This is a genomic window from Amycolatopsis ruanii (genome assembly GCF_003385175.1).
In the GTDB taxonomy this organism is placed as follows: domain Bacteria; phylum Actinomycetota; class Actinomycetes; order Mycobacteriales; family Pseudonocardiaceae; genus Amycolatopsis_E; species Amycolatopsis_E thermalba.
Map to the genome: position 1 here is coordinate 1 of NZ_PQHY01000045.1, position 55,577 is coordinate 55,577.

The following is a 55,577-nucleotide window of genomic DNA, read 5'->3' on the forward strand; positions in this document are numbered from 1 at the left end:
GGTCTTCTTCGTCGAGCAGGGCGTTGGGGGCGATGTCGCTTTCCAGGCCGTCGGCTTGGAGTTCTTCGATGGCGCGCAGCCACTGCTTCTGGTGCACGGTGTCGCGGGCCAGGTTGAACTTCAGCATCTCCTTCACGCCCGGGTCGTCGGTCATGTTGTACAGCCGCGCGGTCTGCAACCGGCCCTGCGCCTCCGCGGCGGCGTTGGCCCGGAAGTCGGCCAGCAGGTTGCCGGAGGCCACGATGTACTTGCCGTTCCACGGCGTGCCGTTGGAATCCGCCGGCATGGCGCCCCCGCCGGCGACGATGGCCTGCTGCGGGTCCATCCCGCCCAGCACCGCGGCCATCACCGGATCCTTGGCGGCTTCGGCGGTGGCGGTGGCGGGGGCGCCTTCCAGCAGCCGGGCGACCATGGTGGCCAGCATCTCCACGTGACCGATCTCCTCGGTCGCGGTGTCCATGATCAGATCCTTGTACTTGCCCTCGATGCGGCAGTTCCAGCCCTGGAACAGGTACTGCATCGTCACCGTCATCTCACCGTAGGCACCACCGATCAGCTCCTGCAGCTTCCGCGCGTAGTACGGGTCCGGACGCTCCGGCTTCGCCTCGAACTGCAGGGCCTTGGTGTGACGGAACACGGGGTCCTCCCTCGCCGGTGATGATGTTGGCGAGGGAGGCTTTCCCGCTCCGGCCGCGTTTAACCGTCAGCCCAGCAGCTCCGGGCGCTGCCAGTCCTTGCCCAGCACGTGCTGGGCGAGGAACGCGAACACCGTGGCGTACCAGAGCTTCGCGTGGTGCGGGGTCAGGATCCAGTGGTTCTCGTCGGGGAAGTACAGGAACTTGTGCGGTGTCGAGCCGTCCTCGGCGGCCGAGCGGGACGCCAGGTCCCACCACAGCCGCAGCCCCTCGCCGATCGGGACGCGGTAGTCCTTGTCGCCGTGGATGACGAGCATCGGCGTGCTGATCTCGTCGGCGAAGCGGTGCGGGGAGTTCGCCTCCGCCATCTCGGGGGTCAGCTCGCGCTGCCAGTAGAAGGTCGCGTCGGTCGTCGGCCCGAACTGGTCGAGCGCCCACAGCGAGGCGTGCGTGACGATCGCCCGGAACCGGTCGGTGTGCCCGGCGACCCAGTTGGCCATGTAGCCGCCGAACGATCCGCCCATCGCGGCCGTGCGGGTTTCGTCGACGGCCGGGTGCCGCCCGGCGGCCTCGGTGGTGGCCATCAGGTCGGTGAACGGCGCCGCGCCCCACGCGCCCCAGCCGCGTTTGATGAACTCGTAGCCGTAGCCGGTGGAGATCGCCGGGTCGGGCAGCAGGACGGCGTAGCCCTGGGCGACGGCGAGCCACGGGTTCCACCGCCACTGCCAGGCGTTCCACGATCCGAGCGGGCCGCCGTGGATCCACAGCAGCAGCGGCGCGGGCGAGTCCGGGCCGGCGTCCCGCGGCAGCGCGAGCCACGCCCGCAGCGGCGTGCCGTCCTCCTCGGTGGCGGTGACCTCGTCGAGCCGGCCGGGAACGTCGGCGTCCAGGCCGAGCGCCTCGGCCGGGCCGGGCAGCGGTTCGATCGCACCGCCGTCGAGGGCGACGCGCACCGGCGCCGGCGGGTGGTCGACGGCGGAGCGCAGCGCGTAGACCCACCGGCCGTCCGGCGAGATCCGCGGATCGGTGTAGGCGCCGTCGTCGGCGGTCAGCCGCGTGACGTCACCGCTGGTGGCGTCGACCCGCCACAGCGGCGAACGGCCCTGGTCGTCCGCCGCGACGACCAGCGCCGAGCCGTCGGGCAGCCACCGCGGCGAGTGCGGCCAGCGGTCCCACTCGCGGGTCAGCGGCCGGATCTCCCCGCCGGTGAGCGGGACGAGGGCGAGCCAGTAGTCGCCCGGGGCGTGCGGGGTCGACCGGCGGTACACGGCGATCGCGACCTGGGTGCCGTCCGGCGAGATCCGGGGCGACTCGTACTCGTGGTCGGCGTCGTCGGCCAGGACGCGCCGCTCGCCGGTGGCCACGCCGGTGGCGACGACGGTGGTGCGCTGCGACCCGCGCCCCTCGGGCACCACCCAGGTGGTGACGACGGTGCGGCCGTCGGGCGCGACGTCCCAGGACGCTTCGTCGCCCAGCGCGCGCCCGGCGTGCCCGGTGAGATCCCGCAGCTCGAGGCGGTCCTCCCCCGCCGGCACCCCGTCGGCGACGACCAGCCGGGTGCCGTCGGGGCCCAGGTCGTGGTCCCAGTACCGGATGGGGTACTCCTCGTGCAGGATCGCCGAGACCCCGGCGTCCTTGCGCGCCTTGCGGACCTCGGCGTCATGGTCGGCGCTCGTGGCCGAGGGCATCATCGGCGCCCCGGCCAGCACGGTGCCGGCCTCGGCGGCCACGGTGACGCCGTGGATGCCGCCGGCGGGCGCGGCGACGACCCGGGCGTCCCCGCCGGACGCGGGCTGCAGCCACAACGCGCTCTTCGGGCCGTCCTCGCCCTCGGCCGCGGCGTCCGGCCGGGCCGAGACGAACAGCAGGTCACCGGAGGGGGTGAAGGCGGCGCCGGACTCGCCCTCGGCGCTGCGGGTCAGCCGCCGCGCCGGGCGCTCGCCCGCGGGATCCACCTCCCACAGCGCCGTGGTGTAGCGGTTCTTCTTCAGGTCGGGCGTCGCCACGCCGACGACGAGTCGGCGGCCGTCCGGGGAGAGCACCAGACCCGACAGCCGCGGCAGGCGGACGTAGGCGTCGAGGTCGGCGAAGGCATCGTCGGTCACTTCGCCTTCTTACCACCAAGCACCGACGGTTTTGCGGGTTTTCGATCAGCTGCCGAGCGCGCGGGCCAGCAGGGTCCGGCGGTTGCGCACGGCGGTCTTGGTGAAGATCGACTTCAGGTGGTCCTGGACGGTGTGCTCGGACAGGAACATCCGCCGCGCGAGGTCCCGCGTGTCGCTGCCGTGGGCGAGGTGCCCGAGGAGTTCCCGCTCCCGGGTGCTGAGCCCGGACGCCCGGCCGAACAACGCGACCCGCTCGGCGGGGGCGGACTCCTCGATGGTGACGGCGATGTCCCGGACGATCCCCGCCGCGCGCAGGGTCACCCACCGCCCGTCCGCGAGGTGCACGCGGGCCGCCGGGCGGTGGCCGTCGACGCCGGCCTCGTTGGCGAGCAGTTGCGCGGCCACGTTGTAGGCGCCGGCCGGGACCGGCGCGCGCCCGTCGTCCGGCGGGACGAGCACGCGCAGGTACTCGGCGGTGTCCGTGGTGTGGCCGAGGACGTCCAGTTCCGGGGAGAGCAGCAGCACGACCGGACCCGGCCGCGGCGAGTGGCCGTCCCGCGCGACGAAGGTCTCCGCCTGGGCCCGGCGCAGTTCGGTGGTGACCGGTTCGAGGATCCGGGTGAGCGTCGCGGTTTCCGGGCCGGTGAAGGGGCGGGACCGCCACAGGTCGAGGAAGGCCCAGACGCCGAACCGGTCGGCGAACACGGCGGACGCGACATCGGCGACGCCGTAGCCGTCCAGCATCTCGCGCCACAGCAGGCTCCGGGCGGGGTTGCCGCCGGTGGCCGCGCGAAGGGTCGTCACGGTGCCGGGGCGCAGCGTGGTCCAGCGGTTGGTCGGGGTGAGGTACTTGAGCCGGATCAGGCGGGGCAGCTCCGGCAGGCACGGAACGTCGGCGAGCGGGGCGGTGCCGACGGCGGTCTCCGGGTCGGTGAGCGGCCAGGCGTAGGCGTCGAAGCCGACCTTGCGCCGGATCTCGCCGAGCACGCGCAGCCGCACCGCCCTCGCGTCCACATGGTCGAGTCTAGAACCCCAGGAACCTGGGATGGGCCCGGCGAGGCGGAATTCCTACCGTCGGCAGCGAGGAGAAGGAGGAGTCATGGCCACCTTGCACATCGAACACTCGATTGTGGATTTCCCGCTGTGGCGGGCGGCGTTCGGCCGGTTCGCCGAGGCGCGCCGCCGGGCGGGCGTGCGGGCGCACCACGTGTCCCGCCCCGCCGGCGATCCGCACTACGTGGTGGTGGACCTGGAGTTCGGATCGGTGCCCGAGGCGGAGGCGTTCCGGACCTTCCTGGCACACGAGGTCTGGTCGACGCGCGAGAAGTCACCCGCGCTGGCCGGCAGCCCGCGAACGCTGATCCTGGAACCGGCGGATGAGGATCACTGATCAAAGAGGACGTCGTCACCCTGCAACTGCGGCGGCTGATAGGCGACGCCGTCGAGGGTCGCACCGCTGAAGCGGATGTCGCCGGTGAAGACGGCCAGGTCGAACGTGGTGTAGCTGCTGAAGGCGACCCGGCTGAACCACGCGTCACCAGCGAAGGTGGCCCGGTCGAAATAGGCGTCGCGGCTGAACTCCACTCCGGGCAGCCACGCGTCCGTGAAGCTCGCCCGCCGGAAGCTGGCGTTCCCGGTGAACGTGGCACCGCTGAAAACCACATTTCCGGACAAGGTCGCGTCGTCGAAACGGGCCTCCCCCAGGAACGTCGTGTCGCGAAACGCCGTCGCTCCGACGAAGGTGGCTTCGTCGAAGCGCGCATCACCGGCGAACTCGGCCCGGTCGAAGCGTGCGTTGCCGTTGAAGGTCGCCTCCACGAACCAGGCGTCCCCGCTGAAGGTGGCGTCGCCGAAATGCGTGTCACCGACGAAGCTCACCCCGAGCATCAACGTCCGGCCGGCGAATTCGGCACCCACGAACCGGCCGTTGTTGATCTGACAGCCGCGGAGGGTGAAATCGATCAGCAGGGCACCACTGAGATCGAGATCGATGTCCGGCCAGAACCGGTGGCCGGCACCGCTGAGCGGGTCCAAGTGGTCGGTCAGGATCCGCTGCGCGGTGAGGCGTACTTCTCGTTCCTGCAGCTGTACCCAGTACCTCTCGCGGGCGGCTGACTCGGCCGGCTCCGGCAGCGCGTAGGGCATGCGCAGATAGGCCGTGATGACGTCCACGATTCTCTGCCGCTGGGCCGGGTTGTCCTGAGCCAGCCTGTCGAGCGCGTGGAGGCCGGCGAGACGAACCGGCGCCTTCTCGGATCCGAGCTGCTCGACCGCCTTGAGGTAGAGGTCGGTGATCCGCCGTTCGGCCGCGTCGTGCCGCGCATCCTCGTTCGCTTGCTCGCGAAGCGCGAGATCGTGGCGCTTGGTCGCGAGGTCGTGCTCCGCGGTCTGTTGTTTGCGTGCCGCGAGCAGCAGTGCCACAGCGCCACCCGCACCCAGAACGATGGTCCCGACGGTACGAATGCCGTCGAGACGCGCCTTGTCCGCGTCGGTGCCGTGCCCGTAGAGCCGGAGCAGGAGCCAGCAAGCGACTGCTGCTGACACCACCAATATCGCCGCACACAAAGCGATGGTCCGGTTGGACAGGACCTTGTCACCGACGCGTTCCCGGCGAGCTGACGGCGGCGGGTTCATACCTCCAGAATGGCAGCGCGTCCGAACCAGCGGAGGCAAAACCAACTGACAGGAGCAGCGACATCACTCAGCGCAACGACGTGGCGCGCCGTTCGAGGGAACCGGCCCGGCGGACCCGCCCGCCCGGCTTGTAGACCGACAACAGCACCGCCGCCAGCAGGCACGCCGGTGACACGATCGGCGGGAACACCAGGTCCGGCGGCACCCCGGGAATCCCCGCGAGCAGCGATTGGCCGTACACCGCGGCCTCGCCGACCGCCGGGCGCAGCAGGATCAGCCCCAGCACCGTCAGCACCACGTTGAGCACCAGCTTGATCGCCACCCACCAGTACCGGACCACCCCGTACCGGCTGCCCAGCCCCAGCATCACCCCGCTGCCCAGGCACACCAGCCCGGCCACCAGCACCGGCCACACCGCGAACAGCCGCAGCGCCTGGTAGCACACCGCGGCCAGCGACGGATCGTCCGTCAGCATCGCGGTGAACACGAGCACCGCCAGCACCACGTCGATCCCGATCCACGCGCCGGCGGACACGATGTGCACCGCCAGCCACGCCTTCCGTCCCCGGGCTTTGAGTCTCATGCCGCCCACTGTCGCGAACCGCGCGGTCCGGGACATCCGGCGCGGAGCGCGAACTTCGCCTACGCCGCCACGCGTACGCGCCGCGGCTTCACGCGCGTCAGGCCCACCCCGGCCAGCACCACCACCATCCCGGCCACGACCCGCACCGTCACCGGCTCGCCCAGCACCACCGCCCCGAGCGCGACCGACACGACCGGCAGCAGGTACCCGACGACCGCCGCGCCGGTCGGGCCCTCGTCCTCGATGAGCCGGTAGTTGAGGTAGAAGGTGAACCCGGTGCCGAACACGCCGAGCAGCACGACCGCGAGCACGGCGAGGCCGTCGAACCCGGGACGGCCGCCGTCCACCGGCAGCGCCAGCGCCGCCAGCCCGGACGCGGCTCCCAGCTGCGCCGCCGACGTCGCGATCGGCGCGCCGGTGCCGGCCAGTTTCCGCGCCATGTAGGCGAACGCGATCGCGTAGCTCGCCGCGGCCGCCACCAGCGCCAGCGCGCCCCAGCCGAACAACCCGGACCGCTCCCAGGGCGCGAAGATCAGCAGCACCCCGGCGAACCCGAGCAGCAGCCCGCCGAGCCGCGCCGGATGCGTCCCGCGTTCGGTGCCCAGCACCAGCCCGATGAGCAGTGACCACAGTGGAGTGGTCGCGTTGAGCACACCCGCGATGCCGGAGTCGACCGTCTGCTCACCGATGCTGAACAACGCGAACGGCACCGCGTTGCAGAAGAACGCGGCCACGGCCAGCCGCCCCCACATCGCCCGCCCGCGCGGCATCCGCTGCCCGGCGATCCGCGCCAGGACGAACAGCACCGCGGCGCCCAGGACGCTGCGCAGCACCGCGATCTCGATCGGCGTGAACCCGCGCAACGCGAGCTTGATCCACAGGAACGCCGAACCCCACAGCAGGGCGAGCACACCCATCCGCACCCACGTCTTGATCACACCACCAGCGTGCGACCGAGGAAGCGGAAGAACAAGTGAAAGATTTTGACGTTTCGTTTAGCTCAGCTTACGGCCGAACAGCAGCTTCCACGGCATCAGCGCGGACTCCAGCTGCACCGCGAGGCTCATCTTCGACACGCCGTCGGCGCGCTCCTCGAACCGGATCGGGATCTCCGCGATGCGCAGCCCCTGCTTCACGGTGCGGTAGTTCATCTCGACCTGGAACGCGTACCCGTTGCTGCGGATCGTGGCGATGTCGATGCGCCGCAACGTCTCCGCGCGCCACGCCTTGAACCCGGCGGTCGCGTCCTTGACCCGCAGCCGCAGGATGGCGTTGACGTAGAAGTTCGCCCACGCCGACAGCGCCTTGCGGTGCCAGCCCCACTCCCCGGCGAGCGAACCGCCTGCCACGTAACGGGATCCGAGCACGACGGCGGCGTCCGACGTGGCCAGCTTCTCGATCATCCGTGGGACCGCCTCGACCGGGTGGGACAGGTCGGCGTCCATCTGGATGACGATGTCCGCGCCCTCCTCCAGCGCCCGGGTGATGCCGGCGACGTAGGCGCGGCCGAGACCGTCCTTTTCGGTCCGGTGCAGCACGCCGATGCGGTCCGGGTCCTCGGCCGCCAGCTTGTCGGCCACGTCGCCGGTGCCGTCCGGCGAGTTGTCGTCCACCACGAGCACGTGCAGGCCGGGCAGCCCGAGGCCGGTGAGCTGGCCGACGAGGTTGGGCAGGTTGTCCCGCTCGTTGTAGGTCGGGACGACGACCGTGACCTTCGGGGAGCTCTCTCCCATGATCAAATCCTTCGTGCGCGGGTGGAGGTTCGGCACCGAACGGTATCGCACCCGGTTTCGCACCTCTTCCGGGTAACGCCGACGCCGTTTTCCGAGGTCGTCAGCGGGTACGACGAACCAGGAGCGTCCTCGCGCGTCTGAACTGGCGGGAGGTCCGGCGAGGGAGGGGGAGCATGCGCAGCGGTCGTGGGGCGCTCCTGGCCCTGTTCCTCGCCGTCGTGGTGGTCGGCGGGATCGTCACGTGGATCGTGCTGGCGGGGCGGCCGGCGCCCCGGCGGGGCGGCTCGGCGACCGCGGCGGACGGCTCGTCCGTGGACCTGACCGTCGAGCAGGCACGCAACGCGGCCACGATCGCCGCCGTCGGGAAGCGCCTGGACCTGCCCGACCACGCCGTGACGGTGGCCCTGGCCACGGCGATCCAGGAGTCGCGGCTGCGGAACCTGCCCGGGGGCGACCGCGACTCGGCGGGGCTGTTCCAGCAGCGGCCGAGCCAGGGGTGGGGCAGCTACGCGGAGGTGACCGACCCGGTCTACGCGGCGACGGCGTTCTACGAGCGGCTGCGGGAGGTGCCGGACTGGGCGGACCTGCCGCTGACCCGGGCGGCGCAGCTGGTGCAACGGTCGGCGCTGCCGGAGGCCTACGCGCAGTGGGAGACGGAAGCCGCGACGATGGCGGCGGCGCTGACCGGGGCCCGGCCGGCCGCGCTGACCTGCGCGAACATCTCACCGGGCGCGCCGGAGGCGGACATCGTGCCGGTCGCCAGGGCCGAGCTGGGCACCGCGGTGCTCAGCGGCCCGCACCCGGCGGCCGAGGGGTGGGCCTTCGCGAGCTGGCTGGTCGCGAACGCGACGCGGTTCGGTCTGGACGGCGTCACCTTCGACGGCGTGACCTGGACGGCGGACTCGGGCGCCTGGACGGCCACCGGTCCCCGGGACGGCGTGCTCAGCCTGCACCGCGTCCCGTGACCACGATCGCCCGAGGGCCGACGACGCCGCCTACCTGGTCGGCGACCGGCCGAGGTCGTCCTGGAGTCCTCGCCGGCTGGCGGGAGGTTCAGGCGCGCTGGGCGAGCACCCCGAACATCGTCACCGAGAGGTGGAAGTCCCCGCGCGCCGAGCCGTCGGCGACCTCGGCGAGCAGCCGCTCCCCCTGCTCGCGGGTGACCGCGCCGTTGCCGACGGCGTGCTGGACCATCATCGGCAGCAGCGTGTCCCGCACCGATTCGTGGTCGGAGATCAGGGCCTGCGAGCCGCGGTCGAGGATCGTCAGGCCGGCCGCGGTCAGCCAGCCCGCGAGCTTGCGGCCCGCGGCCGGTTCGGCGGTCTGCGAGAGCATCCCGGCCAGCACGCCCCGCGCGGTTTCCGGGTCGCCGGGGTGCAGGATCCCGGTCGCCCAGTCGGTGTCGATCAGCACCACGCGACCGCCCGGCCGCAGGACGCGGACGATCTCGGTGACGGCGGCCGCGGGCTCGGTCAGGTGCTGGAAGACGCGTTCGCACAGGACGGCGTCGAAACTCGCGCCGGCGAAGGGCAGGGAGCAGACATCGCCGGGCACGAACCGCGCGGAGGATCCGGCCGCCCGCTCCCGGGCCAGCGCGAGCATGGCCTCGTTGGGGTCGAGGCCGATCGCCTCGCCGCCGGGCCCGGCCGCGGCCGCGAGCACCTGCACCTCGGACCCGGTGCCGCAGCCGATCTCCAGTGCCCGCTCCCCCGGCCGGACGGCCAGCGCTTCGTGCGCCCAGGCCCGCAACCGCCGCACGCCCGGGGTCGCGGCCTGCACGTCGAGGACCTCGGCCTGGCGCGCGACCACGGCCGGGTCGATCCGGTCGGCCCGGAAGGAGATGTCGGTGTCCGCCACGAGCGCGAATGCTAGTCCGGCGCGGAGGTCGTCACGACCAGATTCCGCAGTTCGTAGCTGTCGATCTCGGCTTTCCTGGTGACCCGCGGCGGGGTCGCCATGCGCAGGCCGGGCAGGGCGAACAGGCGGCTGAGGAAGACGTCGGTCTCCAGGATCGCGATGTGCGCGCCCGGGCACTTGTGCGCGCCGTCGCCGAAGGACAGGCCGGGCGGCTCGCACGGCTCGAGGTTGGCCGCGTCGATCCGCAGCTCGACCAGCTCACCGGCGGGGATCGTGTCGCCGTCGAGCCGGAGCGGCTCGGTGGTACGCCGTTTCAGCCCGCCGATGACGGGTTCGGTGCGCAGGATCTCGTGCAGCAGGGCGATCCGCTCGTCCTCGCCCGCGGCTCGGTAGCGCGTGCGCAGGTCGTCGTCGGTGAACAGGTGCCAGGCCGCGACGGAGACGAATTCGCGGGTGGTGACCATGCCGGCGGCGGCGAAGGTCAGGCACTCGCCGAGGATCTCGCCCGCCGTGCAGCCCTCGTCCAGCAGGTGCGAGATGAGGTCGTCCCGGCGGTCCCGGCGCCGGGCGCGGACGGCGGGGCGGACGTCGGCGAGGTAGACGGCCAGCCAGTTGCGCATCTGCCGGAAGAACCAGTGGATCCCGGTCAGGCTGGTGAACCCGGGGCGGCCGAACTTCTCCGGGAAGAAGCGGTCCAGCCGCCGCTGGATGCCCGGCCTGCTCTCGGTGAGGCCGATGACCTCGGCGGCGACGCCGATCGCGAGGCCGAAGGCCAGGTCCGGCAGGTCGGCCCGCCCGGTGCGGGTGAGCCGCGCCAGTTGCTCGCCGGCGACGCGGACCATGATGTCGCGGTAGTGCTCGCTGACGCGCCGGGGCGTGAAGAACCGGGCGGTCTGGCGGCGGTGCTCGCGGTGTTCCGGGCCGTCGCGGTAGAGGACCGGGCGGCGGAACCGGGCCGGCAGCTTCTCGACGGTTTCGATGCCGAGCCCGGCCTGCACTGTGCCGCCGCTGCGCAGCACCGTGCGGGCCTGCTCGTAGCCCGTCACCCGCCAGGTCCCGTCCGGGCCGCGCCGCACGGGGCAGCCGTCCCCGGCCGGGCCGCGGTCGATCTTCCGCCCGCCCACGGGATCCAGCCAACACGACCGGACGGGCGGCCGACAGGGCCGCCCGGCGCAGTCAGTGGTGGTACTGGTGGACGACCGCGTGCCCCTTGCCGCGCCCGATCATCCACTTGTTCACCGGCCAGGTCAGCACGAACGCCACGGCCAGCGCGAACGCCAGCGCGCCCCAGAACAGCCAGCTGGCCAGGCCGGCGTCCATCGCGCCCGGCACGGCGACCATGATGCCGTTGTCCACGATCTCCATCACCGTGATGGAGATCGTGTCGGCGGCCAGCGCGACCTTCAGCGCCGCGCGGAAGGGCACACCCGCCTTCAGCACCCCGCGCATGGTGAGCGCGTAGCCGAACACGAACGCCAGCGCGACGGCCAGGGCGATCGTGGCGACGCCGTGCAGCCCGAGCGCGGTGCCGATGACCATGCCGAGCACCTCGCCGATGGCGCAGCCGGTGAGGCAGTGCAGGGTGGCCTGCGCGGCGGCGGCCCAGGTGGTGGGCGGCCGGTGCCCGGTGTGCGCCCCGTGCCCGGCGTGGGCGGCGTGCTCGTGCGTCGAGTGGTCCATCTCGTGCTCCTCCGTTTAATACCCCTAGGGGGTATGACTGGAGTGAAGATAGCCCTCTTGTCCGGATTGCGCAATCACCTTCGCGCGGCACGCACCGACTGGGCGATCACGGCGATCACGGCCAGCCCGGCGACGGCGAACCCGTAGACGATCGCGGTGGACCGCAACCCGGCCGATGTCGCCGCGAAGCCGGCGATCACCGCGGGAACGCTGAACGCGAGGTAGGCGATGACGTAGACCACGGCGAAGAGTTCCCCGCGTTGGCCGGCCGCGGCCAGCCGGGCCAGCGTGCCGAAGCTGGCCAGCGCCGACGCCCCGAACCCGACCCCGGACACGAGCGTCCCGGCCACCGCGAGCGTGACCGTGTCCGTCAGCACGCCGGCCAGGCTGGCGCCCAGCCCGGCCGCCAGCAGCACGGCGCCGGCCTGCAGCACCATGCCGACCGGTGCGGTGCGCAGCGCCAGCGAGGTCAGGGCGCCCGTGCCGCACAGCAGGGTCACGACGAGCCCGCCGACGAGGTGGTTGGTGAGCCCGAACAGCCCGGCCGCCACCGACGGCCCGAGCGAGAGGTAGAGGCCGCCGAGGGCCCAGCTGGAGAGCAGGATCGGGAGCAGCGCGAACAGGTCCGGCCGCAGGCGCGCCGGGACGCCGAGCCGCGGGGTGAGCGAGGCCAGCGCGCCCGGACGGCGGGCCGAGGTCTCCGGCAGGCCGGCGGTCAGCAGCAGCGCGACGACCATTCCGGCGAGCAGGAGCGCGTAGACCAGGTGGGTCGGGGCGGGCGCGAACTGGACGAGGGCGCCGCAGCCCAGTGCGCCGAGGGCGAGCCCGCTGGTTGGGGCGACGCTGCTGATCACGCCCGCGCGGCCGGGGGCGTGCGGCGGGTTCAGGTCGACGAGTGTCGCGCCGAGCACGGACATCGCGGCGCCGGTCGCGACACCCTGCACGACGCGTGCCGCGAACAGCGCGGAGACGTCACCGGCGACCAGGAACAGCACGAGCGAGACGGCTTCGCCCACGATGGCCGCGGCCAGCACCGGCCGCCGTCCGATGTGGTCCGACAGGGCGCCGACGACCAGCAGGGAGACGATCAGCCCCAGGACGTACACCGCGAAGACCGCGGTGAGCGTCATCGACGAGAAGCCCCATTCCTGCTGGTAGACGACGTAGAGCGGGGACGGGACACTGGAGGCCGCCATGAACAGCACGAAGATGACCGCGACCGCCGTGAACGCCACCGGGTGGGACAACCGGGCTCTCGGGCGGACCGCCACGGGGGCGACGGCGGGACAACTCGACATCAGCACTCCTCGGAAAAGCAAAGATCGATGCGTTAGGACGACCATAGCGCAAACGCAACGATCGATGCGATAATTTCTTCATGCCAGCCACCATCAGCACGACGCGCCCCGGCGGCCGGTCCGCGCGGGTGCGTGCCGCCGTGCACCGCGCCGTCGTGGAGTTCCTGGCCGAGAACCCGGCGGAGGCGCTGACCCTGCCACTGATCGCGAGCCGCGCGGGTGTCCACCCGACCACCCTGTACCGGCGGTGGGGGTCGGTCGCGGAGCTGATGGCGGACGTCGCGAGCAGCCGCTTCAGCGGCGACATCGTGGTGCCCGACACCGGTTCGCTGCGCGAGGACCTGCGGCGATGGGCGGCGGACGTGGCGACCGACCTGGCCGACCCGGACGTCCTGGCGCTCATGCGGGCCACGATCGGCTCCGGCCCCGGAGGTGGCTGCGCGTGCACGGCGGACCGGCACGCCCAGCTGACGGCGATCCTCGACCGGGAGCGTTCGCGCGGCGGGACGGCGCCGGAGACGCTGCACGCCGCGGACGTCCTGCTCGGCCCGCTGTACTACCGGGCGATCTTCGTCGGCCAGCCTGCCGATCCCGGCTGGACGGCGGAGCTGGTGGACACGCTGCTCAAGTAATCCGCTTGCGCGTCGTTACTCGCGCGAGTAACTTTTTACTCATGCAGGTAATCAGTGACGTGCAGCCGGACCTGGGCCTGAGCCCGGCTGAGGAGGCGCGCCGGTCGCAGATCATTGCGGCGACGCTCGCGACGATGGCGGAGCTGGGGTATCGCCGGACGTCGTTCGCGCGCATCAAGGAGCGCGCCGGGTTGAGCAGCACGCGGCTGATCGGCTACCACTTCGGCACGAAGGCGGGGCTGATCCAGGCGGTGGTGACGACGGCGCTGAGCATCCGGGACCGGTATCTGGAGGAGCGGGCCGGCGACACGACCGATCGGGCCACGATGCTGCGCGCGGTGATCGAAACGGAGGTCACGTTCGTCCGCGACCACCCCGAGTGCGTCCGCGTGCTGCGCGAGGTGGCCGCGAACGCCGACGACCCGGACGGCTGGCCGGTCGCGGGCCCCATGTTGAGCGGTTTCCGAACCGCCCGCATCGAGCGGCTGCTGACGCAGGGCCAGAGGGAAGGCGCCTTCGGCGAGTTCTCCCCGGAGGTCGCGGCCCGCACGATCGCGCAGAGCATCGACGGAGCGATCCAGGCCTACACCGAGAACCCGTCCCTGGACCTCGAAGCCTACGGACGCCAGCTCGCGGACTTCTTCGAGCAGGCCGTGGCAGCGAAGGGCTGAGCCTGTTCTCTCCCGGTCCCCCGCTTCGCCAAGCGGGGGACCGGGACCGCCCCGGCGACCACCAGCGAGCACCCCCGCGGGTCGGCGACCGCTCACCGGCAGGCCATTCCCCACTGACGCCCAGCCCGACCAAACCCCGGCCGAGAAGCGCGACCCCCGAGGAGCACCGCACCACAGCCACCGGCCCGGCCTCCGTCATGGCGACGACGCGACCACACCGCTCCCCGCGCAAACCGGCGCGCCGGCCCACGCCCTCGAAGCGACGCTCGCTGACCCACCGACCCCGGCCCGCTCCACCACCGACCACACGGCCTATTACCGGCCGCCTAGCGCATCCGCCTTCCACCAGGACTCAGCCGCATCCGGCGCACTACGCGCTCGCCTGCCGCATCCAGCCCACCATCGAGTGACCATCCGCATCCGGCCCACTACCGAGTCACCACCCGCGCCCGGCCTACCACAGAGTCACTACTCGCGTCCGGCGCGCCACCGGGTTCGCCATCGGGTCACCCCTCGCATCCGGCCCGCCACCGAGCTACCAGCCGTGCCCAGCCCGCCACCGAGTCACCGCCCGCGCCCGGCCCGCCACCGAGTCACCGCCCGCGTCCAGCCCGCCACCGAGTCACCGCCCGCATCCGGCCCGCCACCGAGTCACCGCCCGCACCGCCCGCATCCGGCCCGCCACCGAGTCACCGCCCGCGCCCGGCCCGCCGCCGGCGCGGAAACCTCGGCGCAGTCAGGGCCGCAACCCGGACAGCGCCGTCTCCACCACCCGGTCCGCGAACTCCTCCGTGAGCGGCCCGCGCTGCATCCAGCGCACCGTCACCGGCCCCCAGATCACGTCCACCGCCATGTCCAGGTCCACATCGGACAGCTGTCCCACTTCCACCGCCTTCCGCAGCCGCTCCTTCTTCAGCTCCCGCACAGGCTCGTCGAGCCGTTCCGCGTACATCCGCGCCAGCTCTGGGTCGTGCATGATCTCCGAACTCAGCGCACGCATCGGCAGGTCGTAACGCGCGTCGCGCAACTCCTTGACCGTCGCGCGCAACACGGCCTTCAGGTCCGCCTCCAGATCCCCGGTATCGGGCAGTCCGCCACCGTCCCCTTCGGACAGCATCAGGAACGCGTCCAGAAGCACCGCCCCCTTCGACGGCCACCAGCGGTAGATCGTCTGCTTCCCGACCCCGGCCCGCGCGGCAATCCCCTCGATGCTGAGCTTCGCGTATCCCACCTCCCCCGCCAACTCGAACGCCGCGGTCAAAATCGCGCGACGCGAGTTCTCGTTCCGACGACTCGAATCCGGCACGTCCCGACTCTACCACAAGATGAGACGAGACGGTCCGTCTTGACAGCCTCGAAACGAGACGCTACGGTTCGTCTCACAACGAGAGGAGCACACCATGACCACCGACCCCACGTCCCGCGTCTGGTTCATCACCGGAGCGAGCCGAGGCCTCGGCCGCGCGTTCACCGAAGCCGCCCTCGCCCGTGGCGACCGGGTCGTCGCGGCCGCCCGCACCATCACCACCGAAGAGACCAGCCAGTTGCTGCCCATCCAGCTCGACGTCACCCGGCGCGAGGACGTGTTCAAGGCCGTCGAGCAGGCCGTGGAGCACTTCGGCCGCCTCGACGTGGTGGTCAACAACGCGGGCACGCTGTCGATGGGCATGGTCGAGGAGTTCACCGAGGAGCAGGCCCGCGCCGCGATGGAGACGAACTTCTTCGGCGCCCTGTGGGTGAGCCAGGCCGTCCTGCCGGTGCTGCGGCGGCAGCGGTCCGGCCGCATCCTGCAGATCTCCAGCATCGCCGCGCTCGGCGGGTTCCCGATGACCGGCCTCTACAGCGCGAGCAAGTTCGCCCTGGAGGGCATGAGCGAGGCACTGGCCCGGGAAGCGGCCCCGTTCGGCGTCCAGGTGAGCATCGTCCAGCCGGGTGGTTACTGGACCGACCTCTACACCGCCCCCGCCAGGGCGAGCCCGATCGACGACTACGGGCCCCTGAGACAGCAGCTCGAACGACTGTGGTCCGAAGAGTCGGTCGACAGCGACCCGGCGCTGGCCGCCGAGGCAGTGCTGAAACTCGCCGACAGCGAGGACCCGCCGTTGCGCCTGCTGCTCGGCAGCATGGTCTACGACCTGGCGCACGACCTCACGCGTCAGCGCCTGGACGGCTGGTCGGACTGGGAGGAGGTGAGCCGCGCGGCCGAGCAGGCGATCCCGATGCCGGTCAAACGAGGAACGTGAACAGGGGGCTGTCGGGCGAGACGCGTTCGATGCGGTGCGGGCCGGCCATCATCCGCTTCATCATCGGTTCGAGGTTCTCCGGCGACCCGAGTTCGATGCCGACCAGCGCCGGGCCGGTCTCGCGGTTGTTGCGCTTGACGTACTCGAAGAGCGTGATGTCGTCGTCGGGTCCGAGCACGTCGTCGAGGAACCTGCGCAGCGCGCCGGGTTCCTGCGGGAACTCGACGAGGAAGTAGTGCTTGCGTCCCTCGAAGATCAGCGCCCGCTCGACGATCTCGGCGTAGCGGCTGACGTCGTTGTTGCCGCCGGAGACGATGCACAGCACCGTCGACCCCGGCTCCAGTCCGAGGTCCAGCCCGAGCGCGGCCGGGGAGAGCGCGCCCGCGGGCTCGGCGATGATGCCGTCGGACTGGTAGAGGTCGAGCATCTCGACGCAGATCTTGCCCTCGGGCACGGCGATCATGTCGGGACGGCGGTCGGCGGCGAGGGCGTAGGTGTGCTCACCGACGAGCCGCACCGCGGCGCCGTCGACGAACGGGTCGATGGCCTCCATGGCGACCGGGCCACCGTGCTCGAGGGCGAGCGCCATGCTGGCCGCGCCCTGCGGTTCGGCGCCGATGACGCGCACCTCGGGCTGGGTCTCGCGCAGCCAGGCGAGCGTTCCGGCGAGCAGGCCACCGCCGCCGACCGGCACGACGACGACGTCGGGCGCCTTGCCCAGCTGCTCGATGGCCTCCTTGACCACGGTGCCCTGCCCGGCGATCGTGCGCGGGTCGTCGAAGGCGGGGATCATCGTCGTGCCCGTGCTCGCGGCGTAGGCCTGCGCGGCGGCGGCCGCGTCGTCGTAGGTGTCGCCGTGCACCACGATCTGGACGTGCTCACCACCCAGGCGGGCGACGCGGTCCCGCTTCTGCCGGGGCGTGGTGCGCGGCAGGTAGACGCGGGCGAGGACGCCGAGCGCGGCTGAGGCGAACGCCACACCCTGGCCGTGGTTGCCGGCGCTCGCGCACACGACGCCCCGGGCACGTTCCTCGGGGGAGAGCTGGCTCACCAGGTTGTAGGCGCCACGCCCCTTGTAGGACCGGACGGCGGACAGGTCCTCGCGCTTGAGCCAGACGTCCACGCCGTGCTGCAGCGAAAGCCGTTCGTTGCGGTGCAGTGGCGTCGGCTGGATGACGCCGGCGAACCGGGCGGCCGCCATCGCCACGTCGGCTGCCCGCACCGCGTCGGGCCCGTTACCCACGACTTGGTTCCTCCTGTCGGCGTAGACGTCATTCGTACCAAAGTCGTGCCGGGCGCCCGCACCCGGAGCGGCCGGTGCCAGATAATGCGAGCCGTGGGTGCGGAGCGGGCCAGGGGGCAGTTGGTGGAGGAGTACGGCCCGGCGTGGTCGCCGGGACCGTTCGAACGGGGCACCGACGGTCCCCACATCGTTCTCGCGGGCGTCGACGGCTCCCCCACCGCGCTGCGGGCAGGTGCCTACGCGGCCGGGCTCGCCCGGCGACAGCGGTCGCGGCTGGTGCTGGTCTACGTGCTGGCGCCGCCGGCGTGGACGGGCATGGCGACCGGCTACCTCGCGGCCGCCCAGGAGCAGGCCTACGAGGCGACGATCGACGAGATGCGCAGGCCGATCCGCGACCTGGCCGACGAGGCGAACATGCCGATCACGTTCATCGTCCGCCGGGGCGACGCCTTCACCGAGCTGCGGCGCGCGGCCGTCGAGCTGCATGCCGACCTCGTGGTGGTGGGCGCGTCGGAGAGCCGGGGCCACCGCATCGTCGGATCGGTGGCGAACCGCCTCGTGCGGTCCGGTCTCTGGCCGGTGACGGTCGTGCCCTGACCGGTGCCGGCCGCGCAACCTCGCCGGTGCCCGCTCGGCCGAGCTCACCACCGGCGGGCCTGCTCCGGCAGGCCCGATTTCTCAGTGAGAGGCAGGGCATCGAGGGTGGCTGTGGATCGGGTTGTGCGGGCGCGGCGCCAGATCGCGGGACAAGGCCCGTGGCGATTCAGGACGATCGGGGCGCAAGTCCACCGCCGCCGAGGGCAGCCAGCCCCCGGCGCCGGGCACCGCCGCTCAATCCGGCGCAACCGGAGCAGCGCGAGCCCGAGCAGGAGCAGCGCGAGCCCGAGCAGCTCAGCGTCGCCAGCTCCAGCCGGCCGCCGAGACCGCGCGGCCTCTGTCATGCAGCCAGCCGCAACCAGACCCAGCCGAGCAAGCCCGTACGGGGTAACCGATGCCAGTGCCAGGCATTGCCTCTCCCCCAGCGCAATGACACCCACGCACACCCCAACGGGTCCGGCGGGACCACCTCCAGTCGGCCGCCGCTGCCGCACAGCCCGCAACCAGCACCCACGCCCTGCCCGGCAAGCCCCTGCGGGGCAGTCAATGCCGGTGCCGCCCATCGCCCCCCACCGCAACCACACCAACGCGCACCCCGCAGGCCACGCACCACCGCCTTCAGCCGGGCACCGCTACCGCGCGGCCCGGGTCAAGCCGCCGATCCCGCGACCCGGGGTCAAGCCGCCGATCCCGCGCGGCCCGGGGTCACGCCGCCGATGGCGCGCGGCCCGAGTCACGCGCGGGCGATTCGGTCCAGTGCTTGCTCGAACAGACTGACCGTGGCCGCGTGGAGGCGGTCGCCGGTGGAGCGGGGTGCCTTGCCCGCGCAGGCCCGCGCGTGGGTGCCCTCCAGCACGATGCCCAGTTTGAAGCACGCCAGCACCGCGTACCAGGCGATCGCGGACGTGTCGCGCCCCGAGTGGTCGGCGTAGCGGGCCACGATCTCCTCTTCGGTGGCGAGGTCGCCGGCCGTGGCGAGGCCGGTCCAGCCGAGCATCGGGCGGGTGCCCGGCCAGGTGGCCAGCAACCAGCCGAGGTCGAGGAGCGGGTCGCCGATCGTGCTCATCTCCCAGTCGACGATCGCCGCCACCGCGGCGTCCTCGCGGGAGAACAGCACGTTCGCCAGGTGGTAGTCGCCGTGCAGGATGCCTGGTGTCCACTGCCGCGGCACGTGGGACGCGAGCCACTCCGCCACCGCCGGCACGCCCGGGATGTCCGGTCCCGGGTAGCCCTCGTGGCCGGCGTAGGAGTCCAGCTCCGCGAGCCACCTCGGCACCTGGCGCTCGAGGAACCCGTGCGGCCGCCCGAAATCCGCGAGCCCCACCTCCTCGTGGCCGACCGACCCGAGCGCCGCCAGCGCGTCGGCCATCGCCAGGCCCATCTCGTGCCGCAACGCGGGCCGGGTCGCGTGCGGCTCCGGCAGTTCGAGGGTCGCGTTGAAACCGTCGACCGGCTCCATGAGGTAGAAGACCGCGCCCGGCAGGACCGTCTCGTCCGGGCAGGCCGCGATCAGCTCCGGATGCGGCACCGCGGTGCCCGACAACGCGGCGAGCACCCGCATCTCGCGGCGCAGCACGTCGTTGCTGCGCGCCCGCCGGTGGCGTGGCCCGCTGCGCAGCACGTAGGCCCGGCCGCCGCAGCGGAAGGAGAACATCAGGTTCTGCGTGCCGCCGGCGATGGGCGCCAGATCCTCGACGGGGCCGCCCGGCAACCCCTGACGGTCCATCCATGCGCCGAGGGCCCGCAGCTCCCCCGGCGACAGGACGTCGGTCTCCGGCATCGGGCCCCTCCTTCGCTTCGGGATGCAACATGGCAGACGGACTGGGGACAGCGGAAGCCCAGCGCGCCGACCAGCGCGCCACGGGATGCCACCGGTGCCCGCCACCGCACGCCGCCCGCGCTCGCCACCGCACGCCGCCCGCGCTCGCCACCGCACGCCGCCCGCGCTCGACACCGCACGCCGCCCGCGCTCGACACCGCACGCCGCCCGCGCTCGCCACCGCACGCCGCCCGCGCTCGACACCGCACGCCGCCCGCGCTCGCCACCGCACGCCGCCCGCGCTCGCCACCGCACGCCGCCCGCGCTCGCCACCGCACGCCGCCCGCGCTCGCCATGGCATGCAGCTGGTGCTTCCAGCGTTGAGGGGCTCCGGTTGCTCGGAGCGGGCACCACACGTCCGGCGGCAACCGCGCCGCCGGTGGACAGCAGCCTGAGAGCGGGGTGGGTGGGCGGTCGCCGAATTCGACAGTCCCGGCCTGTCGCCCTTCCGACGCCCGCGGACGGCAAACGTTAGGCCCGCCAACGTTGAACCGGCAAATGATTCGGCGTCCAAACGTTTCGGTTACACTCCGGCCATGGACACGACCGCCTCCGGACGGCTGCGCGCCCTGCCCAGCTGGCTGCTCACCCAGACTGCCCACCACGCGCACCGGCTCGTCACCGAGGGCCTGTCCGAGGCCGGCGCCCGCGGCTACCACTACCGCCTGCTGGCCGCCCTGGAGGAGTCCGGCCCGGCGAGCCAGGCCACGCTCGGCCGGCGCAGCGCCATCCACCTCTCCGACCTGGTGGCGACCATCAACGAACTGGCCGACCGCGGCCTGGTGAGCCGCGAGCCGGACCCGGCCGACCGGCGCCGCAACGTCATCACGATCACCGCGGACGGCCGCCGCCACCTCAAGCGCCTCGACAAGCAGATCGCCCGCATCCAGGACGACCTCCTCGCCCCGCTGAGCGACCAGGAGCGGGAACAGCTGACCGGCCTGCTGTCCAGACTGCTGCGCCACCACACGCCGGACGCCTGAGCACTGCGGCCACGGCAACAGGCGTTGGTGATGAAGCTGGGTGTGTTCGTGGTGCTACAACCGACGGGCTGAGCACTGCGACCACGGTCACACGACGCCCGGTTTCGGCAAGGCCCGGCTGGGTAGTCTCACCCGACCGTTGAGCAGCCAGCGGAGGGAGCCCGCGTGACCGACTTCTGGATCGACAACGCCCTGCAACGGGTACTGAGCCACCCCACCGACGTGCGCACCCTGCGGGAATCGGCCGCCGCCTTCCTCGACGGCTGCACGGTCGAGTCGGTCACGGACGCGCTGCTCGTCATCGACACCCTGGCCAGCGCCGCCTACGACCAGGGCCGCCTGCCCGCCACACTCCGCCTCGTGCGCGAGGGCACCCAGTCCGACTGGCTGCGGATCTCGCTGGCCGCGCCCGGCATCGAGCTGCCCTCCGCGGACAGCGGCTTCGGCACCGGCCTGCACGTCCTCACGACCTGCGCGGCCCTGTGGGGGCGCAGCGGCGAGGGGGACCATGCCGCTCTCTGGGCGCATCTGCCGCTCGTGGCTGCCGTACCGGCCGCACTTCACGTAGCGTTTACACATGGAGTCGCCCCTGATCACCGACCGGCTGCTCATCCGTGACTGGACGGTCGACGACGCCGAAGCCGCACTCGCGATCTACGGCTCGGAAGAGGTCACGCACTGGCTGACCCCGGCGATGGACCGGGTCGGCGATGTCGCCGCGATGCGCGCGGTGCTGCACGCCTGGCGTGAGGCCCAGCCCAACCTGCCGCCGCCCCGCGGCCGGTGGGCGATGGAGCGCCGGGAGGGCGGGCAGGTCATCGGCGGCCTGGGCATCCGCCTGCTGCCGCCCTACGACGAGGACCTCGAACTCAGCTGGCAGCTGCATCCCGAGGCCTGGGGCCAGGGCTACGCCACCGAGGGCAGCCAGGCCCTGATCAGGTGGGCGTTCACGCAGGACACCGACGAGCTGTTCGCCGTCGCGCGACCGAACAACATTCGGGCGATCGCCACCGCGAAGCGGCTCGGCATGCAGTGGGTCGGCGAGACCACCAAGTACTACGACCTGCGCCTGCAGGTCTACCGCATCCGGCCGGGCGACCTGGACGACGCGCCGGGGACTTGACCACCACACCGGCCGCGCGGTTCACTGACTGACGGGTCGACGTCGCCGCAAAACCGAACGGGATTCTGCCGGGTTCGGCAACCGACCCGGACGAGTACCGGGCGTCCAGGGCAATTCGGGCGCCGCGGAGGAGAACGACGTTCGGAAGGTGGGCAGGCCATGAGCTTCAACCTGGCGATCATGCTGCGGGAGTCGGCGACGGCCACGCCGGGCAAGGACTTCCTGCGGTTCCCGTCGGGTGCGATGACCTACGCCGAGGTCGACGAACGCTCCGGCCGGGTCGCCGTCGCCCTGCGGGAGCAGGGCCTGCGCCCCGGCGACAAGGTCGCCGTGCAGCTCGCCAACGTGCCCGAGTTCGTGATCGCCTACTTCGGGATCCTCAAGGCGGGCCTGACGATGGTGCCGCTCAACCCGTTGCTCAAGGCCGCCGAGATCGCCTACCACCTGGACGACTCCGACTCCCGGATGATCATCGCCCACGCCGCGGGCGCCGCCGAGGTGTCCACGGCGCTCAAGGAGGTGGCCGAGGTCCGCGCGGTGGTCGTCGGCGACCTCGACGCGGGTGCCTGGCCGGAGGGGACGCTGTCGTTCGCGACGCTGCTGGACCCCGCGGACGACGGCGACATCTTCCCCGGCGCGGCCGACGACACCGCGGTGCTGCTCTACACCAGCGGCACCACCGGCCGCCCCAAGGGCGCCGAGCTGTCCCACTTCCAGCTCTACATGACCTGCACGCTGGGCAGCGAGCGCTTCGGCGCCGAACCCGAGGACGTCGCGCTGGCGGTGCTGCCGTTCTTCCACGTCTACGGGCTGTCCAGCATCCTCAACGCCTCCGCGCGGCACGGCCGGACCATCTCCGTCGTGCCGCGCTTCGAGGTGCCCGCGGTGCTGGAGGCGATCCAGCGCGACCGGGTCACGATCATGGCCGGCGTCCCGACGATGTACCACGCGCTGGCGTACGCCGACACCACCGGCTACGACACCAGCAGCCTGCGGATCGGCAGCTCCGGCGGCGCCGCGATCCCGGAGGAGGTGCTGCGCCGCTTCGAGGAGAAGTACGGCATCCCGGTGCTGGAGGGCTACGGGCTGTCCGAGTCGGCGTCGACCACGACGGTCAACCCGGGCGCGGACAACCGGAAGATCCTCTCGATCGGCAAGCCGATCTGGGGCGTGCAGCTGCGCATCGTCGACGAGGCGGACCGACCACTGCCGGCCGGGCAGGTGGGCGAGATCGTGCTGCGCGGCCACAACATCACCAAGGGGTACTACAAGCGGCCGCAGGAGACCGCGGAGGCGTTCCGCGGGGGCTGGTTCCACACCGGCGACCTCGGCTACGTCGACGCCGACGGGTTCGTGTTCATCGTGGACCGCAAGAAGGACCTGATCATCCGCGGCGGGTTCAACGTCTACCCGCGCGAGGTGGAGGAGCTGCTGTACCGGCACCCGGCGATCGGTGAGGCGGCGGTGATCGGCGAGCCGGACGAGCGGCTCGGCGAGGAGGTCGTCGCGGTGGTCTCGCTCAAGCCGGGCGCGACCGCGGAGCCGGACGAGATCGTGGCGTGGGCCAGGGAACGCATCGCGGCGTACAAGTACCCGCGGCGCGTGCGGATCGTCGACGAGCTGCCGAAGGGCGCCACGGGCAAGATCGCGAAGCTGGAGCTGCGGGCGCGTCTGCGAGGATGACGTCATGCGGTACGACGTCAACACCTCGATCCTGTTCACCGAGCTGGCGCCGGAGCGACGCCCGGCCGCGGCGGCGGAGGCCGGGTTCGCGGGTGTGGAGTCGTGGTGGCCGTTCGCCGGTGTGCCCGGTGACCGCGAGGTCGAGCGGTTCGTGACGTCGATCGCCGACGCCGGGGTGGAACTGGTGTCGCTCAACGTGCCGCACGGCGACCTGGCGGCGGGCGAACGGGGGCTGGCCGCGTTCGCCGCGCGGACGGCCGAGTTCCGGGACGGCGTGGACATCGCGGCCGCGATCGGGCGGCGGCTCGGGTGCCGGTTGTTCAACGTGCTGCCGGGCAACCGGACCGGCGGTTCGCGCGAGGTGCTGCTGGACAACCTCGCCTACGCCGCCGAGCGGTTGCCGGGCACGGTGCTGCTGGAACCGCTGTCCGGCGCGCCGGACTACCCGCTGCTGCGCGCCGCCGACGCGCTGGCGCTGGCGGACGAGGCCGGCGCGGACAACATCGCGCTGCTGGCGGACGTCTACCACCTCGGCAGCAACGGCGACGACCTGGACGCGCTGCTCACACCGCCGCTGCTGGCGCGGACCGGGCACGTGCAGGTGGCCGACGCACCGGGCAGGCACGAGCCGGGCACCGGGACGCTCGGCGTGACGGCGTGGCTGGAGCGCCTGGCCGCGACCGGCTACGCGGGCTGGGTGGGGCTGGAGTACCTGCCGACCGGGTCCACTGTGGACAGCTTCGGCTGGCTCGCTGGTTAGGACACCTCGAACCGCGGCACGACCAGCAACTGCCCCGGCCACCCGCGGTCTTCGTCCGGCACGCCCCGTCAGTCCCCGGCCTTCCGGGCGGCCGCGTCGTCGGCCACGACCACGCGTCGCATCAGGTCGACGAGCGTCCGGCGTTCCGCTGTGGACAGCACGCCGAGCGACTCCTCCTGTGAGGCGTGCGCCACCTCCTGCAGGCGCCGCACCAGCCTCCGCCCCGAATCGGTCAGCGCGGCGCGCTGGCGGCGGCGGTCCTCCGGATCGCGTTCGCGCCGGACGAAACCGCGTCGCTCCAGCACGTCCAGGTACCCGACCAGGTGGCTGCGGTTGAGCCCGAGCCGGTCGGCCAGCGCGTGCTGCGCCAGCGGCCCGAAATCCGACAACCCCGTCAGCACGGCGAAGTGCGGCAGCCGCAGGTCGTGCTCGGCCAGTGCCGCGACCAGCCCGCGATGCCCGATCCGCGCCACGTGGCCGGCCAGGTACGAGGGCAGGGCGAGCAGGGTCGGCGGGCGCGTCTCGCGGTCGTCCATGACGGCGATCCTACCCCCTGGACGTAATAATGTCGTCGTGTAATCATTACGTCATGACACGAACTTCCGCTCCGTTCGCCGCGCTGCTGATCGCGGTGCTGTCCTTCTCGTTGCTGCAGACCATGCCGGTGCCCGCGCTGCCGGCCCTGCAGGCCGAGTTCGGCACGTCGACCACCACCGTGTCCTGGGTGCTCAGCGCGTTCCTGCTCACCGCGTCGGTGGCCACCGGGCTGCTCGGCCGCCTCGGCGACATGTTCGGCAAGCGCCGCGTGCTGCTGGCGTGCCTCGCGGTGTCCGCGGCGGGCACGCTGCTCGGCCCGGTGGCCCCGTCCATCGGCGTGCTGATCGCCGCCCGCGCGATCCAGGGAGCCGGGGCCGCGACGTTCCCGCTCGCGTTCGGCATCGTGCGCGACGAGTTCCCGCGTGAGCGGGTCCCGGTCGCGATCGGCTGGATCAGCTCGACCTTCGGCATCGGGTTCGGCGCCGGGCTCGTCATCCCCGGGGTGATCGTCGACGCGCTGGGCTGGGAGTGGATCTTCTGGCTGATGCTCGCGGTGATCGTCGCCGGCATCGCCGCGGTGACCGCGTTCGTGCGCGAGTCGCCGGTGCGCTCGCCGGGCCGGGTGGACTGGGCGGGCGCCCTGCTGCTCACCGGTGGCCTGGTCGCGCTGCTGCTGGCGATCAGCGAGGGCCGCGTGTGGGGCTGGGGCTCGGCGGCGATCGTCGGGCTGTTCGCGGCCGCCGCGGTCCTGCTGGCCGTGTTCGCGCTGGTGGAGAAGCGCCTGGCGCGGCCGCTGATCGACATCGGGCTGCTCGGCCGTCCCGCGGTGCTGACCTCCAACATCACCGCGCTGATCATCGGGTTCGGCATGTACGGCGCGTTCACGCTGGTGCCGCTGCTGGTCGAGACGCCGTCGCAGGCCGGGTACGGCTTCGGCGCGTCGGTCACCGAGGCCGGGCTGTTCATCATCCCGATGGCGGTGACCATGCTGTTCGCCAGCCCGCTCGCCGGGCGCATCGGCGCGAAGGCCGGGTTCAAGCTGCCGCTGGTGCTGGCGTGCGTGGTCGGCGCGGCCGGGTTCGTGGTGTTCGCCGTCGCGCACGGCACGCAGTGGCCGATCTACCTGGGCAACGGGATCCTCGGCATCGGCGTCGGGTTCGCCTTCGCGTCGCTGGCCAACCTCGTCGTGGGCGCGGTCGACCCGCGTCAGACCGGGGAGGCCACCGGCGTCAACACGATCATGCGCACCATCGGCGGCACCTTCGGCGCGCAGATCGCGTCGACCATCGTCACCGGCGAGGTCATCCCCGGCACGCGGTTCCCGGTGGAATCCGGCTACACCACGGCGTTCGTGCTGTCCGCGATCGCGATGGGCGTGGCGGCGCTGGTCGCGCTCGCCGGCCCGGGACGGCTCGTGCCCGCCGCCCGCCCCGCGGTGGCGAGCCGATGACGGACTACGGCCACGACCTGCTCTTCGGCGCCGTCCTGGTACCGGTGACGGCGCGGCCGGGCGAGGCGCTGGAACTCGCGCGGGTCGCGGACCGCGCCGGACTGGACCTGGTGAGCGTGCCGGACCACCCGTACCGGCCGGAGTTCGCCGAGGCGTGGACGACGCTGTCGGTGATCGCCGCGCGGACCGAGCGGGTGCGGGTGTTCCCGAACGTCGCCAACCTGCCGCTGCGTCCCCCCGCGATGCTGGCCCGCGCCGTGGCGAGCCTGGACGCGCTCAGCGGCGGCCGGGCCGGCCTGGCGCTGGGCGCCGGGGCGTACTGGGACGCGATCGCGGCCGAAGGCGGGCCGTGGCACCCGCCCGCGGAAGCGGTTTCCGCCCTCGGCGTGGCGATCGCGGTGATCCGTGCACTGTGGACACCCGGCGGGCCGGTCCACCTGCCGGGCGAGCACTACGCGCTCGACGGCGCCGAACCCGGTCCCCCGCCGCGCGATCCGGGCATCTGGGTGGGCGCGCTCGGGCCGCGGATGCTGCGTCTGACCGGCACGCTGGCCGACGGGTGGCTGCCGAGCATGACCCGGATCCCGCCGGAGGATCTGCCGTCGGCCGGCGCGATCATCGACGCCGCCGCGGCGGACGCGGGCCGGGACCCCGCCGCGATCCGCCGTCTCTACAACCTGTCCCCGCCGGCGCTCGGTTCCCCTCGCGACTGGCCGCGACGACTCGCCGACCTGGCGCTCACCCACGGCGTCAGCGGGTTCCTGCTCCCGGCCGGCACGGCGGACCTGCTGCGGCTCTTCGCCACCGAGATCGCCCCGGCGGTCCGGGAACTCGTCGCCGCGGCCCGGGGCGGGCCGGGCACCGAGCGGGAAGCGGCCGCCGGGCGGCGGCTCGTCGAGGCACACGACCACCTGCGCGCGGAACTCGGCCGGTTGCGCGACCTGGTCGCCGAGGTCGCCGCCGGCACCCTCGACGCCGGCGCCGCGCGGTCCCACCTGCGCACCCTCGCGCTGCGTCAGAACAACTGGACGCTCGGCGCGTACTGCGCGTCCTTCTGCCGCGTGGTCAGCGTCCACCACCACCGCGAGGACGCTGACATCTTCCCCGCCCTGCGGCGGTTCGGGCCCGAGCTCGCCCCCGTGCTGGACCGCCTCGAGGACGAGCACCGCGCCATCCAGGCCCTCGTCGAACGGGTCGACGCGGCGCTGGTCGCGTTCGCCGGCGGCGCCGGGGACATCACCGGCCTGCGGGAGGCGCTCGACTCGCTCACCGACGCGCTCCTGTCCCACCTGTCGGACGAGGAACGTGAGCTGACCGGGCCGCTCGGCCGGATGTGGGGTGGCGCCGGGTAGCGACGCGACGACGACTTCCGCGCGAACGGGTGACGACATCCGCGCTGCGTATCTCCCTCGCGGGGAGGAAAGCGCTTTCGGGGCCCGGCACCTCGCCGCCACCGGGGACAACGGGGTTTGCGCACAGTAACCGGGGGGTCGCGGCTCAGGGGTGAACGCCGTACGACATGATTTCAGTCCGACCAGAGCATCTATCGAGTGATCGGTGACTGTGACGCAGAGTGAGAATGACCCCCGAGCCGCCGGGAAGGCGCTCGCCGGCAGCCCTGGCTTGACAGGGGTGGTTGCATACGACTCTGTCGTGACGTCGCCGTCTTCGTCCCGGTCCCCAGGATTTCGTGGAGCGTCGTGAAAAACACAGATGACAAGTCAGGCGAAGGCCACCACAAGTCGATTCGCAAACGCCTGACCGGAACCGTCCTGATCCCCAGTATCGCGCTGCTGGTGATGTGGATCGCGGGTTCCGGCTACTTCCTGGTGGACGCGATCTACGTGCGCACGGTGGCCTCCTCCGTGCAGGACGTGTCGATCCCCGCCGTCACCGCGCTCGGCGCCGTCCAGCAGGAACGCCAGCTGTCCCTGGTCTACCTGGAACGCCCCCAGGTCGGCCTGCGCGACCTGCAGGCGCAGCAGCAGTCCATCGACAAGTCGCTGACCAGCCTCCGGTCCGCGCTGGCCGAGGTGAAGAGCCTCGTGCCGGACGAGATCGGGCAGCGGATGAACCAGATGGAGTCCAGCCTCGACCAGCTCCCGGTCATCCGCGCGGAGATCAACCTGCGCACGATCTCCAAGGAGCAGGTCAACGACTTCTACAACCGCCTGCTGGACACCGCGACCGACCTGTTCGACTCGCAGGCCCGCCTGGTGCCCGACGCCGAGTCGACCCAGGGCGGTATGACGTCGGTGGACATCTTCCGCGCCTCCGACCAGATGTCGCGCGCCGCGTCGCTGGCCTCCAGCGCGTTCGCCGCCGGGCAGTTCGCCCCCGCCGACCACCTGCAGTTCGCCCAGCTCGTCGGCAGCTACCGCGCGCAGCTGACGAAGATCGCGAGCTACATGGCCCCCGAGGCCGGCCAGCGCTACCGCGAGCTGACCTCGAGCGACCAGTGGCAGCGCCTCACCGCCGCCGAGAACTCGATCATCACGCACGGACCGGGCCCGTTCCGCGAGAACGTCGGCGGCCTGACCCTGCGGGAGAACGACTGGCGCGACCTCACCACGCAGGTGTCGGGCCAGCTGATCGCCCTGACCGTCGAGCAGTCGGAGCTGGCCTCCGGCGCCGCGCTCGACAAGGGCAACGTCAACCTGTGGACCGTGATCATCGGCAGCATCGCCGCCCTGCTCGCGGCGGTCGCGTCGATCTGGGTCGCCATCCGGGTGTCCCGCACCCTGGTCGACCGGACCCTGATGACGCGCCTCGAGCGCCTGCGCAACGACTCGCTGGAGCTGGCCCGCACCCGCCTGCCGAGCATCGTGAACCGGCTCAAGGAGGGCGAGCCGGTCGACGTCAGCGCCGAGCTGCCCCGGCTGGACCACGGCAAGGACGAGATCGGGCAGGTGGCCGAGGCGTTCAACATCGCCCAGCTGACCGCCGTCCAGGCCGCGGCCAGCGAGGCCAAGGCCCGCAGCGGTGTCAACAACGTGTTCCTCGGCATCGCCCACCGCAACCAGGGCCTGGTGCACCGCCAGCTGCAGATCCTGGACCGGATGGAAAGCCGCGAGGAGAACCCGGAGCAGCTCAAGGGCCTGTTCCAGCTCGACCACCTGGCCACCCGCGCCCGGCGCACCACCGAGAACCTGATCATCCTCGGCGGCAAGCAGCCGGGCCGCCGCTGGCGCAAGCCGGTGTGGCTGATGGACGTGCTGCGCGCCGCGGTGTCGGAGACCGAGCACTACTCGCGGGTCGAGGTGGAGAACGTCCCGCAGGTCGCGATCATCGGCTCCGCGGTCGCCGACACCATCCACCTGGTCGCCGAGCTGGTCGACAACGCCACCACGTTCTCCCCGCCCGGATCGCAGGTCCACATGACCTCGACCCTGGTCGCGCGCGGCGTCGTGGTGGACGTGGCCGACCAGGGCCTGGGCATGAAGGACGACGTCCGGGAATGGGCCAACCGGATGATGTCGGAGCCGCCCGAGTTCGACGCGATGGCCCTGAAAGCCGACTCCAGCCTGGGCCTCTTCGTGGTCGCCCGGCTGGCGGCCCGGCTCGGCCTCAAGGTCATGTTCGATTCCTCGCGCTACGGTGGCACCCGCGCCACGATCCTGATCCCGTCGGCCCTGCTCGCCAACACCGACCAGGTCGCCGAGAACGCCGATCCGGAGTTCCGCGGCGCCCCGGCGACCGCCGGGCCCGACTCGTACGAGCAGGAGGAGACCGGCGTGCCGGCCGGAGCGAACGGTATGGGACGACACGAGAACAACGGCGCCCCCGAGCCCGCTCGGCGGGTCCCGGTGGAGCTCCCCGCGGGACGGCACGCCGAGCCGGAACCGGAGCGGGCGAGCGAGACCACCGGTGTGCGGACGATCTCGGTGTTCGAGCCGGACCCCGCACCGTCGCCGACGCCCTCGCCGCGCCCCAAGCGGTCCCGGGCCCCGCTGCCGCAGCGCGCCCTGCAGCAGAACCTCGTCGCCCAGCTCCGTGACGACCCGGACGCGGACGCCACCGATTACCACGAGTTCTCCGGTCGGACCCGCAACACGCTCTCGGCGTTCCACAAGGGGACCCGCCGCGGGCGCGACGCAGACGCACCGGAAGACCCCCGGGCCACCATTGACTGAGAGGGAAGTCGAACCTCATCGATGAACGAGAACGAGAACTCCAAGGTCGACCTGAACTGGCTGCTCGACGACATGGTCGACCGCGTCGTCGGGGCGCAGCACGCCGTGGTCCTCTCGGCCGACGGGCTGCTCATGGGCAAGTCCGCGAACCTGTCCAAGGACGACTCCGACCAGCTGTCGGCGATCGCGTCCAGCCTGCAGAGCCTCGCCAAGGGCGCCAGCAAGCACTTCCAGCGCGGCCCGGTGCTGCAGACCCTCATCGAGATGGCCGAGGGCTACCTGTTCGTGTGCGCGGCCGGTCAGGGCGCGTGCCTGGCGATCCTCGCCGAGGAGACGGTCGACGTCGAGATGATCGCCTACGAGATGAGCCGCCTCGTCAAGCGCGTCGGTGACTACATGACGTCGGCTCCCCGGGATGCCGCGAGGTTCGTAGCGGAGCACAACTGATGGCGGACGATCAGTGGTACGACGAAGCGGCCGGGCCGCTGATCCGGCCGTACGCCATCACCCGGGGCCGGATCCCGTCCGTCGACATCAAGCTCGACGTGGCGACTCAGGTGATGGCCATCCGGGGCAACCACGACCCGATCGGGTTGACCCCGGAACACCTGACGATCCTCGAGTTGTGCCAGCGGCCGTTGTCCGTCGCTGAAATTGCCGTGTACGTCAAGGTCCCCCTCGCCGTGGTCAAGGTGTTGTGCAGCGATCTGATCGAACGGGGCGCCGTGATCGTCCGTTCGCCGTCGCAGCCGGCCAAGGCCCCCGATCGCGAACTACTCCAGGCGGTGCTCGATGGCCTCAACAAGCTCTGAAGAAGGCGGCGTCATCCCGACGCCGGTCAAGATCGTCATCGCGGGCGGTTTCGGCGCCGGCAAGACCACCATGGTCGCGTCGGTGAGCGAGATCGTCCCGCTGTCCACCGAGGAGGTGATGACGGAGGCCAGCACGGGCGTCGACGACCTGACCGGTGTCGAACGCAAGACCACGACCACGGTCGCGCTGGACTTCGGCCGCATCACCATCTCCCCGCAGACGGTGCTGTACCTGTTCGGCACGCCCGGGCAGGACCGGTTCTGGTTCATGTGGGACGAGCTCGCGCTGGGCGCCATCGGCACCGTGGTGCTGGTCGACACGCGTCGGCTGGACTCCAGCTTCGCGGCGATCGACTTCTTCGAACGGCGCAAGATCCCGTTCATCGTCGCGGTCAACTGCTTCGAGGACGCGGACGACTACGAAGAGGACGAGATCCGCAAGGCGCTCGCCATCGCCCCCGGCGTGCCGGTGATGTTCTTCGACGCGCGTTCACGGGAGTCGAGCAAGCTGGCGCTGATCCGGCTGGTGCGGTACGCGATGAGCCGGCTGCCCGCGGAGTCGGAGCTGGCGCGGACCTGAGGTTCTCCGGCCCGGGACTGGGAAAGGCCACCCCGTTCTTCGTGACGGGGTGGCCTTCGCGCATGGTGTGTCAGACGTACCGGGGCACCTGTCGTAGCTTCAGGTTGAAGTGCCGCAGCAGCTGGGGCGCGTGGGTGACCCGGTACTCCGGTACCCGTTCGGGGTTCTTCGCGATCGTCGCCAGCACGTCGGCCACGTACTCCAGGTGCGCGAGCGTGTAGGTCCGCCGCGGGATGGCCAGGCGGACCAGCTCGAACGGCGCCGGGGTGATCAGGTTGTGCTCGTCGTCGAAAGTGCCCAGGTACAGCGAACCCAGCTCGGCGCAGCGGATGCCGCCCGCCAGGTACAGCTCGCACGCCAGCGCGTGCCCGGGGAAACCGTGCGGGGGCATGTGCTGCAGCAACCGCCCGGCGTTGAGGTACAGGCCGTGCACCCCGGCCGGCTGCACGATGTCCACCCCGGCCTCGTTGATCAGCCGGGCGAAGTGCGCGGTCTCCTCGGCGCGGTTGCGCAGGTAGTTCGGGTCCACGACCTCCCGCAGGCCCTGCGCGACCCGCTCCAGATCGTGCCCGCCCAGGCCACCGTACGTCCGGAAACCCTCGGTCGCGATGAGGATCGCCTCGCACTGCTTGGCCAGCTCCGCGTCCCGCACGCCGATCGCCGCGCCCATCGGGGCGATCGCGTCCTTCTTCAGGCTGGCGACGAAACCGTCGGCGAGGGCGAACGTCTCCTGCGCGACCTCCTTCGGGGTCTTGCCCGCGTAACCCTCCTCGCGCTGGGTGATCAGCCACGAGTTCTCCGCGAACCGCGCCGCGTCCAGGAAGAACGGCACCCCGAACCGGTCGCACAGCGCGCGCACGGCCTTCAGGTTCGCCATCGACACCGGCTGCCCGCCGCCACCGTTGTTGGTGATCGTGATGAGCACCTGGCCCACGCGGGAACCGTCCGGCCCGGACAGGGTTTCCTCGAGCGCGCCGAGGTCGATGTTGCCCTTGAACGGATCCCGGCTGTCCAGGTCCGCCGCCTCCGGGCACGGCAGGTCCCGCGCCTGCGCCCCGGCCAGCTCCACGTTCGCGCGCGTGGTGTCGAAGTGCGTGTTGGACAGCGAGATCTGCCCCGGCTTCAGCGCGGTGGAGAACAGGATCCGCTCCGCCGCCCGGCCCTGGTGGACCGGGAACAGGTGCGGGAACGAGGTCAGGTCCGCCAGCGCGGACCGGAACCGGAACCACGAGTCCGAACCGGCGTAGGACCGGTCGGCCGCCGCAGCACCGGCTTCCTGCGCGGCCGACACCGCGCCGGTGCCGGAGTCGGTCAGCAGGTCGATCGTGACCATGTTCGCCGGCAGGTCGAACATGTTGTAACCGGCGCGGGAAAGCGCCTCCTCCCGCTCCTGCCGGGTCGTGATCGGGATCTCCTTGACAACCTGGACCCGGTACGGCGGGAACGACTTCATGCTGACTTCTTCCTCCCGGTTCACAACGAAGCCGCGGCGCCGACCCGCGTGCGGGGTGCGGCCACGGCGTAGGCCTCCGACGAAAGATATACCGTCGTTCCGGTGCCGAACCGGCCGAGACGCAGGGAGACGTGCGCGATCAGGCCCACCCCCGCCGCCATCGGGCGGTCGGTGACCGCGGCGATCGCCCCGTCCAGCTCCGCGGCGGGCAGCCCGGCCCGCGCGAAGTGGGCCAGCACCCGCTCCCGCGCGGCCGCGTCGTCCGGGACGTAGTCGCGGATCGGGAGGTAGAGGCTGTAGTTGCCGGGACGGCCCGCATCGGCCTCCACGAAGGAGTAGCTGGAGATCAGCGGCCGCCCGGCGTACGGCCCGGTGCCGCCGCCCGCGGCGGTCAGGAACTCCCGCACCAGCAACGGGTTCACGCCCGCGACGGCCCCGGCCGCCCGCTCCACCGTGCCCGATTCCGCCGAATCGTGCGAAATGTACAGCTTGACCCGGGACAGCGGGCCGTCGTCGAGGTCGAGCGCGAAGAACGAGAACCGATCGGCGGCACCACGCAGCAGCGCGTGTTCGGTGACGGTTTCGTAGGCGTCGCTCAACCCCAGGCGCCGCAGTCCTTCCGCGACGAGCCCGGGGGCGGCGTGCTCGCCGCGCACCTGCGGGTTGAAGTAGACCTTGAGCGCCGGGGCGCGGCCGGGGCGCAGGATCACCGAGAACCAGAGGGCGAACTTCCCCTGCGGCCGTTCGGTGAGGAACAGGTCCTCGACCGCCTGGAACCGGTCGAGCCGGAGATCGAACCGCTGCGCCATGTGGGTGAGAAAGCGCTTCGCGGCATGAATGTTCGCCGCGTGGCCCGGGTTTTGCGGGATCGTTTCACCGAGGATCCGCACGGCACGGTCGCCGCTCTCGTCGAACGCGACCGAAAACTCCACGGGGGTCGCGTCGTCCGCGACGTCGGAAGGCCACAGCGGGGGCTCGGTCAGCGGGCGCGCGCCCGCGGCCCCGAGGAGTTCCCGCAGGACGTCGACGGGATCACCGTCGTCGGCCGGAAAGCCTGCCACCCTGCAGAGTTCTCCGAGCTGTCTACTGGCATGGTCGAATAGGGTCACAGGGGCGACGTTCACACTCACTCCGACGGTCTGGCGAGCAGCTGCTCGACTAGGCGGGGGACAGACCGTCGACCAACATAACGTCATCTTTCCAGCGAGACGTACCGCTGGAGGAGTGATCTTGGCCGCACGGTCAGTCACTGCCGGACGCTGTCCTCCTGGTTCGCTGCCGCGGCACGGTTTTCGCTGTCCACGCACCGGGAAGCACTGTCGCGGCAAGCGGTTGACGTCGGCGCTAGCTGCGAAAACGCTTTCCGGTGCGATCTGCGCCACTTTTTACCATGCCGTCCACAAAGGACACGGCGGAGCAGCGTTCCTGCCGCCGTTCGGCCGGGGGCCAGAAACATCCGGCCGTCTAGAACAGCGTTCACCTGATCAGCGGAGTGTCACGGCCGGGCCGTACCCTGCCGCGCCGGGGCGCGCGAGGGCGCGATCACCCGAACCGGCGGCGGACCTCGGCCTTGCGGATCTTGCCGGAACCGGTCGTGGGCAGCGCGTCGGTGAACTCGACCGATTTGGGCACTTTGTACCCGGCCAGGCGGGTGCGCAGCCAGGCCAGCAGCTCGTCCGCTTCGATCCTGCTCCCGGGCGCGGGCACGACGACCGCCTTGCCCACCTCGCCCCAGCGCGGGTCCGGCACCCCGATCACCGCGCACGCCTCCACCCCGGGGAAACCGTACAGCTCGTTCTCCACCTCAGCCGGGTAGATGTTCTCCCCGCCCGAGATGATCATGTCCTTGAGCCGGTCGACCACGTGGAAGTAGCCGTCATCGTCCACTGTGGCCACGTCGCCGGAGTGGAACCACCCGTCGCGGAGCACCTCCGCCGTCGCCTCCGGCCGGCCCCAGTAGCCCTTCATCACGTTCGGCCCGCTGACCACGATCTCGCCCTTCTCCCCCGGCGGCACCGGCTCCCCGGACGGGCCGGCCAGCCGCACGTCGGTGAAGAACGACGGCACCCCGGCGGAGCCGATCTTCTCCTCGGCGTGTTCGCGATCCAGGACCAGTGCGCCCGGGGCGGCCTCGGTCATCCCGTAGCCCTGCACGAAGGCCAGCCCGCGGTCGAGGTACCGGCGGATCAGATCGGACGGCACCGGCGCGCCGCCGCACAGCAGGGTCCGCACACTGGACAGGTCGGTCGCGTCCCACCGCGGGTGCGCGGCCATCGCCTGGTACATCGTGGGCACGCCGAACATCAGCGTGACCCGGTCCTGTTCCACTGTGGACAGCACTGCGCCGGGGTCGAACGACGAGTGCAGGATGACCGTGCCGCCCTTGAGCAGGGCGGGCAGGCACACCATGCCCAGGGCGGCGGCGTGGAACAGGGGTGCGGCGACCAGGGCCCGCTCGTCGCTCGCGAGGTCGGTCTCCACCAGGACGTTGACGCTGTTCCAGGTGAGGTTGCCGTGGGTGAGCATCGCGGCCTTGGGCCGTCCCGTGCTGCCCGAGGTGTACATCAGCAGGCACACGTCGTCCAGGCCGACGGGCAGGTCGAGCGGCTCGTCACCGGTCGCGTCCAGCTCGCCGGCGGGCACGCGCAGCAGCCGGTCCCCCGCCAGCGCCGCGACCGTCTCCGCGTACTCCGGGGTGTGGATCAGGACCGCGGCCCCGGAGTCGGCCAGCGCGTGGTCCAGTTCCCCGGTGGTCAGCCTGAAGTTCAGCGGCACGAACACCGCGCCGGCCTGCCCGCACGCGAACAGGGTCTCCAGGTAGGCCGGGTGGTTGGGCCCGAGGTAGGCCACCCGGTCGCCCGGGCCGACCCCGGCGGCCCGCAGGCCCCGGGCCAGCCGGGCGACGCGGCGGGACAGCTCACCGTAGGTCAGCTCCGTCCCGCCGTGCCGGACGGCGATCGCGTGCGGGCTCATCCTGGCGCGGCGCACCGGCCACGAGCCCAGACCCTGGTTGCGCACTACTTCTCCGGGTCGAAGGCGCTCAGGCCGGGGCGGTAGGACTTCTGGTCGAGGAACTGGGTCAGCCCCTTGGCGCGGGCGCCGGCCTTGTCCGCGAACTGCGACTGGTCGAGCTTGGCGTAGAGGTAGTCCTCGGCCTGCTCCCACGGCATCTCCTGGGCGATCTTGTACCCGGTCTTGGCCGCGTGCAGGACCACCTGGTTCATCGACGCCAGCTTCAGCGCGACCTCGCGCGTGCGCTCCCGCAGCCGGCCGGCGGGCAGCGCCTCGTTGACCAGCCGCATCTGCGCGGCGCGACGGCCGTCGAACGGCTCGCCGGTCATGATGTGGTACAGCGCGTCGCGCTGCGGCACGGTCGCGGCGAGGGCCCGGGAGACCACGCCGCCCGGCGGGATGCCCCAGTTGACCTCGGACAGCCCGAACTGGGCGTCCTCGTCGGCGAAGGCCAGGTCACACGCCACCAGCGGGGTGAACGCGCCGCCGAAGCACCAGCCGTTGACCATCGCGATCGTCGGCTTGCTCCAGTTCGCCAGCCGCTTCCACTGCCACTCGGCGCTGGCCCGGCGGACCCGGATCTGCACCGCGGTGCTGCCGGTCGCGTCGACCTCGCGGAAGTACTCCTTGAGGTCCATGCCCGCGGAGAACGACTCACCGGCGCCGGTGAGGACCAGGACCCGGCAGCGGTCGTCGCCCTCCAGGTGGTCCAGCACCCGGACCATCTCGTCGTTCAGCGCGGGGTTCATGGCGTTGCGCTTGTCCGGCCGGTTGAGCGTGACCCAGGCGATGCCCTCGTCGAACTCCACCAGAACCGTGTCGCCCCATGGCTCCGTCCGGACCCGCCCGTTGCCGGCCGCTGTGCTCATCAAGGCTCCTCTATATCAGTAGTTCTGATATAGGAATAGCAAGGGCGGGCCGACGGCGTCAAGGTCAGACCGATCGCAAGGCCTCCGTCGGCGCCATCCGGGCGGCGCGGATCGCCGGGAGCAGGCCGGCCAGCGCGCCGATCAGGACGGCGGCGACCAGCCCGCCCGCCCAGGCGAGCGGCGGGATCACCGTGGCCCAGCCCTTGACGTGTGCGTAGACGAACGTCGCGGCCGAGCCGATCGCCACCCCGGCGGCTCCGCCGAGCGCGGCGAGCAGCACCGCCTCGGACAGGAACTGCAGGCGGATGTGCCCCCGGGTGGCACCGAGCGCGCGCCGCAGCCCGATCTCGGAGCGCCGTTCCAGCACCGAAATGACCATCGTGTTGGCCACCCCGATCCCGCCGACCAGCAACGCCACCGCGCCGAGCCCGAGGAACAGGCCGTTGAGCGCCGACTGCGCCGCCGCCCGTGCCTCCAGCGCGGCCGAGGGCTGGCTGACCGAGACCTCGTCGGCGTGCTCGGGGTTCGCGGTGGCCGCGAGCACGGCCTGCACGTCGGCGACCCGGTCGGTCTGCGCCCGGACGTAGACGGTCGTCGGGTGCCCGTCGAAGTCCAGGTAACGCTGGGCGGCCGGGTACCCCACCAGCACCATCGAGTCGACCTCCGGCGCCAGTGCGGCGGGCGCGAGGATGCCGGCGACGTAGAACCACTGCCCGCCCACCTGGATGCGCAGCCCGTCGTACAACTCCGAGATGCCGAGCCGGCGCGCGGCGTCCGCGCCGAGCACCGCGACCGGCTGCTCGGCGGTGGCCGCGTTGAGGTAGGCGCCCTTCGCGACCGGCGCGCGCAGCACCTCGGGCAGTCCCAGGCTGGCGGCCCCGACGCTGATCGCGTTCGTGTTGAAGCGCGGGATGTGGGGCGATCGGTACACCTCGGTGTCGACGCTGCCGGTGCTCTCCGTCATCTCCACCGGGCCGATGCGCGCGATCATCCCCGGCGCCTCGTAGGGCAGTTCGGCGTCGCCGCCGCTGATCGTCTGGCCAGGAGTGACGGTGAGCAGGTTGGTGCCCAGCGCGTCGATCTCGGCCAGCAGACCGGCCTGCGATGACGCCGAGAGGCCGAGCACCGCGACCGTCGCGGCCACCCCGATCGCGATGCCGAGCGCGGACAGCGCGGCCCGCATGCGCCGGGTGCGCAGGCCACCGGACGCGGTGCGCGCGAGGTCGGCCGGCAACAGGCGGCCGGGGACGGTGGTGCTCATGCCGCCCGGCCTTCCGCCGTCGTGTCGGCGACGATCCGGCCGTCCAGCACCTCGATGCGCCGGGGCAGCCGCGCCGCCAGCTCCCGGTCGTGCGTGATCATCACGATCGTCGTGCCCTGCCGGTTGAGGTCGGTCAGCAGCTCGAAGATCGCACTGCCCGAGACGCTGTCGAGGTTCCCGGTCGGCTCGTCGGCGAGCACGATCGCCGGATCGCCCGCCAGCGCCCGCGCGATCGCCACCCGCTGTCTCTCCCCGCCGGACAGCTCGGGCGGGCGGTGCCCCATCCGGTGGCCGAGCCCGACCCGCGCGAGCGCCTCCGCCGCAGCCTCCCGCCGGACCCGCTGCCGGACACCGGAGTACAGCATCCCGACGGCGACGTTCTCCAGTGCGGTCTCCTGGGGCGTCAGGAAGAACTGCTGGAACACGAACCCGATGCGGCTCGCGCGCAGCGCCGCGAGGTCGCGGTCGGACATGCTCGCCACGTCCTCGCCGACGACGCGCACGGTGCCCGACGTCGGCCGGTCGAGGGTGCCCATCACTTGCAGCAGCGTCGACTTCCCCGAGCCCGAGGGGCCGACGATCGCCACCAGCTCCCCCGGCTCGACGGTGAACGTGGCACCGTCCAGCGCGACCACCGGCGACACACCCGGGTAGACCTTGGTGACCTCGTCGAGGTCCAGAACCGGTGCGCTCATGCCGGCACCACCACGTTCTGCCCCTCCGCCAGGCCGTCGCCGCGCACCTCGACGCGCCCTGCGCTGTCGTCGAACAGGCCGGTTTCGACCGGGACCAGCCGGCGCGCGCCGGAGACGTCGACGACCTCGACCGCGTACCCACCGCCGGCGAGCGCGAGCAGGGCGTTGACCGGAACGGTGAGGACGTCCTGGACGGTCTCGGACACGATGGACACCTGCACCGGCGCCTGGTCGAGCTGACCGGTGGCGGCCGGATCCGACGGTGTGATGTGAACGTCCACCGTGGTGCTGTCGTCGTCCTTGGTGGCCACCTTGCCGACCCAGGCGACCACGCCGTCGGTGCGGGTGCCGTTGGGCAATGTGATGGTCACCGGGTCGCCCGCCTTGACCTCGGACTGCTTGTTCGCGTTCAGCGCGACCGTGACCTCGCGCTGGGTCGAGGACGCGGTCAGCAGGACCCCACCGGGCGCCGCGGCAGCGCCCAGCGCGGCATTGACCTGGGTCACCCGGATCTCGGCGGCGGGCAGGAACACGATCTGGCCGAGCGTGAGCTGCCCGGTTTCCTCGATCCCGGCGTGCTCCTGCAGTTCCCGCACCGCGTAGTAGGTCTGGCGGCCGAAGTAGTCCGACTCCGGGTCCAGCTCGCCGGTCGTGGCGTACCCGAGCGCCACCAGCGCGGCGTTGAGCTGCTGGACGTCGGCGCCCTCCATGCCCCAGTACAGGTTGCGGTAGGCCGGGTAACCGCCCTGCAGCAACAGGACCGCCACGCCCTCCACCCAGTACAGCGCGTCGCCCTGCTTGACGATGTCGCCGACCGCGGGCAGCCGGGTGACCTTGCCGTTGGCGTTGTTGATCGCCGGGTAGCTGCCGGCGTAGCCGAGCGTGCCGTTCTGCTGGCTGCGCGCCGACAGCGTGCCCTTGGTCACCTGGCCGAGCCCGGTGGCCGATCCGTTGTCGATCGACGTTTCGGTGGCCGGCGCCACGAACGGGTCGGCGACGACGAAACCCGTGCCCGCCGCGGCGAGGATCGCCACGACGGCGACCACCCGCCCGGCCCGGCGTCGCGCGGTCACGAGCGGGGCCTGTTCTTCTGCGGCATGTTCTGCGGCACGTACTGCTGGCACGCCTTTTCGGTCGCCTCGAACTGCGGCGACTCCGGGTCGACCGGGCCGCCCTGCAGCAGCGCCGGGAAGCCGCCGTCGGCATCGGGGTCCGGGAACGCCGGAACCCCGTTCTCCCGCATGCACTGCGCGTACTTCAGCTTGTCCTCGGCCGGCCACTGGTCCCCCATCGCCGACTTGCCCTTGTCACCGGGCATGAGCTGCTTGCACTTCGAGTCCGCGTCCTTGAACTGCTGGGACTGCGGGTCGATCCCGCTGCCTTCGTCGAACGTCATGCCGCCGTCGGCTTGTGGGTCGGGGAAGTTCGGGACTCCGTTGGCGCGCATGCACTGCGCGTAGGCGACCGGGTCGGCACTGGCGGCCGCGGCCTGCGTCGTGGACGACGACGAACCGCCCACGCTCGCGACCGAGTTGCCCGGGTCGTCGCTGCCGCACGCGGCGGTCGTGGCGAGGGCGCCCAGCAGGAGCGCCGTCGCGAGGATCCGTTTCATGGTTGTCCTCCGTTTCGGGATGTGCGGCAAGTTCTACGGAGAGCCCGGTTTCGGGGTGGTTTCACCGGTTCCGATACGCCGGCGAAACCGCCGCGGGGGCATCCTGATGTCGTGCGGGTACTGGTGGTGGAGGACGACGAGGAGATGGCGCGGACGGTCGCGACCGGGCTGCGCCGGGCCCGGATGGCGGTCGACGTGGCGTTCGACGGGCCGGGCGGTCTGGACCGGGCGCTGGGCAACGACTACGACGTGATCGTGCTGGACCGCGACCTGCCGGGCCTGCACGGCGACGACGTGTGCGCGGAGCTGGTGGCGGCCGGGTGCCGCAGCCGCGTGCTGATGCTGACGGCGGCGGCGAGCACCGAGGACCTGGTCGAGGGACTGGGCCTCGGCGCCGACGACTACCTGGCCAAGCCGTTCGACTTCCCGGCGCTGGTGGCGCGGATCGGGGCGCTCGCGCGCCGCGCCCACCCGGCGGTGCCGCCGGCGCTGCGGCACGGCGACCTGGTGGTCGACACGCCCCGGCGCACCGCGAGCCGAGGCGGGCGGGCGCTGGAGCTGGCACCGAAGGAGTTCGGAGTGCTGGAACTGCTGCTCGCTGCGCAGGGCCGGGCCGTGCCGGCGGAGGAACTGCTGGAGAGGGTGTGGGACGAGGCCGCGGATCCGTTCACGCACGCGGTGAAGATCACGATCAGCCGGCTGCGCGCGAAACTGGGCGACCCGCCGGTGATCGAGACAGTGGCCAAGCGCGGCTACCGGGTGGCTCCGTGCTGAGGCGCCTCGCGCGGCGGTGGCTGCCCCGGCGGACCGTGCGGCTGCGGCTGACCCTGCTCTACGGCGGGGTGTTCCTGGTCTCGGGCGCGGCCCTGCTGGTGGTCACCTACCTGCTCGTCGCCCACGCGGTCCGCGGCCCGTTCCAGGCGTTCCAGCCGGCGCCCGGGAACGCCCCGGCTCCCGCCGGCGCCGGCCTGCTGACCGGCGCCGCCGAGATGCTGCCGCGGCAGATGCAGGAGGCCGTCGAGAAGCAGCAGGACGCCATGCTGCACCAGCTGCTCGTCCAGTCCGGCATCGCGCTCGGACTGATGGCGGCGGCGTCGGTCGCGCTCGGCTGGCTCGTGGCCGGGCGGATTCTGCGGCGCCTGCGGACGATCACCACCACCGCGCGGGACATCTCCGCCACCAACCTGCACCGCAGGCTGGCGTTGGACGGGCCGGTCGACGAGCTGAAGGAGCTCGGGGACACGATCGACAACCTGCTCGCCCGCCTGGAGGGGTCCTTCGAGGCGCAGCGGCGGTTCGTCGCCAACGCCTCGCACGAACTGCTCACCCCACTGGCCCGTCAGCGCGCGCTGGGGCAGGTCGCGCTGTCGGATCCGGACGCTCCGGCGGCCGAGCTGCGCCGGGCGCACGAACGGATCCTGGCCGCGGGCGAGCAGCAGGAGCGGCTCATCGACGCGCTGCTCACGCTCGCGCGCGGGCAGACCGGGATCGCTGTCCGGCGGCCGTTCGACCTCGGTGAGCTGGCTCGCGAGGTGACCGACGCCCGGCCCGACGCCGGCGTGACGATCCGGACGTCGGCCGGTCCCGCCGTCGCGTCCGGGCACCGCCCGCTGGCCGAACGGCTCGTGTCGAACCTGGTGGGCAACGCGGTGCGGCACAACGTGCCCGGCGGCTGGGTGGAGGTGCTCACGCGGACCTTCGACGGGCGCGCGGTGCTCGTCGTGTCGAACACCGGGCCGGAGGTTCCCGCGGACGCGATCGGCGACATCTTCCAGCCCTTCCACCGGCTCGGCGCCACCCGCACGGGCGAAGGGCTGGGTCTGGGTCTGTCGATCGTGGAGGCGGTGGCGCGGGCCCACGACGCGACGGTGACCGCGGTGCCGCGACCGGGCGGCGGCCTCACGGTGACGGTCGCCTTCCCGGCGGCCGCGGCTGGTGCGGACAATCGGGGGCATGAGGTGTCCCTGCGGGTTGGGTGAGACGTACGAGAACTGCTGCGCGCCGCTGCATCGCGGCGAGTCGGCGGCGCCGACCGCCGAGCGGCTGATGCGCTCGCGGTTCAGCGCGTTCGCCGTCGGCGAGGTGGACTACCTGCTCGCCAGCTGGCACCCGGACACCCGCCCGACTGCGATCCGGCTCGACCCGGCCCAGCGGTGGACGCGGCTGGAGGTTCTCGCGACCACCGGCGGCAGCCCGTTCCACACGCACGGCACCGTCGAGTTCCGCGCCCACTACCGGGACGCCGCCGGTCCGGGCTCGCAGCACGAGGACAGCGAGTTCACCCGCGTGGACGGCCGCTGGGTGTACACCGGGCCGCGGCGGGTAGCCCGCGGGACATGACCGAGTTCGAACGCGAACGCGCCATGCCGGCCCCGGCGGAGCGGGTGTTCACCGTGGCCGCCGACGTGAACCGGCTCGACGAGTGGCTGCCCGGCGTGATCACCGTCCACCCGGCCGAGCCGGAGGGCCTGGATGTGGACGTGCACGACCCGGCCGGCGAGTACGAGGCGCCCGGGGTGCTGGGCGCGCGCCGCGAGCAGCTGCGGCTGGAGTGGGGCCGCCGCGGCAGCCCGGACTACAGCGGGTGGCTGCAGGTGTCTTCGGCCGAGGGCGGGTCCAGCTACGCCACCCTGCACCTGTCCTTCCACGGCGACCAGCCGGCCAACCACGGCGGCCGCGCGGCGGAAGACGTCGAGCGGCGACTGGACGAGTCGCTGGACAAGCTGGCGAACCTGGTGTCGACGGGGTGAACGTCGTGGCCGCCGGCGATCACCCCGCGCTCGTGAGGTGCCGGGTATAGGTCGTTATACGGCCGGCGCGCGGGGATCCCGCGCGGCCGCGATCGCCTCCCGGACCATGTCCGGTGCCACTTCCGCGGCGCGCTCCCGGAAACCGCTCGCGTACAGGCCGTCGATGATCAGCCAGATCCGGTCCGCCAGCCCCTCCGGGTCGGGCACGCCGGTCGCCCCCGCCAGGCGTCCGACCAGCTCGCACGTCTGGGCCAGGTACTCGCGCGCCATCCGCTCCGGCAGCTCGTCCCCGGCCGGGAACTCGGTCAGCAGGTTGCGGAACGGGCACCCGCGGAAGTCCGGCCGCCGCAGCCGTCCGGCGATCTCCGCCACCAGCGCCACCAGCCGCTCACCCGGGTCGTCGCCCGCTTCGCGCAGCGCTTGCGCCTCGGCGCGGTCCCGTCGCTCGCGGAACCGGCCGAGGTAGGCCGCGACCAGGTCGGTCTTGCTCGGGAAGTGCGCGTAGAGCAGGTTCTTCCCGCAGCCGACCTCGCCGATGATCCGGCTCATCCCGACGGCGCGGACCCCTTCGGTGTAGAAGAGCGCGCCCGCGACGTCGAGGATCCGCTCCCGCGTTCCCGGTGCTGCCGTGCGTGCCATGTGTCGAGGATAACGGACCGATCGGTCCGCGCGCCGTTGACAGCCGTGTGATCAGCGGCGCATGCTCGGACCGATCGGTCCGGGACCGATCGGTCCGCCAGAAGGGAGCACGCCAATGAGGGACGCCGTCATCGTCGAGGCCGTCCGCACCCCCGTCGCGAAGGGCAAGCCGACCGGCGCCTACGCCGCGGTGCACCCCGTCGAGCTGCACGCGCACGTCCTGCGCAGCGCCGTGGAACGCGTGCCGGGCCTCGACCCGGCCGAGATCGACGACGTCATCGGCGGCGCCGTCGGCCAGGTCGGCGAGCAGAGCGGCAACACCACCCGGTTCGCGGCGCTGGCCGCGGGCTTCCCCGAGTCGGTCGCCGGCGTCACCGTCGACCGGCAGTGCGGCAGCAGCCAGCAGGCGATCAGTTTCGCCGCCCAGGGGATCGTCGCCGGCGCCTACGACATCGTCCTCGCCTCCGGCGTCGAGTCGATGAGCCACCTGCCGATCGGCAGCTCGGCCAACGTCGACGGCGTCCGCGCCGACGTGTGGGGCCCGTCGGTCGACCGCCGCTACCCCGGCGGGCTCATCCCGCAGGGGGTCAGCGCCGAGCTGATCGCCCGCAAGTGGAACCTGTCCGGCACCCAGCTCGACGAGTTCGCCGTCACCAGCCACCAGCGGGCGGCCGCCGCGTGGCGCGACGGGCACTTCGCCGGCCAGGTCGCGCCGCTGAAGGTGACCGCCGCCGACGGCACGGTCACCCAGCTCGACGCCGACGAGACGATCCGGCCCGGCACCACCCTCGAGGTGCTGGCCGGGCTGCGTCCCGCGTTCGCGCACGACCACTGGACCGGGCGGTTCGGCGAGATCGACTGGAAGGTGACCGCGGGCAACTCCAGCCCGGTCAACGACGGCGCGGCCGCGCTCGTGCTCACCACCAGCGAGATCGCGCGGCAGCGCGGCTGGCGGCCGCGGGCGCGGATCCACACCGCGACGGTCACCGGCGACGATCCGGTCTACATGCTGACCGGGATCATCCCGGCCACCGCCAAGGTTCTCGCCCGCGCCGGACTGTCCATTTCAGACATCGACGCGTTCGAGGTGAACGAGGCGTTCTCCTCGGTCGTGCTCGCCTGGCTCGCCGAGACCGGCGCCGACCCGGCGAAGGTCAACGTCGACGGCGGCGCGATCGCCATCGGTCACCCGCTGGGCGCGAGCGGCGCGCGGCTGGCCACCACCCTGCTCGGCGTGCTGGAGCGCACCGGGGGCCGGTTCGGGCTGCAGACCATGTGCGAGGCGGGCGGCACGGCCAACGCCACCATCATCGAAAGGCTCTGACATGGACATCGCCGGTTCCATCGCGCTCGTGACGGGCGCCAACCGCGGTCTCGGCCGCGTGCTCGCCACCGCACTGCTCGACCGCGGCGCGAAAACCGTCTACGCCGCGGCCCGCGATCCGCGATCCGCCGAGCATCACCGATCCGCGCCTGACACCGGTCCACCTCGACGTCACCGATCCGGCGTCGGTCGCCGCGGCGGCGGAGCTGGCTTCCGACGCCACGCTGGTGGTCAACAACGCGGGCATCGGCAGCAACGGTTCGCTGCTCACCGCGCCGGACCTGGACGCGGCCCGGGCGGTGCTGGAGACCAACTTCTTCGGCCCGGTCCACGTGTCCCGCGCGTTCGCACCGGTCCTCGGCCGCAACGGCGGGGGCGCGCTGGTCAACGTGCTGTCGGTGCTGTCCTGGCTCGCGCCCCCGATCACCGCCGACTACAGCGCGGCGAAGGCGGCCGCATGGTCGTTCACCAACTCGGCCCGGTGGGAGCTGCGCGGCCAGGGCACGCTGGTGGTCGGGGTGCATGTGGGGTACATGGACACGGACATGGCCGCGCACGTGAACGGCCCGAAGGTGGCGCCGGAAGACCTCGCACGGCAGATCCTGGACGCGGTGGAGAGCGGGCAGGAGGAGGTGCTGGGCGACGAGCTGAGCCGCGGCGTGAAGGCAGGGCTCGCCGGACCGGTCGCCGCGTTCGAGCGGTAACCTGCCCCGCATGGGGGGATTCCGGTTCGTGCTGCCCGTTCTGTTGTGCGTCGCGGCCTGTTCGGCGCCAGCGCCACAGCCTCCGCCGCCGCCCGCGGATTGCGCCCACTACGACGCGGGCCTGGTCGACGCGGCGCTGGGGCACCGCGGGTTCGTGCTCACGCTGACCAACTGCGGGACCGCCGCCCGCGCGGTGTCCGGCTACCCGGACGTCCAGGTGCTCGGCCCGGAGGGCCGGGTGCTGGACGTCCGGGTGGAGCGGGGCACGTCCTACATGGCGATCGACCCCGGGTCGGGGACTTTCGCGCTGGCGCCGGGGAAGTCCCTGGTCTCGGTGGTGTCCTGGGCGAACACGGTGACCGACGGTGAGGTGCTGACCGGCTCGGCGCTCGGTGTCGCCTCCAGGCCCGGGGAGGCGCCGCAGCGCCTCCCGGTGGAAACCGACCTCGGCACGACGGGTGAGATCACGGTGACCGCCTGGGCCGAGGAGCTGGCGCGCTGACCCGGACCACGGCGGCCACCCTCCGGCGGGGGATACATGGCGTGCAGCACCCACGTGCTCGCCGGCCAGCCCTGCGCGTCGAAGCCCGTCGCGCGCTCCATCTCGGGCCGGCCGGCGAGCCAATCCAGCTCGCGCTCCGGGTCCGGCGCCGGCCGCATCGGTGTCTCCCGCCCGGCGCAACGGAATTCCGCTAGACCCGCACCTCCTCGCGGGCCACCGTCCACGCGCGGGCCTGCTCGCTGATCGTCACGCCCAGGCCGGGGCGTCCGGACAGGTGCATCCGGCCGTCCGCGATTTCCAGATGCTCGTCGAACAGCGGGTCCAGCCATTCGAAGTGCTCGACCCACGGCTCGCGCGGGTAGGCGGCCGCCAGGTGGATGTGGATCTCCATCGCGAAGTGCGGCGCCAGCCCCAGGTGCGCGTGGTCGGCCAGGGCCATCACCTTCAGGAACTGCGTGATGCCCCCGACCCGCGGCGCGTCCGGCTGCACGACGTCCGCGCCACGAGCCCGGATCAGCTCGGCGTGCTCCCCCGCGCTCGCGAGCATCTCGCCCGTCGCGATCGGGGTGTCGAACGCCGCCGACAGCCGCGCGTGCCCCTCGAAGTCGTAGGCGTCCAGCGGCTCCTCGATCCACACCAGGTCCAGCGGCTCCAGCGCACGGCACATCCGGCGCGCCGCCGCGCGGTCCCACTGCTGGTTCGCGTCGACCATCAGCGGGACGTCGCCGATCTTGTCCCGCACCGCCGTCACCCGGGCCAGGTCGGTCTCGTGCGAGGGGTGGCCCACCTTGATCTTGATGCCGCCGATGCCCCGCTCGACGGCCGCGGCCGCGCGGTCGACCACCTCCTCGATCGGCGAGTGCAGGAACCCGCCGGAGGTGTTGTAGCAGCGCACCGAATCCCGGTGCGCGCCGAGCAGTTTCGCCAGCGGCAGCCCGGCCCGCTTGGCTTTCAGGTCCCACAACGCCACGTCGAACGCCGCGATCGCCTGCACGGGCAAGCCGCTGCGCCCGACGGACGCGCCCGCCCACACCAGTTTGTCCCAGATCTTGGCGATGTCGCTGGGATCCTCGCCGAGCAGCACCGGTGCGATCTCGCGGGCGTGCGCGAACTGGCCCGGCCCGCCGGCCCGCTTCGAGTAGCTGAACCCGACGCCCTCCAGCCCGGCCTCGGTGGTGATCTCGGCGAACAGCATCGCCACCTCGGTCATCGGTTTCTGCCGTCCGGTGAGGACTTTCGCGTCGCTGATCGGGGTCGCCAGCGGCAGCGTCACCGACGAGATCCGTACCCGGGTGATGCGGTCGAGGGTGGCGTTCATGCGGTCTGCTCCCTGGTGTCGAACTCGATGCGGCGGATCTTGCCCATCACGGCGAGCCCGGCGAGGGCCAGCACGCCGTGCGCGGCGACGAACCACAGCGCGGTGTCGAACGAACCCGTGGCCTGCACGGTGTAGCCGATGACGATGGGCGTGACGATCCCGGCCGCGTTGCCGAACGCGTTCATCGTCGAGCTGACGAAACTCATCGCCTGCGGCGGCGCGATGTCGGTGGTGATCGCCCAGCCCAGCGAGCCGACGCCCTTGCCGAAGAACGCCAGCGTCATGATCGCCACGATCAGCGCGCTGCTGTCGGTCAGGCTGCACAACGCGATGCTGGTCGCCAGCACCATGCCGATCACCGACGGGATCTTGCGCGCCGCCGTCAGCGACTTCCCCCGGCGCAGCAACGCGTCCGAGGCGAACCCGCCGGCCAGCCCGCCGGCGAACCCGCACAGCGCGGGCAGCGCGGCCACGAACCCGACCTCCAGCAACGACAACCCGCGCCCCTTGACCAGGTAGACCGGGAACCACGTGATGAAGAAGTAGGTCAGCGCGTTGACCGCGTACTGCGACAGGTACACACCCCACAGCGGGCGGGTGGAGAAGATCCGCGCGATCGTGCGGCGGTCCAGCGGGGCGCGCTGCTCGGCGCGGGTGCGCGCGTCGTCCAGGTCGACCAGGGCGCCACCGGTGGTCATGGTCTCCAGCTCGGCCCCGGTGACGCGGCGGTGCCGGCGCGGCGAGTCCATCCACCGCGACCACAGCAGCGCCAGCGCGAGCCCGAGCACGCCGAGCATGACGAACACCCAGCGCCAGCCGAACTGGTGCGTGATCCACCCCATCACCGGCGCGAACAGCGCGGTCGCGAAGTACTGCGCGGAGTTGAACACCGCGGTGGCGCGGCCGCGTTCGGCGGTGGGGAACCAGGTGGCCGCCACCCGCGCGTTGGCCGGGAACGCCGGTGACTCGAACACGCCGAGCAGCAGCCGGAGCGCGAACACGATCGTCACGGCCACCAGTACCGGCGTGGTGATCAGCCCGACCAGGCTGATCGCGGCGGTGACCACGGTCCACAGCGCGAGGCTCAGCGCGTAGATGCGGCGCGCGCCGAAGCGGTCCAGCAGCATCCCGCCGGGCAGCTGCCCGGCCACGTAGGCCCAGCTGAACGCGGAGAAGATGTAGCCGAGCTGGACGGTGCTGAAGCCGAGGTCGGCCTGCAGGCTGCTGCCGGTGATCGACAGGCTGCTGCGGTCGGCGTAGTTGATCGCGGTGATGACGAAGATCAGGGCGAGAACGAGGTACCGGGTGGGGATGCGGCGGCGGCCGGTCGCGGGGCGCGCCACGGCCTGCGCCGTCTCGGTGTCCGGCATCGGTGTCCTCCTGCGTTGGAGTGTGTCAGGAGGTTAGGGCGGTGCGTTGATTCCCGTCCAAGACTGTTTGAACATCGGGTGATACCCGCACGGCATCGCTCAGGTCAGCTCGGCCGTGAGCGGTTCCAGCGCGGTGAGCACAGTGGACAGTGCCGGGTTCGCCGACTCGCGCGCCCACAGCAGGTGCAGTTCGACCGGCCGGTCCGGCAGCCCGCCGAGCTCGGCCCAGGCCACGCCGTCGATCCGCATCCGCGTCGCCGACCCGGGCACGAACGCCACGCCCCGCCCGGCGGCGACCAGCCAGATCATCGTCTGGATCTGGCTCACCGCGTGGACCACGTTGCGGTGCGCGATCGGCACCAGCCCGACCACGAGGTCGTAGAAGTAGCGCGCCTTGACCGCCGAGTGCATGATCAGCGGCTCGTTCGCCAGGTCGTCCGGGGCGACCGGCCCGGCGCCCGCGAGCCGGTGCCCCGCCGGCACGCACAGCACGAGCCGTTCCCGGTGCACCGGGCGGGAGGCGAAGGTCTCGGTGTCGAACGGCGGGCGCGCCAGTCCGAGATCGATCTCGCCGTTGGCCAGCGCGGCGACCTGTTCGCCGGTGACCATTTCGGACAGTTCCACGCGCAGGTCCGGCAGCCGGCCGCCGATCGTGTTGAGCACGCGGCCGAGCACCCCGAAGGCCGAGGCGCCAGTGAACCCGATGCGGATCGAGCCGGCCTCGCCAGCCGCGATGCGCCGCGCGAGGTCGGGGGCACGCCCGGCGAGCGCGAGCAACCGCCGGGCGTCGACCAGGAACGCCTCCCCGGCCGCGGTGAGCCGCACGCCGCGGCTGTCGCGGTCCAGCAGCTGTGCGCCGACCGACCGCTCCAGTTTCTGGATCTGCCTGCTCAGCGGCGGCTGCGTCATGGAAAGGCGCTCGGCGGCGCGGCCGAAATGACGTTCCTCGGCGACGGCGACGAAGCCCTCGAGCTGGCCGAACGAGAACTCCATGCCGGAAAGGTATCATCGGATGCAACAACGGTGTTGGACTGGTATCGCCGGTGGCACCTACCGTCAGGAAACCGAACATCCCCAGTCCATCGAGAGGTCACCGATGTCCTCCCTCCCCACCGCCGGGCCGCTCGACGCCGCGGTCGGCAAGGTCTTCCGCCGCGTCGTCCCGCTGTTCGTCGTGATGCTGATCTGCAACCAGCTCAACCGCTCCAACATCGGGTACGCCCAGGAGCACCTGGAAGCCGACGTCGGCATCGGCGCGGCCGCCTACGGCCTGGGCGCCGGCCTGTTCTTCATCGCCTACGCGATCTTCGAACTGCCCAGCAACATGCTGATGGAGCGCTACGGGCCGAAGATCTGGCTGACCCGGATCATGGTCAGCTGGGGCCTGGTGTCCGCCGCGATGACGTTCGTGCAGGGGCCCACGTCGTTCTACGTGCTGCGGTTCCTGCTCGGCGCCGCCGAGGCCGGGTTCTTCCCGGCGATCATCTACTTCTTCTCCCGCTGGCTGCCCAGCTCGCACCGCGGCCGGGCGACCGCGCTGTTCGTCGCGGGCTCGTCGATCGCCGCCGCGGTGTCCGGCCCGCTGTCCGGGCCGCTGCTGTCGCTGCACGGCTTCCTCGGCGCGGCCGGCTGGCAGTGGCTGTTCGGGCTGGAGGGGCTGCTGTCGGTGGTGGTCGGCCTGATCGCCTACACACGGCTGGACAGCCGGATCACCGACGCGAAGTGGCTGAGCCGACCGGAGCAGGACGCGCTGGCGGCGGCCATCGAGCAGGAGGACGAGGCCCGCCGGTCCACCGCGGCGAGCGGCTCGGTGTCGCGCTGGCGCCTGCTGGTGCAGCCGCAGATCCTGGTCTTCTGCGTGATCTACTTCGCGATCCAGCTGTCCATCTACGCGAACACGTTCTGGCTGCCGAACATCATCCGCCGCATCGAGGGCACGAACGACATCACCGTCGGCCTGCTGTCGTCGCTGCCGTGGATCTGCGCGGTCGTCGCGATGTACTTCACCGGGCGCGCGTCGGACAAGCTGGGCCGCAGCAAGCCGCTGCTGATCGGCGCGCTCGTCGTCGCCGCGGCCGGCACCTACCTCGCGGCGATCGTCTCGCCGGTGCTCGCGCTGGTGTTCCTGTGCGTCGCGGCGATGGGCTTCAAGAGCGCCAGCCCGCTGTTCTGGACGATCCCGCAGGGCAGCGTGCATCCGCTGGCCCTGGCCTCGGCGGTGGCGATCATCAACTCGCTGGGCAACCTCGGCGGGTTCGTCGCGCCCTACGGCTTCGGCCTGATCAAGGAGGCGACCGGTGAGGTGACCTGGGGCCTGTACGCCCTGGCCGCCGCGTGCCTGGTCGCCGCCGTCCTCGTGCTGTTCCTGCGCCGCGACCGGGTCGTGGCGCCCCCGGTAACCCTCCGAGAGACCGTTGGAGAGAAGTCATGACGTTCACCCCGACCGAGCTCGCCCGGCGGCTGGGCTCCGGCCTGCTGTCGTTCCCGGTCACGCACTTCGACCGCGAGCTGAACTTCGACGAGCCCGCCTACCGCGACAACATCGCCCGGCTGGGCAAGTACGAGGTGGCCGGGTTGTTCGCCGCGGGCGGGACCGGGGAGTTCTTCTCGCTCACCCCGTCCGAAGTGGACCGCGTGGTGCGCGCCGCGGTGGAGAGCGCCCCGGAGGGCACGCCGATCGTCGCCCCCGCGGGGCAGAGCACGGCGGCCGCGATCGAGTTCGCCCGCGCGGCCGAGCGGGCGGGCGCGGACGGCGTCCTGCTGTTCCCGCCCTACCTCACCGAGGCGCCCCAGGACGGCCTGGCCGAGCACGTGCGCGCGGTGTGCGCGGCCACCTCGCTCGGCGTGATCGTCTACAGCCGCGCCAACGCCAAGTACAGCGCCGAGACCGTGGACGCGCTGGCCGCCGACTGCCCGAACCTCGTCGGGTACAAGGACGGCGTCGGCGACGTCGAGGCCATCACGAAGATCCACGCCCGGCTCGGCGACCGCCTCACCTACATCGGCGGGCTGCCCACGGCCGAGACGTTCGCGCTGCCCTACCTCGAACTGGGTGTCACCACCTACTCGTCGGCGATCTTCAACTTCGTGCCGGAGTTCGCGCTGGCCTTCTACGCCGCGGTGCGGGCGGAGCGGCGGGACGAGGTGCGGCGCATGCTGAAGGAGTTCGTGCTGCCGTACGTGGAAATCCGCAACCGGAAGGCCGGGTACGCGGTGAGCATCGTGAAGGCCGGCATGACCGCGACCGGCCATCCCGCCGGGCCGGTCCGCCCGCCGCTGAGCGACCTGACGCCGGACGAGCTGGCGGCGCTGACCACGCTGATCGAGGGGGTGGCCTGATGCTGACCGGGGAGATGTTCGTCGGAGCGGCGCGGGTGCGCGGCTCCGGCAAGGAGGTCCGCTCGCGCGACCCGCGCACCGGCGTGGAACTGGCGCCCGGCTACCGCTACGGCGGGGCGGCCGAGGTGGCGCGGGCCGCTGCCCTGGCGGAGGAGGCGTTCGACGTCTACCGCGCCACGGACTCGGCAACGCGGGCGGCGTTCCTGGAGCGGATCGCGGACGAGATCAGCGCGCTGGCCGGGCCGATCGTCGAGCGGGCGGTGCTGGAGACGGGGCTGCCGGAGGCGCGGCTGACCGGTGAGGCCAGCCGCACGACCGGGCAGCTGCGGCTGTTCGCCGCGACGCTGCGCGAGGGCAGCTGGCACGGGGCACGCATCGACCCGGCACAACCGGACCGCACTCCCCTGCCGCGCGCGGACATCCGGCAACGGCGGGTGCCGCTGGGGCCGGTCGCGGTGTTCGGCGCGAGCAACTTCCCGCTGGCGTTCTCCGTCGCGGGCGGGGACACCGCGTCCGCGCTGGCCGCGGGCTGCCCGGTCGTGGTGAAGGCGCACGACGCGCACCTGGGCACGTCCGAGCTGGTCGCGTCCGCGGTGCGGGCCGCGGTGGTGGCGTGCGGGTTGCCCGAGGGCGTGTTCACGCAGCTCGTCGGGGACGGGCCGGAGCTGGGCACGCAGCTGGTGACCGATCCGCGGATCCAGGCGGTGGGGTTCACCGGGTCGCGTCGCGCGGGGCTGGCGCTGGTCGCCGCGGCGGCCTCCCGGCCCCAGCCGATCCCGGTGTACGCGGAGATGAGCAGCGTGAACCCGGTGGTGCTGCTGCCGGGTGCGCTGGCCGCGCGCGGTGCGGAGCTGGGCACGGCGTTCGTCGGCTCGCTGACGCTGGGTGCTGGCCAGTTCTGCACGAACCCGGGCCTGGTGCTGGCCGTCGAGGGGCCCGGGCTGGACGAGTTCGTGTCCGCCGCGGCGGGCGCGGTGCGCGGCGACGCGGGCGGGACGATGCTGACGCTGGGCATCGCCGGCGCGTATGCGAGCGGCCGGGACCGGCTGGCCGGGCGGCCGGGGGTGACCGAGCTGGCGCGGGGCGAAGCCGGGTCGTCGGTGGCCTGTGGTGGCGCGGCGCTGCTGAGCGTCGACGGGTCGCGGTTCACGGCTGACCCCGAGCTGCAGGAGGAGGTGTTCGGCGCGACCTCGCTGGTGGTGCGCTGCGCCGACCAGGCCGAGCTGCTCGCCGTGGTGCGTGCGCTGGAGGGACAGCTGACGGCGACCGTGCACGCCGACGAGAGCGACGAGCCGCTGGCCGCCGCGCTGCTGCCGGTGCTGGAGCGCAAGGCGGGGCGGATCCTGTTCAACGGCTGGCCCACCGGGGTCGAGGTCGGGCACGCGATGGTGCACGGCGGCCCGTTCCCGGCCACTTCCGACTCCCGCACGACGTCGGTCGGCTCGCTCGCGATCGAGCGGTTCCTGCGGCCGGTGGCCTACCAGGACGTGCCGGCCGCGCTGCTGCCCCCGGTGCTGCGCGACGGCAACCCGGAAGGCGTGTGGCGCAGGATCGACGGCGAGCTCTCCCGCGACTAGAAAGGCGTTCGACATGACCGTTCCCGTGGTGACCGAGATGCGGGTGGTGCCCGTCGCGGGTCAGGACAGCATGCTGCTCAACCTCAGCGGTGCGCACGCGCCGTTCTTCACCCGGAACCTGGTGGTGCTCACCGATTCCGAGGGCCGCACCGGGGTGGGCGAGGTGCCCGGCGGCGAGCCGATCCGGTCCACTTTGGAGGATTCCCGCTCGCTGGTGGTGGGGCGGCCGGTGAGCCGGCACCACGCGGTGCTGGCCGAGGTGCGGCGCCGGTTCGCCGACCGGGACGCGGGTGGCCGCGGCGCGCAGACGTTCGACCTGCGGGTGACGATCCACGCGGTGACCGCGCTGGAGGCCGCGCTGCTCGAGCTGCTCGGGCAGCACCTCGAGGTGCCGGTGGCGGAGCTGCTCGGCGAGGGGCGGCAGCGCGACCGGGTGCCGGTGCTGGGGTACCTGTTCTACGTGGGTGACCGGCGGCGCACCGACCTGCCGTACCGCGGTGGCTCGGGTGACGGGTGGTTCCGGGTGCGCGACGAGGAGGCGCTGACGCCGGAGGCCGTGGTGCGGCTGGCGGAGGCGGCGCAGGCGCGGTACGGGTTCCAGGACTTCAAGCTGAAGGGCGGGGTGCTGCCGGCCGAGGAGGAGGCCGCGGCGGTGCGGGCGCTGGCCGCGCGGTTCCCGTCGGCGCGGATCACGCTGGACCCGAACGGCGGGTGGCTGCTGGACGAGGCGATCCGGGTGGGCCGGTCGTTGCGGGACGTGTTGTCGTACGCGGAGGATCCGTGTGGCGCGGAGGGCGGGTACTCGGGCCGGGAGACGATGGCCGAGTTCCGGCGGGCGACCGGCCTGCGCACGGCGACGAACATGATCGCGACCGACTGGCGGCAGCTCGGGCACGCGGTGCGGATGGACGCGGTGGACATCCCGCTGGCGGACCCGCACTTCTGGACGATGGCGGGCTCGGTGCGGGTCGCGCAGCTGTGCGACGCGTGGGGGCTGACGTGGGGTTCGCACTCGAACAACCACTTCGACGTGTCGCTGGCGATGTTCACGCACGTCGCGGCGGCCGCCCCGGGCGACATCACGGCGATCGACACGCACTGGATCTGGCAGGACGGCCAGCGCCTGACGGTCGAGCCGCTGCGGATCGAGGACGGGGAGATCGAGGTGCCGCGGCGGCCGGGCCTCGGGGTGGAGCTGGACTGGGACCAGGTGGCGCAGGCGCACGAGCTGTACCAGCGCGAAGGACTGGGCACCCGCGACGACGCGGCGGCGATGCAGTACCTGATCAAGGACTGGACCTTCGACCCGAAGCGCCCGTGCCTGGACCGGTGAGGCGGGCGGGGTTCGGCGGGGGCTGGCG

General features: G+C 72.2%; 54 protein-coding genes and 1 pseudogene. 28 read left to right on the plus strand and 27 right to left on the minus strand.

Features of this window, described 5'->3' with window-relative positions:
* The 3 genes from D0D28_RS22425 to D0D28_RS22435 form a co-directional block, all read right to left on the minus strand.
* On the minus strand, positions 1-637 hold a 637-nt coding region (locus tag D0D28_RS22425; RefSeq protein ID WP_116112068.1), incomplete at its 3' end, for a manganese catalase family protein.
* A gap of 66 nt (positions 638-703) precedes the next feature.
* Entirely contained in the window at positions 704-2,740 is a 2,037-nt protein-coding gene (locus tag D0D28_RS22430; protein ID WP_116112070.1) for a S9 family peptidase, read from the minus strand.
* Between the two features lie 45 nt (positions 2,741-2,785).
* Positions 2,786-3,754, minus strand: a complete 969-nt coding sequence (locus D0D28_RS22435) for a helix-turn-helix transcriptional regulator (protein WP_240323312.1) — start codon at positions 3,752-3,754, stop codon at positions 2,786-2,788.
* An 85-nt stretch (positions 3,755-3,839) separates the two neighbouring features.
* On the opposite strand from D0D28_RS22435, the gene D0D28_RS22440 reads away from it, so the two are divergent.
* Positions 3,840-4,130, plus strand: a complete 291-nt coding sequence (locus tag D0D28_RS22440) for a hypothetical protein (RefSeq protein WP_094008580.1) — start codon at positions 3,840-3,842, stop codon at positions 4,128-4,130.
* On the opposite strand, the gene D0D28_RS22445 is transcribed toward D0D28_RS22440, so the two are convergent.
* The 4 genes from D0D28_RS22445 to D0D28_RS22460 all read right to left on the minus strand — a co-directional run bounded on the left by D0D28_RS22445 (position 4,124) and on the right by D0D28_RS22460 (position 7,690).
* Positions 4,124-5,374, minus strand: coding sequence for a pentapeptide repeat-containing protein (locus tag D0D28_RS22445; RefSeq protein ID WP_116112073.1), 1,251 nt, complete (start codon positions 5,372-5,374; stop codon positions 4,124-4,126). The genes D0D28_RS22440 and D0D28_RS22445 overlap by 7 nt on opposite strands.
* A gap of 67 nt (positions 5,375-5,441) precedes the next feature.
* The gene (locus tag D0D28_RS22450) at positions 5,442-5,957 is read right to left on the minus strand and encodes a hypothetical protein (protein WP_116112163.1); all 516 of its coding nucleotides are present in this window, start codon (positions 5,955-5,957) and stop codon (positions 5,442-5,444) included.
* Positions 5,958-6,016: 59 nt separating this feature from the next.
* Positions 6,017-6,874 (minus strand): DMT family transporter, encoded by an 858-nt coding sequence (locus D0D28_RS22455; RefSeq protein WP_116112161.1) that lies wholly within the window; start codon positions 6,872-6,874, stop codon positions 6,017-6,019.
* 78 nt (positions 6,875-6,952) lie between these two features.
* Positions 6,953-7,690 (minus strand): polyprenol monophosphomannose synthase, encoded by a 738-nt coding sequence (locus D0D28_RS22460; RefSeq protein WP_116112075.1) that lies wholly within the window; start codon positions 7,688-7,690, stop codon positions 6,953-6,955.
* Between the two features lie 173 nt (positions 7,691-7,863).
* Here D0D28_RS22460 and D0D28_RS22465 point away from each other — a divergent pair, with 173 nt between their 5' ends.
* The gene (locus D0D28_RS22465) at positions 7,864-8,655 is read left to right on the plus strand and encodes a hypothetical protein (protein ID WP_116112077.1); all 792 of its coding nucleotides are present in this window, start codon (positions 7,864-7,866) and stop codon (positions 8,653-8,655) included.
* 88 nt (positions 8,656-8,743) lie between these two features.
* On the opposite strand, the gene D0D28_RS22470 is transcribed toward D0D28_RS22465, so the two are convergent.
* The 4 genes from D0D28_RS22470 to D0D28_RS22485 all read right to left on the minus strand — a co-directional run bounded on the left by D0D28_RS22470 (position 8,744) and on the right by D0D28_RS22485 (position 12,525).
* Positions 8,744-9,547: a methyltransferase domain-containing protein gene (locus D0D28_RS22470; protein ID WP_116112080.1), complete on the minus strand. Its 804-nt coding sequence runs from the start codon at positions 9,545-9,547 to the stop codon at positions 8,744-8,746.
* Between the two features lie 11 nt (positions 9,548-9,558).
* A complete protein-coding gene (locus D0D28_RS22475; protein WP_116112082.1) occupies positions 9,559-10,671 on the minus strand; it encodes a cytochrome P450 in 1,113 nt (370 codons plus the stop codon).
* Positions 10,672-10,723: 52 nt separating this feature from the next.
* Positions 10,724-11,227, minus strand: a complete 504-nt coding sequence (locus D0D28_RS22480; protein ID WP_094008574.1) for a DUF4396 domain-containing protein — start codon at positions 11,225-11,227, stop codon at positions 10,724-10,726.
* A gap of 74 nt (positions 11,228-11,301) precedes the next feature.
* Entirely contained in the window at positions 11,302-12,525 is a 1,224-nt protein-coding gene (locus D0D28_RS22485) for an MFS transporter (RefSeq protein ID WP_116112085.1), read from the minus strand.
* Between the two features lie 80 nt (positions 12,526-12,605).
* Between D0D28_RS22485 and D0D28_RS22490 the strand changes: the two genes are divergently transcribed.
* Both D0D28_RS22490 and D0D28_RS22495 read left to right on the plus strand, forming a co-directional pair.
* Complete coding sequence (locus D0D28_RS22490) at positions 12,606-13,157, plus strand: TetR/AcrR family transcriptional regulator (RefSeq protein WP_094008572.1); 552 nt, start codon at positions 12,606-12,608, stop codon at positions 13,155-13,157.
* Positions 13,158-13,198: 41 nt separating this feature from the next.
* Complete coding sequence (locus tag D0D28_RS22495) at positions 13,199-13,828, plus strand: TetR/AcrR family transcriptional regulator (protein ID WP_116112087.1); 630 nt, start codon at positions 13,199-13,201, stop codon at positions 13,826-13,828.
* Between the two features lie 736 nt (positions 13,829-14,564).
* On the opposite strand, the gene D0D28_RS22500 is transcribed toward D0D28_RS22495, so the two are convergent.
* Positions 14,565-15,089: a TetR/AcrR family transcriptional regulator gene (locus tag D0D28_RS22500; RefSeq protein WP_094008570.1), complete on the minus strand. Its 525-nt coding sequence runs from the start codon at positions 15,087-15,089 to the stop codon at positions 14,565-14,567.
* 139 nt (positions 15,090-15,228) lie between these two features.
* Here D0D28_RS22500 and D0D28_RS22505 point away from each other — a divergent pair, with 139 nt between their 5' ends.
* The gene (locus tag D0D28_RS22505) at positions 15,229-16,071 is read left to right on the plus strand and encodes an SDR family oxidoreductase (protein WP_116112089.1); all 843 of its coding nucleotides are present in this window, start codon (positions 15,229-15,231) and stop codon (positions 16,069-16,071) included.
* Here the strand turns inward: D0D28_RS22505 and ilvA are convergent.
* The gene (gene ilvA, locus D0D28_RS22510) at positions 16,055-17,272 is read right to left on the minus strand and encodes a threonine ammonia-lyase IlvA (RefSeq protein ID WP_233157513.1); all 1,218 of its coding nucleotides are present in this window, start codon (positions 17,270-17,272) and stop codon (positions 16,055-16,057) included. The two genes, D0D28_RS22505 and ilvA, sit on opposite strands and share 17 nt — an antisense overlap.
* Positions 17,273-17,437: 165 nt before the next feature.
* Here ilvA and D0D28_RS22515 point away from each other — a divergent pair, with 165 nt between their 5' ends.
* Positions 17,438-17,911: a universal stress protein gene (locus tag D0D28_RS22515; protein WP_116112165.1), complete on the plus strand. Its 474-nt coding sequence runs from the start codon at positions 17,438-17,440 to the stop codon at positions 17,909-17,911.
* Between the two features lie 733 nt (positions 17,912-18,644).
* Here D0D28_RS22515 and D0D28_RS22520 read toward each other — a convergent pair.
* Positions 18,645-19,691 carry a phosphotransferase family protein gene (locus D0D28_RS22520; protein WP_116112091.1) on the minus strand — a complete coding sequence of 349 codons (1,047 nt, stop codon included), beginning with the start codon at positions 19,689-19,691 and terminating at the stop codon, positions 18,645-18,647.
* A 575-nt stretch (positions 19,692-20,266) separates the two neighbouring features.
* On the opposite strand from D0D28_RS22520, the gene D0D28_RS22525 reads away from it, so the two are divergent.
* From D0D28_RS22525 to D0D28_RS22540, 5 genes are all read left to right on the plus strand, one after another.
* Entirely contained in the window at positions 20,267-20,713 is a 447-nt protein-coding gene (locus D0D28_RS22525) for a MarR family winged helix-turn-helix transcriptional regulator (protein ID WP_094008566.1), read from the plus strand.
* A 165-nt stretch (positions 20,714-20,878) separates the two neighbouring features.
* Positions 20,879-21,331 carry a hypothetical protein gene (locus D0D28_RS35770; RefSeq protein WP_094008565.1) on the plus strand — a complete coding sequence of 151 codons (453 nt, stop codon included), beginning with the start codon at positions 20,879-20,881 and terminating at the stop codon, positions 21,329-21,331.
* The gene (locus D0D28_RS22530; RefSeq protein ID WP_116112093.1) at positions 21,291-21,836 is read left to right on the plus strand and encodes a GNAT family N-acetyltransferase; all 546 of its coding nucleotides are present in this window, start codon (positions 21,291-21,293) and stop codon (positions 21,834-21,836) included. The genes D0D28_RS35770 and D0D28_RS22530 overlap by 41 nt, the downstream gene beginning before the upstream one ends.
* A 159-nt stretch (positions 21,837-21,995) precedes the next feature.
* Positions 21,996-23,519, plus strand: coding sequence for a long-chain-fatty-acid--CoA ligase (locus D0D28_RS22535; RefSeq protein WP_116112096.1), 1,524 nt, complete (start codon positions 21,996-21,998; stop codon positions 23,517-23,519).
* Positions 23,520-23,523: 4 nt separating this feature from the next.
* Positions 23,524-24,279 (plus strand): hydroxypyruvate isomerase family protein, encoded by a 756-nt coding sequence (locus D0D28_RS22540; RefSeq protein WP_116112099.1) that lies wholly within the window; start codon positions 23,524-23,526, stop codon positions 24,277-24,279.
* Positions 24,280-24,347: 68 nt separating this feature from the next.
* Here D0D28_RS22540 and D0D28_RS22545 read toward each other — a convergent pair whose 3' ends face one another.
* The gene (locus D0D28_RS22545; RefSeq protein WP_094008561.1) at positions 24,348-24,815 is read right to left on the minus strand and encodes a MarR family winged helix-turn-helix transcriptional regulator; all 468 of its coding nucleotides are present in this window, start codon (positions 24,813-24,815) and stop codon (positions 24,348-24,350) included.
* 53 nt (positions 24,816-24,868) lie between these two features.
* Between D0D28_RS22545 and D0D28_RS22550 the strand changes: the two genes are divergently transcribed.
* The 6 genes from D0D28_RS22550 to D0D28_RS22575 all read left to right on the plus strand — a co-directional run bounded on the left by D0D28_RS22550 (position 24,869) and on the right by D0D28_RS22575 (position 31,791).
* Positions 24,869-26,266, plus strand: coding sequence for an MFS transporter (locus D0D28_RS22550; RefSeq protein WP_116112102.1), 1,398 nt, complete (start codon positions 24,869-24,871; stop codon positions 26,264-26,266).
* Positions 26,263-27,618 carry an LLM class flavin-dependent oxidoreductase gene (locus D0D28_RS22555; protein WP_116112104.1) on the plus strand — a complete coding sequence of 452 codons (1,356 nt, stop codon included), beginning with the start codon at positions 26,263-26,265 and terminating at the stop codon, positions 27,616-27,618. Before D0D28_RS22550 ends, D0D28_RS22555 begins: the two co-directional genes overlap by 4 nt.
* A 348-nt stretch (positions 27,619-27,966) precedes the next feature.
* Positions 27,967-30,399 (plus strand): sensor histidine kinase, encoded by a 2,433-nt coding sequence (locus tag D0D28_RS22560; RefSeq protein ID WP_116112107.1) that lies wholly within the window; start codon positions 27,967-27,969, stop codon positions 30,397-30,399.
* A gap of 21 nt (positions 30,400-30,420) precedes the next feature.
* The gene (locus tag D0D28_RS22565; protein ID WP_094008558.1) at positions 30,421-30,846 is read left to right on the plus strand and encodes a roadblock/LC7 domain-containing protein; all 426 of its coding nucleotides are present in this window, start codon (positions 30,421-30,423) and stop codon (positions 30,844-30,846) included.
* Positions 30,846-31,211, plus strand: a complete 366-nt coding sequence (locus D0D28_RS22570) for a DUF742 domain-containing protein (protein WP_017983332.1) — start codon at positions 30,846-30,848, stop codon at positions 31,209-31,211. Before D0D28_RS22565 ends, D0D28_RS22570 begins: the two co-directional genes overlap by 1 nt.
* Positions 31,192-31,791, plus strand: coding sequence for a GTP-binding protein (locus tag D0D28_RS22575; RefSeq protein ID WP_094008557.1), 600 nt, complete (start codon positions 31,192-31,194; stop codon positions 31,789-31,791). Before D0D28_RS22570 ends, D0D28_RS22575 begins: the two co-directional genes overlap by 20 nt.
* Before the next feature lie 70 nt (positions 31,792-31,861).
* Here D0D28_RS22575 and D0D28_RS22580 read toward each other — a convergent pair whose 3' ends face one another.
* The 8 genes from D0D28_RS22580 to D0D28_RS22615 all read right to left on the minus strand — a co-directional run bounded on the left by D0D28_RS22580 (position 31,862) and on the right by D0D28_RS22615 (position 40,693).
* Positions 31,862-33,244, minus strand: a complete 1,383-nt coding sequence (locus tag D0D28_RS22580; RefSeq protein WP_116112110.1) for a tryptophanase — start codon at positions 33,242-33,244, stop codon at positions 31,862-31,864.
* 20 nt (positions 33,245-33,264) lie between these two features.
* Positions 33,265-34,305: a tryptophan dimethylallyltransferase family protein gene (locus D0D28_RS22585; protein ID WP_116112112.1), complete on the minus strand. Its 1,041-nt coding sequence runs from the start codon at positions 34,303-34,305 to the stop codon at positions 33,265-33,267.
* A 481-nt stretch (positions 34,306-34,786) separates the two neighbouring features.
* Entirely contained in the window at positions 34,787-36,262 is a 1,476-nt protein-coding gene (locus tag D0D28_RS22590) for an acyl-CoA synthetase (protein WP_116112115.1), read from the minus strand.
* Complete coding sequence (locus D0D28_RS22595; RefSeq protein ID WP_116112117.1) at positions 36,262-37,125, minus strand: p-hydroxycinnamoyl CoA hydratase/lyase; 864 nt, start codon at positions 37,123-37,125, stop codon at positions 36,262-36,264. The genes D0D28_RS22590 and D0D28_RS22595 overlap by 1 nt, the downstream gene beginning before the upstream one ends.
* Before the next feature lie 64 nt (positions 37,126-37,189).
* A complete protein-coding gene (locus D0D28_RS22600) occupies positions 37,190-38,386 on the minus strand; it encodes an ABC transporter permease (protein ID WP_116112119.1) in 1,197 nt (398 codons plus the stop codon).
* Positions 38,383-39,081 carry an ABC transporter ATP-binding protein gene (locus D0D28_RS22605; RefSeq protein ID WP_094008551.1) on the minus strand — a complete coding sequence of 233 codons (699 nt, stop codon included), beginning with the start codon at positions 39,079-39,081 and terminating at the stop codon, positions 38,383-38,385. Before D0D28_RS22605 ends, D0D28_RS22600 begins: the two co-directional genes overlap by 4 nt.
* On the minus strand, positions 39,078-40,154 hold the full coding sequence (locus D0D28_RS22610) for a peptidoglycan-binding domain-containing protein (RefSeq protein ID WP_116112122.1): 1,077 nt from the start codon (positions 40,152-40,154) through the stop codon (positions 39,078-39,080). The genes D0D28_RS22605 and D0D28_RS22610 overlap by 4 nt, the downstream gene beginning before the upstream one ends.
* Positions 40,151-40,693 carry a hypothetical protein gene (locus tag D0D28_RS22615; protein WP_116112125.1) on the minus strand — a complete coding sequence of 181 codons (543 nt, stop codon included), beginning with the start codon at positions 40,691-40,693 and terminating at the stop codon, positions 40,151-40,153. The genes D0D28_RS22610 and D0D28_RS22615 overlap by 4 nt, the downstream gene beginning before the upstream one ends.
* Before the next feature lie 111 nt (positions 40,694-40,804).
* Between D0D28_RS22615 and D0D28_RS22620 the strand changes: the two genes are divergently transcribed.
* The 4 genes from D0D28_RS22620 to D0D28_RS22635 are packed head-to-tail and all read left to right on the plus strand — an operon-like array spanning position 40,805 to position 43,443.
* Complete coding sequence (locus tag D0D28_RS22620) at positions 40,805-41,467, plus strand: response regulator transcription factor (protein WP_116112127.1); 663 nt, start codon at positions 40,805-40,807, stop codon at positions 41,465-41,467.
* On the plus strand, positions 41,461-42,672 hold the full coding sequence (locus D0D28_RS22625; RefSeq protein ID WP_205413334.1) for a sensor histidine kinase: 1,212 nt from the start codon (positions 41,461-41,463) through the stop codon (positions 42,670-42,672). Before D0D28_RS22620 ends, D0D28_RS22625 begins: the two co-directional genes overlap by 7 nt.
* Positions 42,647-43,033 (plus strand): YchJ family protein, encoded by a 387-nt coding sequence (locus tag D0D28_RS22630; protein WP_116112130.1) that lies wholly within the window; start codon positions 42,647-42,649, stop codon positions 43,031-43,033. The genes D0D28_RS22625 and D0D28_RS22630 overlap by 26 nt, the downstream gene beginning before the upstream one ends.
* A complete protein-coding gene (locus D0D28_RS22635; RefSeq protein WP_116112132.1) occupies positions 43,030-43,443 on the plus strand; it encodes an SRPBCC family protein in 414 nt (137 codons plus the stop codon). The genes D0D28_RS22630 and D0D28_RS22635 overlap by 4 nt, the downstream gene beginning before the upstream one ends.
* Before the next feature lie 54 nt (positions 43,444-43,497).
* Here D0D28_RS22635 and D0D28_RS22640 read toward each other — a convergent pair whose 3' ends face one another.
* Complete coding sequence (locus tag D0D28_RS22640; protein WP_116112135.1) at positions 43,498-44,082, minus strand: TetR/AcrR family transcriptional regulator; 585 nt, start codon at positions 44,080-44,082, stop codon at positions 43,498-43,500.
* Positions 44,083-44,197: 115 nt separating this feature from the next.
* Here D0D28_RS22640 and D0D28_RS22645 point away from each other — a divergent pair, with 115 nt between their 5' ends.
* From D0D28_RS22645 to D0D28_RS22655, 3 genes and pseudogenes are all read left to right on the plus strand, one after another.
* Complete coding sequence (locus D0D28_RS22645) at positions 44,198-45,406, plus strand: thiolase family protein (RefSeq protein ID WP_116112138.1); 1,209 nt, start codon at positions 44,198-44,200, stop codon at positions 45,404-45,406.
* Position 45,407: 1 nt separating this feature from the next.
* Positions 45,408-46,110, plus strand: a pseudogene (locus tag D0D28_RS22650) (SDR family oxidoreductase).
* 10 nt (positions 46,111-46,120) lie between these two features.
* Positions 46,121-46,612 (plus strand): DUF4232 domain-containing protein, encoded by a 492-nt coding sequence (locus D0D28_RS22655; RefSeq protein WP_094008543.1) that lies wholly within the window; start codon positions 46,121-46,123, stop codon positions 46,610-46,612.
* A gap of 190 nt (positions 46,613-46,802) precedes the next feature.
* Here the strand turns inward: D0D28_RS22655 and D0D28_RS22660 are convergent, their stop codons facing one another.
* The 3 genes from D0D28_RS22660 to D0D28_RS22670 form a co-directional block, all read right to left on the minus strand.
* Positions 46,803-47,930: an L-talarate/galactarate dehydratase gene (locus tag D0D28_RS22660; RefSeq protein WP_116112140.1), complete on the minus strand. Its 1,128-nt coding sequence runs from the start codon at positions 47,928-47,930 to the stop codon at positions 46,803-46,805.
* A complete protein-coding gene (locus tag D0D28_RS22665) occupies positions 47,927-49,300 on the minus strand; it encodes an MFS transporter (protein ID WP_094008541.1) in 1,374 nt (457 codons plus the stop codon). Before D0D28_RS22665 ends, D0D28_RS22660 begins: the two co-directional genes overlap by 4 nt.
* A 99-nt stretch (positions 49,301-49,399) precedes the next feature.
* Positions 49,400-50,293 carry a LysR family transcriptional regulator gene (locus tag D0D28_RS22670; protein WP_116112143.1) on the minus strand — a complete coding sequence of 298 codons (894 nt, stop codon included), beginning with the start codon at positions 50,291-50,293 and terminating at the stop codon, positions 49,400-49,402.
* Between the two features lie 103 nt (positions 50,294-50,396).
* Between D0D28_RS22670 and D0D28_RS22675 the strand changes: the two genes are divergently transcribed.
* The 4 genes from D0D28_RS22675 to gudD are packed head-to-tail and all read left to right on the plus strand — an operon-like array spanning position 50,397 to position 55,549.
* Positions 50,397-51,731 (plus strand): MFS transporter, encoded by a 1,335-nt coding sequence (locus D0D28_RS22675; RefSeq protein WP_116112145.1) that lies wholly within the window; start codon positions 50,397-50,399, stop codon positions 51,729-51,731.
* Complete coding sequence (gene kdgD / locus D0D28_RS22680) at positions 51,728-52,639, plus strand: 5-dehydro-4-deoxyglucarate dehydratase (protein WP_094008538.1); 912 nt, start codon at positions 51,728-51,730, stop codon at positions 52,637-52,639. Before D0D28_RS22675 ends, kdgD begins: the two co-directional genes overlap by 4 nt.
* Positions 52,639-54,216, plus strand: a complete 1,578-nt coding sequence (locus D0D28_RS22685) for an aldehyde dehydrogenase (NADP(+)) (RefSeq protein ID WP_116112147.1) — start codon at positions 52,639-52,641, stop codon at positions 54,214-54,216. Before kdgD ends, D0D28_RS22685 begins: the two co-directional genes overlap by 1 nt.
* A gap of 13 nt (positions 54,217-54,229) precedes the next feature.
* Positions 54,230-55,549, plus strand: a complete 1,320-nt coding sequence (gene gudD, locus D0D28_RS22690; protein ID WP_116112157.1) for a glucarate dehydratase — start codon at positions 54,230-54,232, stop codon at positions 55,547-55,549.
* Positions 55,550-55,577: the final 28 nt, after the last annotated feature.

Excerpts from the sequence above, each read along its gene's own strand:
- D0D28_RS22440 (WP_094008580.1), top strand. The coding sequence starts at position 3,840 with ATGGCCACCTTGCACATCGAACACTCGATTGTGGATTTCCCGCTGTGG.
- D0D28_RS22445 (WP_116112073.1), bottom strand. The coding sequence starts at position 5,374 with ATGAACCCGCCGCCGTCAGCTCGCCGGGAACGCGTCGGTGACAAGGTC.
- D0D28_RS22450 (WP_116112163.1), bottom strand. The coding sequence starts at position 5,957 with ATGAGACTCAAAGCCCGGGGACGGAAGGCGTGGCTGGCGGTGCACATC.
- D0D28_RS22455 (WP_116112161.1), bottom strand. The coding sequence starts at position 6,874 with ATGGGTGTGCTCGCCCTGCTGTGGGGTTCGGCGTTCCTGTGGATCAAG.
- D0D28_RS22460 (WP_116112075.1), bottom strand. The coding sequence starts at position 7,690 with ATGGGAGAGAGCTCCCCGAAGGTCACGGTCGTCGTCCCGACCTACAAC.
- D0D28_RS22465 (WP_116112077.1), top strand. The coding sequence starts at position 7,864 with ATGCGCAGCGGTCGTGGGGCGCTCCTGGCCCTGTTCCTCGCCGTCGTG.
- D0D28_RS22480 (WP_094008574.1), bottom strand. The coding sequence starts at position 11,227 with ATGGACCACTCGACGCACGAGCACGCCGCCCACGCCGGGCACGGGGCG.
- D0D28_RS22485 (WP_116112085.1), bottom strand. The coding sequence starts at position 12,525 with ATGTCGAGTTGTCCCGCCGTCGCCCCCGTGGCGGTCCGCCCGAGAGCC.
- D0D28_RS22490 (WP_094008572.1), top strand. The coding sequence starts at position 12,606 with ATGCCAGCCACCATCAGCACGACGCGCCCCGGCGGCCGGTCCGCGCGG.
- D0D28_RS22495 (WP_116112087.1), top strand. The coding sequence starts at position 13,199 with ATGCAGGTAATCAGTGACGTGCAGCCGGACCTGGGCCTGAGCCCGGCT.
- D0D28_RS22505 (WP_116112089.1), top strand. The coding sequence starts at position 15,229 with ATGACCACCGACCCCACGTCCCGCGTCTGGTTCATCACCGGAGCGAGC.
- ilvA (WP_233157513.1), bottom strand. The coding sequence starts at position 17,272 with ATGGCGGCCGCCCGGTTCGCCGGCGTCATCCAGCCGACGCCACTGCAC.
- D0D28_RS22520 (WP_116112091.1), bottom strand. The coding sequence starts at position 19,691 with ATGCCGGAGACCGACGTCCTGTCGCCGGGGGAGCTGCGGGCCCTCGGC.
- D0D28_RS22525 (WP_094008566.1), top strand. The coding sequence starts at position 20,267 with ATGGACACGACCGCCTCCGGACGGCTGCGCGCCCTGCCCAGCTGGCTG.
- D0D28_RS22530 (WP_116112093.1), top strand. The coding sequence starts at position 21,291 with ATGGAGTCGCCCCTGATCACCGACCGGCTGCTCATCCGTGACTGGACG.
- D0D28_RS22535 (WP_116112096.1), top strand. The coding sequence starts at position 21,996 with ATGAGCTTCAACCTGGCGATCATGCTGCGGGAGTCGGCGACGGCCACG.
- D0D28_RS22540 (WP_116112099.1), top strand. The coding sequence starts at position 23,524 with ATGCGGTACGACGTCAACACCTCGATCCTGTTCACCGAGCTGGCGCCG.
- D0D28_RS22545 (WP_094008561.1), bottom strand. The coding sequence starts at position 24,815 with ATGGACGACCGCGAGACGCGCCCGCCGACCCTGCTCGCCCTGCCCTCG.
- D0D28_RS22550 (WP_116112102.1), top strand. The coding sequence starts at position 24,869 with ATGACACGAACTTCCGCTCCGTTCGCCGCGCTGCTGATCGCGGTGCTG.
- D0D28_RS22555 (WP_116112104.1), top strand. The coding sequence starts at position 26,263 with ATGACGGACTACGGCCACGACCTGCTCTTCGGCGCCGTCCTGGTACCG.
- D0D28_RS22565 (WP_094008558.1), top strand. The coding sequence starts at position 30,421 with ATGAACGAGAACGAGAACTCCAAGGTCGACCTGAACTGGCTGCTCGAC.
- D0D28_RS22570 (WP_017983332.1), top strand. The coding sequence starts at position 30,846 with ATGGCGGACGATCAGTGGTACGACGAAGCGGCCGGGCCGCTGATCCGG.
- D0D28_RS22575 (WP_094008557.1), top strand. The coding sequence starts at position 31,192 with ATGGCCTCAACAAGCTCTGAAGAAGGCGGCGTCATCCCGACGCCGGTC.
- D0D28_RS22580 (WP_116112110.1), bottom strand. The coding sequence starts at position 33,244 with ATGAAGTCGTTCCCGCCGTACCGGGTCCAGGTTGTCAAGGAGATCCCG.
- D0D28_RS22595 (WP_116112117.1), bottom strand. The coding sequence starts at position 37,125 with ATGAGCACAGCGGCCGGCAACGGGCGGGTCCGGACGGAGCCATGGGGC.
- D0D28_RS22600 (WP_116112119.1), bottom strand. The coding sequence starts at position 38,386 with ATGAGCACCACCGTCCCCGGCCGCCTGTTGCCGGCCGACCTCGCGCGC.
- D0D28_RS22605 (WP_094008551.1), bottom strand. The coding sequence starts at position 39,081 with ATGAGCGCACCGGTTCTGGACCTCGACGAGGTCACCAAGGTCTACCCG.
- D0D28_RS22615 (WP_116112125.1), bottom strand. The coding sequence starts at position 40,693 with ATGAAACGGATCCTCGCGACGGCGCTCCTGCTGGGCGCCCTCGCCACG.
- D0D28_RS22630 (WP_116112130.1), top strand. The coding sequence starts at position 42,647 with ATGAGGTGTCCCTGCGGGTTGGGTGAGACGTACGAGAACTGCTGCGCG.
- D0D28_RS22635 (WP_116112132.1), top strand. The coding sequence starts at position 43,030 with ATGACCGAGTTCGAACGCGAACGCGCCATGCCGGCCCCGGCGGAGCGG.
- D0D28_RS22640 (WP_116112135.1), bottom strand. The coding sequence starts at position 44,082 with ATGGCACGCACGGCAGCACCGGGAACGCGGGAGCGGATCCTCGACGTC.
- D0D28_RS22645 (WP_116112138.1), top strand. The coding sequence starts at position 44,198 with ATGAGGGACGCCGTCATCGTCGAGGCCGTCCGCACCCCCGTCGCGAAG.
- D0D28_RS22655 (WP_094008543.1), top strand. The coding sequence starts at position 46,121 with ATGGGGGGATTCCGGTTCGTGCTGCCCGTTCTGTTGTGCGTCGCGGCC.
- D0D28_RS22660 (WP_116112140.1), bottom strand. The coding sequence starts at position 47,930 with ATGAACGCCACCCTCGACCGCATCACCCGGGTACGGATCTCGTCGGTG.
- D0D28_RS22665 (WP_094008541.1), bottom strand. The coding sequence starts at position 49,300 with ATGCCGGACACCGAGACGGCGCAGGCCGTGGCGCGCCCCGCGACCGGC.
- D0D28_RS22670 (WP_116112143.1), bottom strand. The coding sequence starts at position 50,293 with ATGGAGTTCTCGTTCGGCCAGCTCGAGGGCTTCGTCGCCGTCGCCGAG.
- D0D28_RS22675 (WP_116112145.1), top strand. The coding sequence starts at position 50,397 with ATGTCCTCCCTCCCCACCGCCGGGCCGCTCGACGCCGCGGTCGGCAAG.
- kdgD (WP_094008538.1), top strand. The coding sequence starts at position 51,728 with ATGACGTTCACCCCGACCGAGCTCGCCCGGCGGCTGGGCTCCGGCCTG.
- D0D28_RS22685 (WP_116112147.1), top strand. The coding sequence starts at position 52,639 with ATGCTGACCGGGGAGATGTTCGTCGGAGCGGCGCGGGTGCGCGGCTCC.
- gudD (WP_116112157.1), top strand. The coding sequence starts at position 54,230 with ATGACCGTTCCCGTGGTGACCGAGATGCGGGTGGTGCCCGTCGCGGGT.